This window comes from Parageobacillus galactosidasius, from assembly GCF_002217735.1.
GTDB lineage: Bacteria > Bacillota > Bacilli > Bacillales > Anoxybacillaceae > Parageobacillus_B > Parageobacillus_B toebii.
The window spans coordinates 1,437,422-1,495,092 of record NZ_NDYL01000001.1 but is presented as its reverse complement, the minus strand read 5'-3'; the positions used below and the strand labels follow the sequence as shown (position 1 = coordinate 1,495,092).

The window sequence follows — 57,671 nt, the reverse complement described above, 5'->3', positions numbered from 1 at the left end:
TTGGTCGTGAAGTAAAAAACGAACAAACAGGAGAAATCGAAATTGTTGAAGATCCAACACGTAATTTTGCTACGCAATTGGCACAACACTGTGCAATTGTTACTGCAAAAACATGGGAAACAATCGGTGTCATTAGTGTAGCTCCTGTAAAAAATGCAACACTATTAGACATTCAAGCTTATATTGATGAATTAACAGCTCCAGGCATGAATGAACATTACATGTATAATGAAGCAACTGGAGAATTGATTTTGAATGATGATGGAGAGCCAATGGATATTGGTCGATACGTCAACGTAGTTTTTGGCCCAGAAGTTGGGCTAGCAAATGACAAAATTGGTACGTATGTAACAGATGGAGCACCGGTTTATGCAGGTTTAATCTCCACATTAAATCCAGAAGTTTCTACAACTAATCAGCCGGTTCCAGTTCAAGGGCTTCGTTATCATTTATCAGAAGCACAACACAATCAATTGGCTGGAGCACGATATGTAACATTCGAAGAAAAAATTAACTTGAATGGTACTCGCCGTGTAGTTGTTAAAGATGGTGTAACAGCGGCACTTCCAACTTCGGATTATCAACGCTTATCAACAGTTCGCATTGTGCATGCAACTGTACAGCTTGTGCGTCGTAAGGCAGATCCATTCATTGGTATGCCGAATGGATTAGCACAACGTAACTCTTTAGCAACGGAAATTCAAGCTGGATTAGATAGATTGAAAGAGCTTGGTGTATTACAAGATTTCCGCTTCTCGATTTTCACAAGTGCTAAAGAACGTGTAATTGGAAATGCCTTCATTACATTAGAACTTGTACCTCAATTTGAAACTCGCAAGATTTTTGCAAGCGTATCTTTGCGAGCTAGCTTATAACACTACAAGCCAGCGGAGGAACTTTTCCTCCGCTAATAAAAAACAAAGAGGTGAAGTAGCATGATTCAGCAAGAACAATATACTCGCACATTTTCCAGCTTTTCTGGTGCTGATATTGTAGCAACATTTAATGGTCGTGTTATTGGTGAAATTCAAGCTATTACGTATAGTATTTCTCGTGAAGTGGCTCCAATTTACACGATGGGATCTCCAGACCCACGCAGCTTTAGCCGTGGAAAACGTGGAATTAGTGGATCTCTAGTATTTGTTCAATTCGACCGAGATGCATTGCTTGAAGAAATGAGAAAGAATTACGACAATAAAGCTCCGCAAATGTTAGGCTATCAAACATTTATTGCTAATGCAAATGGCCAAGGGATGAATGGCAGCATGGGATTAGAGATGCAAATTTTGAATGGATTAAAAGCAACTCGTGGAACGACTACTGGTTATGGTATTGAAACATGGGATGAAAAAATGACAGAACTTGGATATGGTGCTACGAATACATTTAATCCTGATAATTTAACAGACTTCTTCCTTCCTGAATACGCCGATCAGTTGATGCCATTCAATGTAACTATTACAATGGCTAACGAGTTCGGGCAACGTGCAGGAATGGAAATCTACGGAGTTCAAATTTTAAATGAAGGATCTGGATTCTCTGTGGATGATGTTGTAACAGCAAAAGCATATACATTTGTTGCTAGAAAGATTAAACCAGTTGAACGTAAAGGTAATTTGCGCTTAGAGGGTCGAGCAAGCGGTAGCCCTGTCCAAGATAATAAACCAGTAGGCGGAGCATTAATCATATAAGAAATAAGCCGTAAGGGTGACTATATAAGAAACAAGAATTGGACAGCGTATTTAGCTGTCCAATTTTTTCAAGAAGGGAAGAAGAATATATGAGTGAATTATATATGTTCATTGCAAAATTATTGATTCAATTTGCTAAAAGTGAAATGTTAAAGAATATTACTGCATCAGATATGCAAAGAAGTCAAATCAAACGAAGATTGTTAAGTGCTGCTCGTTATATGATGCAACACATAGATATGTTGGATGAAATATGGACCATTAAAGGTATTTTTCAATTGTTGTATGATGAGTTAAAAACAAATGATTATTACGGATATCTTGTATGGATTGAAAGAGAAATAACAGATTATGCTTCTCGCTTATCTATGCCAGAAAATGATCAAAGACGTTATCGTGAGCTTTTACGTGATATTCAGCAAGAAAAAGAAAAAGTCAAACAAGAATTAATACGTAAAGGGGAAGGCATACAGAACATACCAATATGGAAGCCTGCTGATCTGCGCCCTCTCAAAGAAGAAGAGACACAAATAGAATTTGAAAAACAATACCCTACACGCACATTTCATTCAAAACCTAAAGATGTCGGTTATCATTATTTGCGCCCTCAGTCTAGTTATTCTGGAACGGATATGGTTTGTACGATTAACATTCCGGGAAAAGGGCCAATTGTGTTCGGGGAATTATCGAGTATTTCTTATTCCATTTATCGAGAAAAAGTACCGGTGCGCTCATTAGGGCGTATTAGTATGAAAGGGTATACTCGTGGCATGAGAACGATCTCTGGTATTTTAACATTTACTGTATTTGATGAGAGCATTGTTTATCGTTGCATGGAAGAACTAAGAAAACAAGGATATCGTATTTTAATGGATGAAATGCCGTTATTTGATATTACTATTACGATGGCTAACGAATATGGATCTCAATCCATGCTAACATTATACGGCGTGACAACGTATACAGAAGGAAAAGTAATGAGTGTAGATGAGATCATGACACAAAACGTATATGAATTTTATGCATTAGATATTGATCCGCTATCAAAAATAGCCACAAAACATCAGTTTATATAAGAGGTGAATACCGTTGGCACGAGTAATGTTTCATAATTACAACAACGCTTGGTCAAGATATCAACCTTTTCCTCGCAGAGATCCATATCATCGTCAAGATACTCGTGTAGAATATGAGATTTATTCAAATGAGTATTTTTCAGGCGCAGATGTGCATCTTTATATTGGCGATATTTGGGTTGATGAAGTTACTAGTATTGATTTTGTGTTAGAAGAACAAGTTTTACCGATTTATGGTTATAGCTCATATACATTTGATACAGTTGCTAGAGGGCAACGGATTGTTCGTGGACAATTCTCCATCAATTTTACATCTACCGGTTATTTACAACAAATATTAGAACATGCAGAAGCTATCCAATATGCTTTGGAAACAGGAAATAAAAAGCAAGTCATTGATCTGAAATATTATCAAAAACTAAAACTGGATCAGATTTTAAAATTGTATGGGAAAGAAAGTTTTGAGCAAATTGCAGAGGAATATGAGAAAGCTATATGGGGCGAATTAACTGATGAAGAAGGGAAGTACCTAAGTAATTGGAGATCACCATATTTTCAAAAAAATAATCCATTAGGATTGGATATTCGTATTCATTATGGTCCAGTAGAAGAAACAATTATGAATGAGCAACGTAAAGTATACAGCTCGAAAGACCCTAATAGACGAATGCCATCACTTACTGTAGAAAGCATTAATGGCATTCAAATTACAGGTTTTTCGAAACGGGCATCTACTAGCGATCAAGGAGCACCGATCCAAGAAGTATATACCTTTATTGCGAGAGATATTAATGGGGCTTCAATTATGAAATAAAAAGGATTATAATATTAATGTAACACAATACGTAATTATTCAATATTGTATCAGGAAGGGGAAGAGTTATGTCACGGAAAGATGAGCAATTAGATCTGTTTCATGAGCAAGAAAAAATTGAGAAACCAATATCTTACGAGAAACCAAATTTATATGAATATGATGTAAATAAACAGGCATGGAAAAAAGTAGATCTTGAGGCACCAAGAGATGTATGTGATCCAACAGAAACAGAAGATATAGAGAAGCCAGATGCACAAGAGCATGCAGTAGATGAGCCAGAAATGATTCAAGCACCAAGTGGCGAAATGTATACAAAAGAAGAGTGGGAATCTCCAGTATTTGCAAATGGTCCAACTAGAAAAGAAGTAGAAGCATGGAAAGAAAAATATGGTCAAGTGTATTTTACTCCATTTGAAGATTTGATTGTTATTTGGCGTACATTATCTCGGCCAGAATATCGAGAAATTGTCCGTAATCAGGATTTAACAATGTTAGATCGTGAAGAAATTATTGCTGATAAGTGTGTGTTATTCCCATATGATTTTTCGTGCAAAAAATACACAGAAAACGGACGAGCAGGTATTCCAAGTTTATTAACTGAGATGATTATGGATAAATCAGGGTTTATAGCAAAAACAGCACCAATTAAATTGTAAGCAGAACATGGTTCTGCTTTTATTTGTATAGAGGGGATGTATATGACACCAGAACAATTGCAGCGACAAATCTTACGATGGAAACGAAAATATCCTGAACTGTATCAATTGACAATTACCGATGAGGAAGAAGAATTTTGTTACATGTTTATATTTCGTGCTATTGGGAGAGAAGAGTATAAACGATTGTTAGAAGAAAACTTGGAGTTGTGTGATTTTCAGGAGCGAATTTGCAAAGAAGCAGTGTTATACCCAAAAGATTATGATTTCTCACAAGGTTTAGCGGGGATTGCAGAAGTATTGTCTAATGCTATTATTGATGCATCTGGATTACATAACAAGCAAGCGGAACAATTATTAGAAGAATATCGTCAAGAAATGAATATTTTAGATTACCAGGTGGATTGCATTATTCATGAAGCTTTTCCAGAATTTTCACTAGAAGAAATACAAAGTTGGTCGGTTCGAAAACTAATGTATTACTTATCACGAGCTGAATGGATTTTAATGAATCTCAGAGGAGTGCCAATTGTGCCGGCACCTGCAACACAGCCATCACCATCATCATATCAATACACATTTACAAAAGAATCAGCCAATACTCAGACATCTCAATCATCATCTGCTTCTACACCAAAAGATCCAAATAAATTGGCAGAACAAGAAGTATTGGCCATGTTAGCAGAAAATGAAGCAAAACACGGAAGAAAAATTAACTGGCAAGGAAATAACATGGATGAAGTGTTCCCAGAATTATCTTGGTTTAAACATGAAGAAGAATTATGGGGAGATTTTGACTGATGTTTAAATTTTGGGAATGTATAAGTAGTATCATGTATGATCCACGGGTAAATCGATCATATGGTGCTGGACAAGATTGTATTCAGACATGTTGGGCTATTTATTTTGTTCGGTCTTTAGAAATCCTTGAAGGGAAAGAGTGGGATATTCATGCAAGGGTTGCAATACTATAAAAAAGATGAGAGTTCTGATTATGCTTATCGTCGATTTTTAGCAAATGAAGAAGAACGACAAGAAATGCCACTGTATCAAAAAGCAGGACTTGCTGCTATTGCTGCTGCAGGATTGTTAGCGTTAGGTCATCGAACAGGAGTAATGCGTAAAATAGCTCAATTTTTAGATGAAGAAGCACGTATTTCATTACAGTCTATTAAAGAAGTATTAGATGAAGAACCAGCATTGCGAAAAGAAGTATCTATGCGGCGATTAAAGAGTATTAAGGATCGGTACCAACAACGAAAGCAACAATTATTATCTGAATACAAACAGAAAGATATTTTGTCTCGAAGAGAATTTGATATTCAACGGATATTGCGGCAACGACAAAATTTATTAGAGACAGAAATCCCTTTGCATATTGAAGAAGGATTACGTTTTGAAGCGATAATGAAAGATATTCGAAAACATGCATTGACGAAAGATATAGCGAATCAAATTGAAGATGCATTAGGGCGTGGGGATTTTCAGATATTGAAATATGGAACAAAATCCGAGATTAATGCATTGCTTCGTTCTTCTGGTGTTCGTAATAATGATGCAATTAAAACAGTATTAGAAATTCGAGATCGACATAGAAGAACACAATTTATAAAAACTGAAGAAGGAAAAGCATGGGTTGAAGGAGTACAACGAAAATTACGAGAATTTACTGCTAAACAAATGCAGGATATTGCAAGAAGAAATGGTGAAATTAAATCTCTTATTGTTGGTCATCGTCAAGCAACAGTAGGGGATATTCTAGAGTTGCATGAAAAAGGAAAAATTCAACTTAACACAGAATTGCATGTGCAAATTCAAGATGTGTTGAAATACAATAAAAAATTTAAAGAAGCTATTTTCGATGAAAATTTATATATTCGAACTGTCAATGGAGAAATGCAATTAATCGATTATCAAGTATTTAGTGACATAAATCGAGGATTCATGAAATGGTTTGCTGATACGCTTCCAGGTGGATTAATGCATATTCGAGATGCATTGAATGTGCGTTTAGCACGAGAACGTGTCAGTTTTCGTATATTTGAAAGAGGAACCATTCAGCCAGTATTAAATGCACATATGGGAATTCATCATAAGGAACCATTGCGTCAGCCAGTTGTATATGTAAATGGTAAATTTGTTCGTTTGTTTGATGATAAAGCAATAAATGAAGATGCTCCATTGACAATTTTAAACCCAAAAAGAGATATGTATTTAACCTCTGCACGCTTTGGTACGGTTGGAAAGATTACTCGTCATATTGGCGAGTTAATGACAGAACCAAAAGAGCGCAATAAACTATTTGAGTTATTCGATATTGGTAATCAAAGTAAAGATTCTGAGCTACGTGAATATTTAAGTGTGATCACAAAGTTTTTTGATAAAGAATGGGAACGCAATATATTTAAACAAGCCTTTCGAAAAGGTGTAGAAAACAAAGATGTTTATTATGAGATGGATAAATATTTTAAACACTTTACGGAGGGCTTTTCTCCTCGTGTTTTGTATAAAATCAAGTCATATTTACCGGAATATCTCCAAGAATTTATCGAAAAGAATCAAATTAACTTTTCAAGAGACGAAGATATTTTGAAGTTGTTTAAAGAATTGCACATGAATAACGCATATCGCTTTAATAGTGAAGGTGAAGTTATTGGGAGAAAGAAACCAGCTAACTGGGATTTGTATCGAACATATATCAAATATGAACGAAATCCAGATGAATTTTTAGGACGGGAATATCCAATTGGGGAAACTAATCCATTCATTGGCGGTAATGTTCGAGTACAAACCGGAATGGATATTATTCGCCAACAAGTAGGATTAGAACTAATTCGTCAAATGGTACAAATTAAGCCGGCTGGCGTGATTAGCGAAGAAAAAGCATTATTAAATCTTCGAAACATGATTTCGCAATGGAGACAATCCGGTGACATTTTAAAAGCAGATGCACAAAAAGCCGAATGGCTTATTAGTTATTATATGTTCCAACAAGCAGCCAAACCAATTTACAGCAATGAAGAAGTGGCTTTATCAAACTTGACAGCGTTATTTAGAGGAAAGGGAGAAGCAGAACAACAATTTCAACGCAGTGTAGAAGAGATGATAAAATCCACTCATCCTATTTGGCAATCTCATAAAAGTCAGATCATCGAAAACTTAATTCGTGATGAGTACATTGCAGTAAACAAAGCGTTTAGTTCTCATACATTGCTCGGACGAATTAATGAATTTTTCACTGATTTTCCAGACAAGGCAAAACAATTAAGTTTCTTTACAGGAAGACGAAACATGGAAGATGTAACGACTTTATCGATCTTTGTAAGTTATTATCCATGGTATCGTCTCCAAGATGCATTAGCAAATGTGGGATTAGGATTTTCAGATGCTTCTATGGGAAGTCCGTTGCAATTAATGAGTTCACTGTTCTTGAAACGAATTTTTCCGGTATTTGCAGGTGTTACTGCTTATAAATATATTGATTATGAAGTGGATAAATATACTGGTGTCGGAATTACAGAACGTTGGGAAAACTATAAAGCGTATCGCCGCTTAGAAGAAGCAGTAGCTCGTGAGCAGTTTGGAACATTGGAAGAATTGCAAAGAGAGCGTATGTTGCGCCCTGGCATTGAACACTTTGATGATGCTCCATCTTTCTATGTCCCAATGATTGGAGAAGTAGGCCCTGGTGATTTATTCAATTTTATTGCAGGAACTATTTCAGGAACGGGATATTCATCCATTCATAAAGAAGACACAATGGGTGTAGAAGAAACTTATGAAGATATTACTGAAGGCGTAGAAGAAATCCGCAAAGGCAGATGGTGGGCATTTGGTTCAAAAAGCGCTTATCGTGGAGATCGTGTCATTCAATATGCGCCTAATAGTTATCGCCTTGCTCATAGTGATTGGGAATATACTGATGTTATTGGAAGTGGAGAAGAAGTATGGACGAATACGTTATTTCCAACAATTGAAAACTGGTTTGGATTAAAACATTTGCTTGGAATGACGGATCTATATTGGTTTGAACGAAAACATTATTATGATCGGCCATATTTATTAACAGGAGAATTGTTTAATCCAAATACACCATTGCTTGGTGATCTAGGCAATTTGATTATAGGAAATCTTATCAAGCCTGTGCGACAAATGCATATGGAATATTGGGGAGATCCAATACTCGTACAAGAACAAACAGAACAATATGGAGAGCGTCCTGATTCACCGGTTATAACACGCATTTCTCCTAGTGGTCGAGTAGAATACAATGTGTATGTATCACCAGAAGCATATGGCGGTTATGAAGTCAATCAAGAAGCACCAATATTAATTCCAGAAGATGAATTAAATCCAGAAGCACAACAAGTCGTAGAACAAAAATTAGCACCATATGAAGAAAGCGACACTCCACCACCAAAGCAATATATATTAATACCTCGGCAAAATGCTGAAACAGGAGAACCAACAGGAGATGTCATTATTTACGACACAGAATCTGAAGAAGCCATTTATATGCCAGCTCGCATGCAAGGAGAATATCGAACAATTGACGAAGCATTTTCAGCTGCAAGAGCAGCGGAAAACAAACCACCAGAAGATGTGAAAATTAAAACCAAACCAAGAGATTTATACGCACCGGTATATGAGTATCAAAAAAATGTGGATCGCAGAAAATTAATGGAGTTGAATGATCCACGAAGCATGGAGTGGAGAACGCAAGAATTTGCAAGCAACTGGTTAGAACCACATGGTATTTATAACTGGTTGTTAATGGACGAATTTTTACAACGTAATCCATATACAGGACAAATGGTTATAGAAAAAGCGGATAAAGCGTATAATGCTTCGAATGCTTTTTGGGAGATGCAATTAGGTTCATTAGGTGGAGAGTTCTCAGAGATTTTCCGCCGTTTTATTCGCAGTGATAGTGCACAATTAGAGGGATATAATCCAATTCGGAATACAATGCCGGATTGGTTGCCTGGGGCTGATTATTTTATTAACTTCCAAATCGGAGACCCATACTCAAAAATTCCATATGGTGAATATCGTTTGCCTGGTCCAGCTTATGAAGCGTTAAATGAATTGCATCCTGACCAATTTGGCATGTATGGCGCTTTTGATCGATTCAAAATCTTAGCAGATGTTGCTCCATGGTCAGAGGAATATAAGTTCTGGAGAGACTATGTAACAAAATACATTGAAGATCCAGAATTACGAAAAGAAGCAGCAGAAATTAAACGACAAGTCGCCAAACGCAAAAAGAAATATGAATTTCAACCATATATTTTTAAAGATGCAGAATTAGAAAAATATGAAGTAACCGTTACGAAATTTTTAGATGATTATACATTCTTAACCGAAGAATTTGGAGATACACCAATCCGATTAGCCGGAGTAGATACACGAGTTAAAGCAGAAGGAGTATTGCAACAATACTTCCAAGAAGGCGATAAAATTGTCATTGGCGTAGCAAAAGATCCAAGTCAGCGTATAGTAGATGACACATACGGAACAATGCGAGCTGTTGTATTCCGTGGATTGGAAAGTTTAAACCGTCAATTAATTGAACGAGGGGAAATGAAAGAAAATGTGAATGATACTTCACCTGCTGGTGTTTGGGCACGATTTACACCAGAAGAAATTGCGAAAGGTTCTAGATGGGAATCCATTGCCCATTTTGAATCAGCATTGAATACTAAGTTTTTACAAGTACGTACAGCTTTAGAAGAATATGAACGAGATCAAATCTACGGAAAAGATTGGGCTACATGGGAAAATATGGGTATTAGTGATTATTTAATCCCTGCTTTAGACAGAATGAAAGGTCATGATAATCCATTAATGGCTACGATGAGTGGAGCAGGAGTAGGTTTCTTTATTGGTCGTATTATTTTAGGTGGAGGAAAAAATACAAAATACGGAGTATATTTAGGGGCCGCTACGGGCTTATTGTTAAATCTATATGGACAATTGTATAAAGCAATCACTGGAGAGCGATGGATCCCAGAACGAAGAAGAATTGAGCATGAGATTAATGAGTATTTCGACATACTCAAGTATTTGAAATTCTCTGGTTTGTATGAGAAGGCAAAAGAAGAGCTGCGTCTCATGGGATATGACGCTGATAAATTAATCCAATACATCGAAGAAAAAGAACAAGAAACCAAAGAAAGAAGACAGCGATTAGAAGCAGAAAAACGTTGGTTGTATTTGAATCAGCCAAAAGGTTGGGAAGAGCGCAGAAAAGAAATCAATAAAGAACTTGAAGAGATATCAAAAGAATGGGATACATTGATTCTTCCTGCACCAGTCGCACAAGCTTTGTATTATAAAGAACAACGAGATACAACACTATATGCAATTGATCCTTTTGAAGACCGAATGAAAATCATTGCGGCATTGCCGTATAAAGATAAGTGGTTCTTTAACGAATTCGTTAATGCTACCGAAGAAGAACGAGAAAAGATTCTAGAATTGGTTCCAGAAAACCAAAGGCGTATTTATAAGGCTCTTTGGGGATATGGATTAGAGCCTCAAAAACCAATTGAATATTATGCACGAAAATATAATATTCCAGGTCCAGATTGGCCGGGATGGAGACCAGAATTTAGTCTGGAAGACATTAAATTAAAAGTTGTGCAACAATATGGGTTGGATTTAAGTGACTTTAACTATTGGCCTGACGATGTAGAAGCAGCTCAATATGTTCCAGACTTGCCATATGAAGATATCCATGCTACTTCTGCAACATTTCGTGGTTATAAAGATGTGGAGCGCAATATTCGAGAAATCATGCAAGGACAAGGATTATATGATGTGCAAGTGTTAGTTCAGCCTTCTTATGGCAACGAAACATATGTTACAATTCATTATGAGGAAGATCGAAGCCAAGAAATTGAAAATGAATTTAAATACAATATGGAAAAATATCTTCCATAAGGATGTGAGAACAAATGGACATGTATGAAGCGCAAAAACAATTAGAACAAGCGGGAATTCCAATGGTTCTTCCGAAAGAAGGGGATTTCCGCTTAATTGGACAATTCCATTTAATGCAACGAAATTACAAACAAGAAAATGAAGCATATGAGCGCAATGTAAATAAAATAATTTCATTATTAAATCGTTATGATGGGGATGTATTGCCGATAGAAGAAAGCAAAATACTTTCCCGTCTTCGCACTTTTCATCGAACAAACAAAGTAAACGATGCACAACGAGTATTAAGAGAATTTACAAAATTCACTCAAGCAACGGAGTATTTTACATTTGATATTGAAACATTAGGAGATGCTTTGGAACGAAAATCGCCATTTGGTGTGATTGAAATTGCAATGAAAGGATATCGAAAAGATGAACGATTGAATCGTGTTGCTACGGGTAATAATTTTATTCAATTGATTGCACCGGATAAAGAATTAGAAGATGAGATACGTAAAACAATTCGTCAATTGCGTTCGGATAAATACAGCTTTCATTCTTTAGAGGAATGGAAGAAACAAACACTTGTAAACTTAATGCGTTATTCTCATTTATCAAACGGTGACACTGGAGCACAATTTATTTATGATGAACAGGGTAATTTAATTGATTTGAAACACAATGCAGTAATTTCTCAAGTGTTAGATGAAAGCGATCAAATTATTAGCAGCAAAGTAGTTGCGAATATGTCGCAGTATTTGAATCACATGGAAGCTGGGTTGCAAATGCTAAAACAACATGGAGAGCAAATTGAAAAAGCTATTCAGCGTTATCAAGATTTTTTACAGCAACATTCTAATGCATACTTTGTCTCTTACAACGGTGAGTATTTTGATATTCCTGTATTAGAAGAATGGGGAAAACGTCACAGCATACCAGTATCTGGACCAAGACAACATTTAGATTACATGAAGGCAATTCGTGTTATTTCTCCAAATATACAGGATTTACATGAAGAATTGGGGCGAAACATTGAGAGAAAACCTTTTATAACCACAATGGGAACGCTTCAAGAGTTTCGCCGCACATTAGGATTTGATACTTCCAAGGCGCATAGTGCTTTGCATGATATTGGAGATGAAGGTCTAGGAGGTTTGATTCAACGAAGCGTACCATTACTTCAAAACAGGGTGTTGGAAGGATATCGTTCTGATTCGCCTTACTTTAGCTGGAGTGAAGAAAGATTACAAAGCGGGCAACTATTGTTTTCGGTTGGAGGAGTTCAGGCGTATGCAGATGGAGAAAAATCCTTTCAGGCGAAATGGGATCCAGAAGCAAAACAATTTATTCCTCTTAGCGATTCGTTTAACACAACCATTATTAACTCAAAAACATTGTATCGCTTAGACGGAATTGTGGATTTATCTGATAATGAAACGAAGCGTTTAGGAATTCAATTGTATGATATAGCTGATGACAAATACGCTTTCATTATTCGAGAAGGAGAACAAGCTTTAGATCAATTAGCAGGATTTTTGCAAAGCCGATTTTTAAACGTAGATGGTCTTACAGAACAAGAAAAGCGGGAGATTTACGAATACCATGCTCAAGACTTAGCTCGTCGCCGTTATTTGCGTGCATTTAGTTTAAGCCAAGCAGGAAAAGGAAAAACCGGTGGCTTTGAAGCGGCAAAACGTTTGTATGAAAACGCAAGTATTTTACAAAGACGAATTTTAGGCAAGCATAAAAACTTGGAAGCAATGGCAGAAGAGCGAGCAAGACAAGAATTAGACGGACAAAAAGTAACACCTGAAGCATTTCAACAAGTAAAAGATAAACATTATCAAGAATTATTATCTGAATACCGAATGACGCATGAAGAAATGATGTCTAAAATGGACTTTAACAGCTTATATGACCCAGACAGAGGATGGATTTATAACCCATATGAAGAAAAAGATTTTTGGACAATGAAAAATCGTCTGTTGTCCGAAGTAGATGTTTATCTCCCTGCATTGCGGTATATTGAGCAAGCATTTGAAGAAGAAATGGAACAAGCAAAAGGAAATACTAATTTAGAGACTAGAGTTCGTCAACAACGGGATTTAGCGTGGTATTTGTATACTCAACGTATAAAAGAATTGACTCAAGATAAAGAACCAAAAGCTGAAATTCCAAGTAATCGCTGGCTTGATCAATTGAATAACCGGAGAATTAGTTTTACGGATTATAAAGAAGGTACTACTCATAGCATTAATTTCTATTCGCCAGAAACAGTGGAGCAAAGCATTCAAAAATATGTGTATCAAAAAGAGATTAAGGAAAATATTGAAGACCCAAGTATTCGAGAAGCACGTTATCGAGAACGAATTAATCGCATGATTAAATCGTTGCGTATAGAAGAGATTATTACTGAAGAAATGGCTAATCGTTGGCAAGAAATGAATGCGGCCAATGAAAGTGTGTATAACACAATTCGAATGATTGCTGCAGAAATGCAAATGCATCAAATTCGCTTTCAAGATATGAAAGACACAATATCTTTGTCTGCAAATACTGCTATACAAGAGATTGACCGAGCAGCGAATATGCGATATGTCGAAGACGCTGTAAAACGAGCAAAAAATATTACTACTGTGTTATTCACTGCACAACAAGCAGAAGGGACACGTATTGAATTTGATGCTGATTTTGAAGAAAAATTAAAAACGCTGGATAAACCACATTTATCAGGATTAACACCAAATAATCGTAAAGCATTAGAAAGAGTATTAGCTGATTTACAAGAACATTCAAATTTCAGAAATCTTCAAGTTGCATTATCTTATGATGAAAATGCACAGACAGCGAAAATTACTATCTTTCGGCCGGAGCACAGCACCAGTGTGATGGAGCATTTATTGCAAGGCAAAAGACATAACAAAGCAGTGGAAATGCTCATGCCTTTGATTAGCCAAGAAGGTGTTCATATTATTGGTAATCGAAGATTAAACGCACGCTCGTTCCTATTTTTAGAAAACAATCAAACGGTTCTCAAGTCTTCTGCAGAAATGATTGCAGAACATTACTCACAAGTATTAGGAGATATTTTAGATTCCATTCATAAAGGAGATATTGAATTAGCCAACAGAAAAGCAAGACGGACATTAAATCAGGCCATTGAGGAATTAGCAGGTATTCAACGTAATATGTCATATAGCGATTCGTATTACTACAATCGAAATCAATCGGATTTCTTTAAACAATCTCAAGTGGATGTTCAAAGCGCTTATATTCACGATCTGTATAATAGGGGAATTATCACAAGAGAAGATTTTAAAAATGATGTGTTTGATAAAGATGGCCAATTAAAGCGTTTTGTAACACTCGATGATTTAACGAATAAAAAGGCGTATGAAGTATTAGTTTCTATTGGAGATTGGCTCAATAATCTGCAAGTAAATGGAGAACCATTTCCATTGTTTTCTTCTGCAGTAAAAGCAGATCATGTAGCTAAAGGCCGCTTTAGCATGCAAGACATTCGAGATTATATCCCTTATGGATATTACACATTTATGGGTCGTGACAACCCAATTCAATTTATGAATGTTCATTTATTAGATAAAGAAATAAAAGATGGATTGGAAAATGTGAGTCAATCCACAAATGCCTATATTCGATTTGATCCATTAGTTGCGACAGATAAACAATTAGCATTTGAAAATGAATGGCGTAATCGTTATAATTCGACTGATCATATGGGTGTCAATTTAAAAGTAGCATTCATGAATGATCAGCAATTATTAGATCGAATTCGTGAATTAGCGAATGATCCTGAATATCATGATCTTTTATTTAAATCAGGAATTATTGAAGGTTTTGATATTAAAACAAAAGAACCGATTTTAAATAAAATTGCGATCCCTCGAATTTATGAACAGCAAGGTTTGATCGCTTCCGATGTCATGGATCAGTTACAAGTTATGGAACAAAAGATTTTTCCTGAGCGATTTGAATTATTAGATGGATTAGATGATGGATCTGAAATAAAACCTGGGCAATTAATTGGTTATGAAATAGTAAACGGTCAAAGAAGAGAAGTTAGATGGGAAAACAAACATAATGCTAAATTATTCGTTGAAAACGGTCGTGTAGGAGCTAAATGGAGAGAACAGGCATTCAAAGTAATTGCTGAAGGAGAAAAAGCAACAGATGTAACTATTAGCCGTGAATTGCTTGCAGCTATCGTAGGCGATGATAGTGTAAGCATGGTATTAAACCCAAATATCAAGAAACACCGAGATTATGGCATGTGGTTATCAGGTAAAGCTAAATTATTAGCGCAACATGCACAAGAGGTATATGAACAGTTACAAAAAGCATTTGCAGATAAAGCTAGCGCTTTAGGACAAAGACGATTTGAAATACAAAAAGAGTTTGAAAACATTTTAAAAGAAGCAAGCAAAGTGAATCTAGTGTGGGATGAAGAAAATAAAGTATTTATTCAACGAGGAAATGAACCAATTCCTGTTACAAAATTCGATGAGATCTTTAAGAAATTAGGTATTCAAGATAAGACATCATTAGGATATGAAACAGCCATTTTAGAAACAAGAGTAAGTAAAGTTAGCAATTATGGTCGTGTTGTAGATAAAACTGGTCAGCAAGTTCTTCAAGTTTGGCATGATGAAAGAGGAAACTTGCGTAAAGTATACAAAGTCGGCCGTGATGGTGTTAATTGGGCGCACCGTGAAATGAGAGTATTACAAGAGCTAGGATTATTCAAAACATATGAAATGGTATTTGATACTATGATGGCTCAAGCACAAGATGCAGATAACTACGCTTATTATCAGACACTTAATCCTGATAGCCGTTATCGGCCAAAAGCAATCAGTCGATTGCAAGAAGCTCAGAACTATATTACTGCCTTAACAAGCTTGGTGTATCCAGAACATGAAATGGTTGATCAGCATCGTGCTTTACAGCTTCATCAATTTAGACCATTACCAGAATTAGAATTAGATGAATATACGTATCGTGGCACAATTTTTGATAAGGAATATGTAATAAATTTATTAGGGGAGCAAGGAGTTGAAGCTCCAAAGCATGGTTATTGGTTAGAACTGCCTAGTGTAGAAACAACTAGCGGAGGAGAGAAATTTGTTACTTTGAATATTGATGGAGAAAGAAGACCTATTAATCGCATCTTTGTGCCTTTCATGAATTTAGAGGGGGCAAATGGCGACATTTACTTGCGTCAATTACAACAAAAAATTGCGGATATTTATAGACGTGCTCAAGAAGTAGATGCAAGCAAGAACAGAAAAGAACGAAATGAAGCACTTGGTCGTTTGCAAAAATCAGTAGATGATTATTATCAAACATTAGTGGAGCAAATTTCATCTTCAAAAGGATTATTAGGTGATGATGTTTTCAAGGCAACTATGCCAAATTCCGCATCTGGATTGTTTAAATTGTTAGATCCACAAACATCGATGGAATTAGATGGTGAGTACACATTTATTTCAGAAGCAGATGCAAAAGCATTAGGGGTATATGACAAACTCATGGAAATTGAACGCTTGCGCAAATTAGGCAAGCAAGTGGATGACTTGTATGTGATGAATGTGCGCTATCCAACATTCCATAAAAACGCAATGCAAGTATCAAAATTGCGGATCGGTAAAAATGTAAAACAAGGTGAGTTTTTGACAACTTCTCTAATGTCTGCTTGGATGAAAGCAGACTCAGACGGTGACTATGATCACATTGTAGTGATTGACAATGATGAAATTCAAAAAGAATGGAAAATGCTTTATGAAAAACGTCTACAACAATTAGATAAACTTTACAAAGAACATATCAGCAAACAATCAACAGCAGATCGAAAATTTGATGCTGAATATATTACAGGTGGTGCTTCCGAATTTGAAGCATTTGCTCCAAACACAGAAGAAGAAATGGCAGCAAAAATCGGTAAACGTGCAATTGGTTCGGCTTCTAACTTAAACCTATTCTTGCATCAATTAGCAGATGAATATCTTGAACAAGGCAGTCAAGCTCAAGAAGATATAAAAACATTTGGTGCGGCAATAGAACAAAAACTGATTTCTTCTAAGCACAGTGAAGGAAAGGCATTGGTAGGAAGAGCACCCGCTTTTGAGATGATTCAAGCTATTTATAATGGAGATTGGACAACAGCAAGAGATATTGATGATGAGTTTTTTGAATCTGCGTTTCAAAGAGAACACAAAATGAATGAAGCCTTTGCCGCACTAGATAAAATCACTGAAAATCTGAAAAATGGCTTATATAACGAATCTCTCCGTTTTGGAACAAGTTATGGATTAAATGCAAAGAATATGTCTGTTAAACAAATTGTTGATATGGTTCATGGACAAGCCGGAAATCGAGAAGTAACAATGGCTAACTCCCTGCTCAATATGATTCATAAAATGTTAGGCATTCGAATGGAAAAGACATATGATGATGGAACACAAGTTCATCGAAAAGTAACACCATACCAATCATTAGAAGCACAAATTCGAAAAGAGCGAGAAACTGATTTTGCTGCAAGAGTAGGGGAATTTGTTGAGGATGCTTCTGGCGGTACACTTGCCGATTTTGGAGAACGTGTGAAAGAAACATTGCGAGAAGTATCTAAAAATAAAGGATTAAAACGAGGAATTATTGGTGGTGCTCTTGCCCTTGGCGGTTTAGCGTTATACAATATTCTTAGCCACGATAAACCGTTAGAACCACCAATGCAGGAAGAACAAACAGCAAGAGAACCAGTTCCTGCAATACAACCTCCATTATATAATTCAGCTCCTCAACAAAATGCCAATATTACGATTCGAGCTAAAGGAAAAGGTCATGATTCAGAACAATTATCACACATGGTATATCAAGGAATGCAACAATCGAATATGAATCATGGACATGCTCGTATTACGATAAATCATCAAGATAATACTCAGAAACTAAACCGATTCTGGTATCGAGATAAAATCGAAGAAAATATATAGGGGGATGCATATGGCAAAACAAGCAGTTTATGATGATCGAGATGCCCTTTATGGGCCTCTCGATGATCATTATTTGCGTATTGGAGATTCACAATTTATTGTACCTCCTACAGCAATTAGTGTTCATCGACAAATGAAAAACAAAAAAGTACCTGTATTACGTGGTCGCAATAGTATGCCAAAAGAATCAGGATATTATGATCGTATCGTTACGATTACATTGTTTTTCCCTGGAATGGACTCGATTAATCATGAATTAAGACCTTTATTGGCGCAAGCTAAAAAATGTCCATTTTTGCCAATTGAAAACACGTATCTAAATAGTGTTCATGGCATTGAAGCAATCACAATACAAGGGATTACAGTTCAAACTACTCCAGGTTTTCCTCATACATTACAAGCCATGATTCAGGCATATGTATTTGAACCATCTACGTATATTTATAGTGAAAATGCACGAAGTTTCGATGAAATGTTTAACTGGCCATTATTTCGATGGTATTATAGCCGAAATCTAGAACCATCTACCGGAAGAAGACAATACACTTTCTTTGAGCCATTAGTTCAAGAATTACATGATGGATATATGTTTCGCATTGTGGCAGAAGATGATTTGAAAGCAATTCGAGAATGGCGGAAATACAAATATAAACTTATCAAAGAGTGGTTAGAAGATAAAGCAAATAAAGTAGGACCTGATTTTGAAGATTGGTTAAAATTTAAAATTAAAAATGCAGGCGGTCTTTTTGAATGGGGAAATGAAGCGGCTGAAACCATATTTAATGAAAAGTATAATGAATTATATAAAAAAGCTAGGTTTGAATATGATTTACATTATGAAACATGGGATGTTGGCGATTTGTTTTTACAAGAACTTAGTGTAAGTTTTGAAAATCATATTGTTTCTCAGCAATTACAAATGCATGCTTCTCCTACTCATCAGTATTTAGGATCACAAGACACTATTATTGTTGCTCGTTTTCGGACAGATGATCCAGAAGCACTGGCAAGCTTAGAAAACTTAGTCAAACGTGTAACGAGTTACGCAAGAGAATATCATAAAGAAGTGGCCAATGGGTTTTTGCAATTTGATCATCAGTTAACTCGATTGTTTGGTGTAAAAAATGTAGCTATTGAAGATATGGAAGTTACAACAGTAGAAGGTTTTCCAAATACGTATGATGTAGTATTAACAATGATGGCTTATAATCGTGTAGAACGTAAAATGCATGAAGCAAAAGCATTGACATTAGGATTAGATTGGAAAATTGATCTATTTGAAGCAGATCCTCTTGATATAGAAATTTATGAGTCCTTATCAGAGCTTTTACGGGATATTAATATTACCATGACAGCAGAAAAACAAGCAGTATATGATGCAAAAGTATTAGAAGTCTTTCGTCATTGTGAACTATATCCAGATTTAGAGCTTCCAACATATAAAGAGGTAAAAGAAGCGGGATTTTCTATACCAAATACAAATGGCGGCATTTTTGTCGATCCCGATTTCTTTTTAATATATGATGAACCAGCTGATTTTGCTGGAATCTTAAATGAGTCCATAAAACAAACACACGAGATTCGATTAATTGATGGTGCGGGAGGCGAAGCAGTTGTACATCCAGACAATGGCGTAGGTTATTCTTACACACTAAATGAGAAAGCAAAGCAACAAATTAACGATGCTTCCAAGCTGCAAGCAACTGAAACATCGAAAAATATGCTCCCAGAAAGCAATTATCCGATTAATAAAGACAATATCAAAGCTAATGAAATGGAAGCACTCATTCGAAAAACAGCATTAGACTATGGTTTCTCAGATGCTTATGCAGTGGGATTCGTTCGTTATTTTGATAAAAATTATAAACAGTTTTATAAAAAAGGGGTAAACCCAGATCTAGGTGGAATCAAAGTCAATAAGACTGGTATTGCGATCATGCAAGACAAAAATTTTGACTATACACTTCGTGATGGAGACGTTTATATTGGCGTTATGCGAGTACCACGTGCTTATGGGACACCAACTTTATTAAAACAAAGCATTAAGTATAATGTGGAAACAGGTATTCGATATATGAAATATTATTGGAATGAAGTTAATGATAAAATCATGAAATCTAAACAAGTAAGTATTAAACCGGTCATGAAATTGTTTCACCTGAAAAACAGTGAAACAAATCTTGCACATTTTGCGGCTACCTTGTTCTTATACTTAGGGTATCGAAAAGAACTATACGACTTAGTGGAACGTAATAAAATACCACAAAGCGCTATTGTCAAAAAAATACAAGCGATTTTAAATACGGTGAAATCAACAAGTGATTGGTCTGATCAAAAAATTAAGGATCGATATAATGAATTGCCATTAAAAGATATCAAAAACACAAAACAAACTACGCCATCAGATAAACAAAAGAAAGTGACAGATGAATTGGATCGATTAGAAGAATCTGATTACGCAAAAAGCCAAAATATTCAAAAAGGCATGTTGTATGATATGTTAAAATATGATCGAAGAGGTCGATTGATTCGAGCGTTTCCAACCTTCTTCTTAACGTTTGTGGATGAAGGAAAATTTAAAGGCACTGTTAAAATGTCAGATCAATACTTTCAATATCGAGCTGTCATGGATATTAGTTTTAATAACAGTCGAAAACAAGCTGCTTCTACGTTAGTAGTAGAATTAGGCAATGCTTTTGGTTCTTTAAGTGATGCGGAAAAATCGTTAGATTTAAGTTATACAAGTTTTTGGGATTTAATTCAAAATTTATTAATGCCGGGAGGAATTGCACGAGAAACAGAACGTTATCGTCATCGTGATGCGAATTATTATAAAAGTATTATGTTACGAACGGGTGTGAGAGTGCATTTCCGTATAGGCTATGGTGCTAACGCAGCTAATTTACCAACAATTATTAACGGAACGATCACTTCGCTTCAAAACAATGGTGAAACCATTACGATGGTTGTACAAAGCGATGGAATTGAATTAACAAATAAATTAAATGCATATATTGAACCTGATGATGATACATCCGGATTTTTAAGCACTACAAAAGAAGTAACTGAAATTGTCGATGAATTATTAACAGACTCTCAAGGTTTTTGGAAAAACTTATCTGCTTTATTAAGCAACGAAGAATACGAAAATCATTCGCTTGGTATCATGCATTTTGGAGAAACTGGCGGTCCTCAAGGATGGCAGGATTTAAAAAATATTATCAATTTTATTACTCTGCAAGGAGAAGGAAGAGAGATATCTGAAATTAATATGAATGTGTATCAAACAACAGGATTATTAAATACAGAGCATGATACATGGTGGAATCGCTTCAAAGATGCATTAGGAATGGGAGAAGCAGATGAAGTTGGAATCAATATTAACCTATATGATAAAACAGTTTGGGATGTGTTGAATATTGCCGCCGCTATTGGAACGGATATAATTGTAGCTGTTCATCCATTTCATTTTCGCAATACCATCTTTCTTGGAAAACCATACTTCCCATTGCATTATGGATATAAAGTGGATTTAAAATCGGAACAAGTAACAGGAACATATGTCAAGCCATTTAAGCAAATACATTTTTATGATAGCTATACAACAATTATTGATAATACGATTCAAGCTACTGAAGAAAACATGTATACCGTTGCAGTGGGAACGTATATGAATGAAGGAAAATTAGAAACGACAATCCCTGTTTATGTAGATACAAATATATGGCCAGAAAAACAAAAAACAGTCAACATTGATACCATGTTAAATGCAAAAGGTGTATGGCTATTTGATAAAATGCCGTTTATCGGTTCGCTCCTTAATAAGCCATTCCAGTGGTATTTTGACGAAGGTGTCGCATTGCGCATTACCATGTCCGGGCTTCGAGATTACGTAAAAGATATGTATGACGGATATTTGATCGTCATGGGTGATCCATCGGTAAAACCATATGATACTATGCTGATTCAAGATACGTACAATAGCATTACGGGTCCAGCTGACGTGAAAGAAGTCATTCATATTTTGAATGGTGATGTCGGATTTATCACCATGATTAAGCCAGATGCCATTGTATATAATCGTGATAAAAAGATTGCCGAATTCTTGCTCACTGCTTGTTCATGGATTACTGCTGCTGCTACTACACTATTGCTTCGAGCTTGGCTTGCGACAAGAGGATATACAGGAACATTGCCAATTATCAATGCGATTTGGGCGAATACTGCTAAACAATTTCGTAAAATGAAAAACAAATTTGATAACAATCTGTTTGTAAAGAAAGCAAAAGAATTAGCTAAAAACAAAAACATTACTAGTTATTTTAATAAGCGCAAACAACAAGAAGAAGCATTATTAAAAGGCGGAACACCAAAAGAGGATATTGAACGGTGGAAGAAAAACGGATTATTTGATAAAGTTATTAAAATCTTCGATGACGTTGATCAAAAACAGTTAGAAGAAATATTAGGAAAAGGCACAGATATGTTATATCGCTCCAGAATATTCCCATCGCATAAAATTGATCGAGCGAAATTGGAAAAATTAAAAATTAAATCAAGCACCGTTTTAATGAAGGGCAGCAAAAAGGCAGCGAAAATTCTGCGAGCATCCAAAGGATTAATGTCGTTAGCAAGGGGAGTCGCTGCTGGAGCAGTTGCATTAACTGGTCCGATTGGATTAATTGTATCCGCAATTGAAATGGCATTGATAGAAATTTTAGTGTCCACAGTTGGAGAATTTATAAATCGATTCTTAATGACACGACAAGCATGTGTCATTATCCCATTGAAAAAAGATGGATATCCATGGACTGCAGGAATTAATGGCCACAAAGGTTCGGTTGCAGGAGATCCAAAAGATGTATGGCAAACTATTGCTACTAGCCATGTTGGATCGTTTATCTTAGCTTTATTAGGTGTAGATGCGCAAGCTTATGAAACACCAAATTATCCAGATCAAGTTTCTGATGTCTTGCCATTTGCGTCATCTACAAAAAGTGCATCCAGAAATGAAATGATTAATATTCAAAATGTGATTACCGGTTTAGTTAACAGTGTGATGCCTCCACGTCGTTTAGATTATGAGTTGTATAAAAATGATGTGAAAGCCGCATATGAAGAGATTAAAGGAAGAAAAAGCAAATTAGACGCTCAATCGGAATCAAAAATTACACCTAATTATAGTGATTTAGAAGAAAAAGTTAAAGAATCGGAAAATTTCTTGAAGCGTTTTATCGATTGGTTGTCAGGTTTAGGACAAGATGATGACAGCGGCGGTGGATGTAGTAATGATATTGGTGTCAATGGAAAAGCAGTTAATGTATCCGTTCAAGTCCGTGCTTATGAATCGACAATTCGCAAATATGCAGAAAAATATGGAGTAGCTGGATATGTTCCAATTATCATGGCGCAAATGATGCAAGAATCTGGTGGTCGAGGACTAGACCCAATGCAAGCGTCTGAACATTATTGCGGCCGAATTGGTTGTATTAAAGATCCAGAAATCAGTATTCGAGAAGGAGTAAAATACTTTGCTGAATTACTGAAAAAATCAAAAGGCGATGTAAAACTTGCATTACAAGCGTACAACTACGGAGAAGGATTTATCAGCTATGTAATGAAACGTGGCGGCCGTTATACAAAGCAATTGGCTTGGGAATTCGCTGAATATATGGTTAGAAAAAAAGGGCGAAGAATTTCTCGTATTCCACCTGGATATGGTGATTCAAAATATGTTGATCGTGTACTGCGTTACTATAAAGGAGATCTTACGCCATGCGTAATAGGTGGTACAGATGATGCACCTACAGTAGTGGGAAGTGAAGGAAAGAAAAAATATCATTTATCTTACGCTCAAGCCAAAAAAGTATTAATTGATGCAGCAAAACAAAGTGATCGGGCATTTAACATACATTTAGCTGGCGGCAGTAGTACAAGCTTGATGAGAAAAGGAACATATCAATTAGTGAATCAATTGGCAAAATTATATAAGCAACACACAGGTCAAACCATCACTGTAACAAGTGCTTATCGGATTAATGATCCTAACTGGCATGGTACCGGTTATGGAGTAGATATTGATACGCCAAATACGATGAGAATTTTATCCGGTGGAAAATTAGGTTTTCCTCCAGGAAAAGATAGAGAAAACGCAACATTGTTGACAGATTTAGCTTGCCAATTAGGATTTGACGGTATTGTATTTGGTGATTATTACATTCTAGAAGCCATGAAGAAAAAATACAAAGGATTGCTTGCACAATATCGTCCGAACGATCACCATAACCACTTGCATTTGTCTTATCCAAAACCAAAGAAATAAAAGAGGAGGCATAATAAATGGCAAGATTGCAACAAAAGATTGCGTCCGAAGGGGCCTTGCGAGCGTTCGAGAAACGCTCCTATGGCCTCATCGGACATGTTATAAATTATCATCCAGAGTCATATCAATGCGATTGTGAAGAACATGGACCAGGAGTAAAACTCAAAGATTTTGAACGACATACAGTAGATGTCAAAGTATTGATGGGAAAAAAGGAGCAAATTTTAAAGCGTGTCCCGTGTTTCGTTTATTCACAAGGATTAATCAGCCATGGATTGCGGCGTAATGATCGAGTATGGATCGAATTTATCAATGGAGATCCTTCTATGCCGGTTGTTACCGCATATTATCGTGAACCTTCTCAATTGCAATTATTTTGGAATACATTTAAATATGCGTTAAGCAACATATTTCAAGAGTTTAGGATTGGTGATTAAAATGGAAAACTGGAAAGATGAATTATGGGAATTAGATAGTATGCCAACACAAGAATTGGATGAGTTGTTTATACAATCAGCCGAAGCTAAACGAAATGATGTAGGATTGATTAATCCGAGTAATGGAGCAGGCATTTTGATAAGAGAAGATCAAACCATTGAAGCATTTGCGGATTATGGACTTGGATTCCGAATAGATCCGGTTACACAAAGTTTTTCGATTTTTGCTCCGACTATTAAGTTGTTTTACAATAAAAAAGAAGAAATTTCTTGGGATGAGGAATTTACGTATTTCCGTGGAGAATATGAAGAAATGAAAGATATATTAGAAGCAGGTGATGTCGATGAGAAATTATCATGAAGTGGATTTAGCTTTTTATTCCTCTGAAGTCATTGAAGATATTGAAGTAAAAGAAGCAGAATATGGATATCGAATAGAATGGGAACCGATTGAAGGAGTAGGAGGATATGCCATTTATCGGGGAAATAGCGACACAGGTTGGGAACTACTACAAACAGTAGATGAAGATGTAACAGAATACTATGATATTCAACCGCCGCAACAAGAAGTATTCTTTTATCGAGTAGAAGCAATCATTGAAGGGGATCTCATTACTGGAGAACCTAATGAAGAAGGATTGGTTGATTTAGCATTAGTAGAAAAAGATCAATGTGCAAGACAAGACATGACGAATCGAATTCGAACACAAACAGGAGATTGGCGTTCTCATCCAGAATTAGGAGCAGATTTAGAATTATTAGAAGGGGAGCCAAATACAAGAGAGACTGGTTATCGAGGAGCAGAACAAATTCTGAATGCATTAACTTATGACGGGCGATTTAATGAAGAAGATTTGATGATACGTCCTGTCCCTGTTTCCATTAATCGTATTGATTATTATGTAGTTTTAGATTCTGATGAAACACAACCAATTGTTGTAACAGAGTCATTAGAATTGTAGGTGATAACAGATGTTAATTAAACGAACTAGCGCAGAAATTATTAACGAAGCAATGGATAAAATCGCAGAAAATACTCCGATTACAAACTTTCATGCCGGAGCCATTGCAAGGGCAATTGTAGAAGCAATGGGTCCAGAGTATGAAAGCTTATATGATTTTGCTATTGATGTGTATAAGAACGGCACTTTGCGGCATGCAAAAGATGAGTATTTGGATTTAATCGGCGAATTATTTAATTATCCTAGAAGAACGGATCGAGTGTTTGATAAAGAAAAAAATGAATTTGTAGAGGTATTAATTGATAATGAAACATATCGTTACGAATTATCGCAACGAGTGCATACAATTGTAAGCTCCAATGAAGAAGCGTTGCGATTAGCTTGCTTAACCATTCCTGGAGTGCAAAATATTATTGGAAAAGAATACACACATGGTACGGGGAGCTTTAGTTTTATTGTGGTTACACAATATGGATTTGATGCAGAAGAAGTAAGAGCAGAAGTAGAAGCAGCGGTCATGAAAACAAAAGCATTTGGAATTCGCCCGAATGTGATGCTTCCTGTTACGGTTCCTATCGAGATGAAACTACAATTGTTGTTCCATGAATCAGTAAGTGACATTGATCGAGAACAAATTCGTTTCCAAGTAAAATCAGAGCTATACAATTATTTTGGAAATTTTGGATTAGGAAAAGCATTCATTTATAACGATTTTGTTCGACAAGTCATGAATGTGGATTCGAAAATTGTGGATTTTGAAGTACTGCAATTGTATTTAAATCATGAACCGGTATTATTAACTAACCATACCATTCTAGAAGAAGAACGTATTCAACCAGAACTTATTGAAGTGGTTTAATGTAAGGGGGAATGGATATGCCTTATCCTACAAAGATTTTATTATATGATTTAGATACAGAGATTCAGCAGATTATTAATGATTTAAAAGCGATTCAAGGTTCATATGCTACCTTAAAAGATCGTTTAACCAATATTAATACAGATTTATTAGATTCAGACACAAAAGCAGTGATTGAAGATCTTATTACATCATTTAATAACACTCATAGACATATTTCAGAACGAATTGAATCTATTGAATTAGCCAATACGGAAGGAGAAGGGAATTATAATGAAAGTTTTACGTATGATGCAGATGGAAATGTTATCACGCATACAGTAACTGGAGATAAAAATTATACTATCACGTACAATTACAAAACAGACGGTAGTGGAGAATTAATTTATTCCGAAAAAACATATACGAGATCAAATGGAGATCAAGTAACCATTCGAAAAGATTACACCTATGACGCTAAAGGTAATATCACAAATATCCAAACAATAACTACGATTACTCCAGCACCATAAGGATGGTGAATCAATATGGATGTGATTTCATTAAGTAAAGCAAATAAAACATTAAATAAAATAAAACAATTAGATGAATCGGTAGTTGCTCCATTAGCAGAAGATCGTTTCCCTACGGTGGATGCACGGTTGGATTGGTTGGAGGGACAGGCAGATAAAATACGTGTAGAAAATACAATACAAATTGATTTATCGTTAGGTGTATTTAACAATGTTGAATTAAATTCGGATGGATCACTACGATTAAAAATTTTACCACCAAAACAATGAGGTGAAGCTAAATGGTTCAACTTTACTATTATGAAAAACATGAAGTTCAATTACTTGATAATGAATATCGTATGGTAGAAAAAGAAACGGTTGATTATACAATATCTTATCCTTTTAAAGTAGAAGGCTATACATCTTACACTTTTGATTCTAAAACAGGTACATTTGGTTTAAATGGAGTACAAAAAGTTATTAGTAAAGATGAATACCCCTATGGTTATAAAGTATCATCTGATAAAAAAGAATTATATTACTTTAAGTATTATCGTTATTATAATGGTATACAATATTTCAAAAAAACAACATATATAGCTCAACAATCAGAAGGTGCCGGAAATTTAATTGAAACTATTATCGCAGAAGATGGTGCTTATCCAAACAATGGCAAACATACAGATGGATATTGGTACATTAAAGTTTCACCAGTCAAATATGTTTCTAAAGGTACTTGGGAATCTCCTATTATTGATCTAGGAGAAGGATGGAAAGAAACAAAATTAGTGGATGTGGTAAAACAATTGATGCCACCAACATATTCATCTAATCAAATTCCAACCATGACTTCCAATACATCGCCATCTCCATATTCAGCTTTTGCATCTAGTGATGATGGAACTGGACTTAGACAGGCTTTTAGAGCTTTTGATAAAAACAACTCTAGTATTTGGCGTTCCAATAATTCTTCAACAGGGACTTTGCCGCAATGGATAGCTTTTGATTTTTATACGCCAAAAGTGATTGCAAAATACACAGTGACTGCAAGTAGTACAAACACAGCTAATATCCCAAAATCATGGACATTTGAGGGAAGTCAGGATGCAGCAAATTGGGTTGTTCTAGATTCGGTTACTAATGCAGGATTAACAACTACCAACACAAAATTAGAGCGTGTGATTTCCAATATAATGGCGTATCGCTATTATCGAGTTCGTGTTACCGAAGTAAATATATCAGGACAAAATTATGTAGATATCGCTGAAATTGAAATGATGGAAGCTGTTCCAGGCACAAATGTTTCTCTAGATATTTCTACTTCTAATGATGGAGTATCTTTTACACCGTATATACCATTAGATCCAAATAATCCACCACAAGGAAGATATATTAAAATACGAGTCACTTTATCTGCACAAGCTCAGCCGAGAGAAGTCAAAACACTTGATTTTAATCAGTCTTCTCCAGAAAACATGATGACTCTCAATGAATATACTGAAGCCAATGGAAAGCTTCAGTTAAAGAATAGTTACACATATAGTATGACGGATGATGGAACATTAGGAGCCGGAAAACAATTTTCTGTGACTATAAATAAAGCAAAATTTAAGTCTATTAATTCTTTGGAGGTGCAATGAAATGAGCAAAGAATGGAAGCAAATTTCAAAAAATGAATGGGTTAAAGCACTAACAGATAAAGAATGGTTAGAAGAATTAGCAGAATCATTTCTTCAACCACAAGAAGTGTTAGAAAAAGATAAACCTGAAGGAACAATGGTTTTAACATTATCAGCAACACTTTGTCATCAAATAGGCGAAAAATTATTAGAAATTGCTTCAAGAATGTAAGGAAATGGGGTGAATTAATATGCCAGTGCCTGCTACTACAGGGCAATTGAGAACAAGAATTGAAGATACGCAAATTGGTGATTATATTAAAACAGGTTATTTTACACAAACGTCTATAAATCTGTATGGAGGAATAACAGGTGCAGGAAGTGATATTCCTCCTGGTTCACCTTATGATACTAATGAAATTCCTTTAACTGGTTTTGGATCAGGTAATACTGCTACTGCTGGATATTTTTACTTTATAAAAGTAGCAAAAGGTCTATTAATCGCAGATAGAGTGATTCATAATCAAATTAGTTGGGATACTTTAAATTCGAATAAGGCCATTCAAGGATATCCGAAAACATTAACAGGAATACAAGGTATTATTCGCTCCCTTACAGGTGGAGTAGCTTATGCAGATGCGAATGGAAATAAGTCAACCACAGATCAAGGATATGGTGGATGGCCAACCAATAATGAATGGGATAAATATATAAATCGATTCCCTCAAGAATTAATTCAATCAGGAAAAACATTAGATGATGTATTTCATTCAAAGAATATTGGAACGTGGACACAAGATACACCGCAGTTAGGAATTATAATTAATAGTTCTTCTTCAACTGCTTCAGATAGAATGATTAGAAGGGAATTGGGTGCTCCTTATCATATTCATAAAGTGACTTCAAATACAAGTGGAACATTAATAGGCTTCCGCCCTGTCTTTGAATATATCGAATCATAAATAAAACAGGGATTTTATTTACAGTGAGGTGAAGATAAATGGCTACAGTTGGACAGCAACTTACAAGTCCAGAAAGTGGCTGGAAAAGAATAGATACAACAGATATACTGAATAAAATTAAAATTCTTCAAGGCAATATAAGTACAGTAACAGGGCTTGTTGCTTATTATTACAATGGCACTTTTTTATCAGTGACCGGAAATCCCTTTAAAATTCGTTTTAAATTCACAGGTAACAAAATACGTTTAATTATGAATAAATGGAGTACATTAAGCAATTCTGTAACAGTAAAAATTGATAATACCACTTATCCAGTTTTTTCAACATCAACTGCAAACCAAGGTATGTCTCTAGTATTTGAAGCAACTGGATTACCAGATGGAGAACATATTATTGATATAAGCAATGGAGATGGAAAAGGAATAGAGTTTGATGCCATTGATGTTAATGAATCAGCTGTTATCAATGAAGGAACTTATGTAATTGGAGAACAATTAACTGCACCAGAAGCAGGATGGAAGAGATATGATGATACACATCCTGCTATTAAATATATAGGTTCAGGGTGGAACACCGAGACACATTTAGCTCATTATAATAATATTGCTCATTGGTCAAGAACAGTAGGAAATAAAATTAAATTTAAGTTTAAAGGTACAAAAATTAGGATTATTACAGACCGTAATACAAATAGATTGGCAAATTCTCAATCTATAACAATTGATGGTGTGAAAGAATATATAAATACTTATGGTACAGTTCAAGGTCAAACATTGAGTTTTGAAAAAACAGGTTTAGCAGACACGATTCATGAAGTGGAATTGCAAAATGAAACAGACTTACTTCAGCTTGATGCTATTGACATAGACGATACAGGTCGTCTTCTCCATCCAGATGAAGTGACGGATATTGCTGATCTTGATGTGGGGAAACGTATTCGTTGTCATTATCAAGCACCTATGAGTGGACAAATAGGTATGTTCAGTGGATTAGGTCAAGAAACAAGTGATTTTATCCCACCTACTAGTAGTGCTACACCTAACGGCGACTTTTATTGGATCTGTTGCGATATTAAAAATGGAAAGAAAATATTGCTCGCAGATCGTAATATTCAACACAGTATTAGTTGGGATAAGATCAATGAGCAAGGTATGACTAATACAGGTAGAGAAATCACATTCTAAATTCTCTACCTAGCGCCTCAATTTAATAGTATAATATGGATGAGGTGGTTTTCTTTGGCTAAGAAGAAGTGGACATATGAAACAATAAAAGAATACATTGAAGGACCAGAAGGAAATGGATGCAAATTACTTACTAAACCTTGTGATTACATTAATGCAGAAAGTGTGCTTGAAATCCGGTGTAAGTGTGGGAATATTTTTAATACTAAATTTAGAAATTTTAATGCGAAAATAAAACCTAAAAAACAATGCAATGAATGTGGGAAGTTAATTAGAACATTAAAAACAAGAATACCATATGAAAAAATAAAATATTTTATTGAAGTTGAAAGTAATAGTGGGTGTAAATTGCTTAGTAAAGAATATAAATCTTATAATGAAAAAATGTTAATTCAATGTAAATGTGGAAACACATTTCTTGCTAGTATGCGTCAATTCAAAAATAAAAATAAACGTCAATGCAATGAATGTAGCGGGCGAAAGAGATGGGATTATGAGTCTGTTAAAAAGTTTGTTGAAGAAAATTCAGAATGTAAATTAATAAGCACATCTTATAAGAATTGTGATGAAAAATTAACATTTCAATGCAAATGTGGAAAAATTTTTAAAACAACTTTTACACATTTTAAAGAAAGTTATGGTAAGCGTGAAGGACAAAAACAATGTCCAGAATGTGGAATTAACAAACAAAAATTGAAAAAGAGAAAACCTTATGAGGAAGTAAAAGAAGAAATTGAATCAAACGGTTGTGAATTATTGACTCCGCAAAATGAATATAAAGGCACTCAATATAAAGTTAAAGTTAAATGTAAATGTGGAGATATTTTTGAGTGTTCGCCAAATACTATGAAAATGTACAATAAATATCAATGTAATAAATGCTCAGGAAAACAAAAACTTACTTTAAAAGAAGTTAAAGAATGGATTAAACATAATGCTCCAGGATATGAATTCCTGTCTAAAAAATATAAAGGTGTTGACTACAAATATGAAATGAAATGTCCTAAAGGTCATATATTTAGTAAACGATTTGGTCATTTTTATCATGGTGGAGATCGTTGTCCAGTATGTATAAGCTCATCAGGTGAAAACGCAATTGTAGAATATTTAACAAAGCATAATATTGATTTTAAACGACAATATTCATTTCCTGATTGCAAGAGAGTTCAGGTTTTGTATTTTGATTTTGCAGTATTTAATCAAGGAGAATTATATTGTTTAATTGAATTTGATGGACAACAACATTTTGAACCATGTGGTTTTGGATCTTCAGAAGAAGAGGCTCTTGAGAAATTTAGAATTCAAAAAGAATGTGATGAAATTAAAAATAAATACTGCAAAGATAACAATATTCCACTTATTCGTATTCCTTATTGGGAGTATGACAATATTGAGTCAATCTTAAATAAAGAATTACAATCTATAAAGAAAAAAGATGAATTGCATTTCAAAGACCTCTTTGAATGGGGTAAATATTTGCAATCTCAAAAAGAGGGTGATTCAATTGGCATTTGATAATTATAAATTTACAATTAGGCTCCCATCTGGGGGCATTAATTCTTCTGACAAAACAGACAATGAATGGGATCAATACATTGTTAATAGTACATTAAATGGAGCTATTTCAACACCAGGGGATAATAATGTATGGAATTGGAGTAGAATTTATTCTTGGACTTCTACAGTTAATACTAGGGGTTCTGATTACAGAACTGTTAGAGGCTCTTCGTCAGTATCTTATAGTAGCGATTCAACATCTAATTGGATATCTGTTTTCGGTGGCTTTCGTCCAGTCCTATTAATCGAATCTCTCTATACACCTACGGTGAAATATTTATTTGAAGATAATGGAGAAGTGAAGAAGTATGATCGTTACAAGAATTGCTACCAATTCAACGGAATAGATAATTCATTAGAGGTTCCTAATAGTAGTTCTTTAACAATCGATAGTTTTACAGTTGAAGCATGGGTGAAAGTTCCATCAAATGGTGTAGGATATCTCATATCAAATGATGCTATTAGCATTAGTGTAAAGCCAACAGAAGTATATGTAATACTAAAAACACCAACAGGTGGAACTTATGAAAGCTATACATTCCCAAGCATTGCAAATAAATGGAGTCATATTGCTGTCTCATTCATGAATAATTCATTTCTAACGGTGTATCTTAATGGCGTGAAAGTTAGAACATCAACGAATCAAAATAAACACAAAAGCATAACTTCTACTTGGCATATCGGAAAATATTATACTGGATCTTACTTTTTTGAAGGATTGGTTGCAGATTTACGTATATGGAATTATGCAAGAAGTGAATCAGAGATTGTAGCCAACATGAAATCTTTACTTAATGGCACAGAGAGTGGATTGATTTTGTATTATTCATTTATGGAACCAACTGTAATAGATAAAACAAGTAATAAAAATAATCCAACTATCATAAATGCAACATATTATCAAGATAGAGATATAAGCAATAGTGATCCTCATGTTATTAGTGAATGGGTTACACTAGGCTTATCTCCTGCTACGGAATCTATGTTTTTAACTGATGGCATGGACGATTTATCTATAATCGATAATAATGCATTACAACAATTAGAAAGTGATACTCCAAAATTATTAATGTATATTGATGATTCAAATAAAACTTCTGCTTCTGTAAACTTAACAGCGGTTCCAAAAGGACAATTAATTTTCCAAGAAGGAGATATTGATGTAAGCGCAGGAGTAGAAAGTTTATCTGTAAATGCTACTGTTCAAAATTTAAGTACTCTTAAAATTATTGCAAGTGTTGATGGCGGAGTAACATGGAAAACATTTAATGGTGCTACGTGGCAAACCATTACTCCAGATGCGGCAAGTGTCAAAGCAAATGGCATGACTCCAGATGTGGTCAATGGATTAACAAAAGAACAAATTAATGACTTATTACAAGGTAGCAATACATTGCGTTTTGCTTATTATTTAGAACAAGATCAATTGAATGATGTTGTTAATGTTGATGATATTTCCATTACTGCATCACCGGTGGCTACAGAAACACCAACTCTTGATTCAATTAAAATTGTTTATGATGAATTGACTATTGAAGGCCGTATGCAAGATTTAGAAAGAATTAATGCGATCAACATGGCAAAATTGCAGTTCAAAAGTAATGCGCTTTTGCAATCCGATAAATATAAGCTCCATGATTTAGTCGTAGATACCTTTGAATCTATATCTGGAGTAGATATTTCAAATACAAATGCAGTGTATGATGCAATAAATAAAGAATTTATATATGATACATCAGATGGTGCTCCGGCTGTTCAGGAAGTTGTCTTACAAGAAGAAGATTTGCCAGTTTACTGTAAGAAATTTATGTTGCATACTGACCATGATGGAAATATTGATTATGAATATTCATTAGATGGTGGTATGACATGGAATCCAATTACTCCATTTACGATTATCGATTTAACAGGGCAAACAGGAACAAAATTAAAAGTGAAAGCAAAATTAAAAGATTCTACTGCCAAATTACGTGGAATTGCTTTTAGTTGGGCATAGGGGATTTTCCATTCCCTTGCCCATGTTTTATAATATTTGTGTAATACAATACAAAAAGGAGAGATGAGAAATGAAGAAAGATATTGATCAAAAAAGAAAAGAATTATGGAGACCTTTCATTCAAGCGAAAAACAAATTAGTTAGTGTTGTAGCAGCTAGAAGAACTGGAAAAAGCACAGCTGTTATTCAAAAAGCACTACAGCATAAAGAAAATACGTATATTGTATATAGCCATCGTTTTACAAAAGAATTGAGTTTACAAAAAATGATTGAGTGGCTTAACCAAAATAAAATTCATGCTACGGTTCATTTTCGACCAGGACAACCTACTGAATTAGACCTAAAAGATTTTAAAATTTATATGACATATATTGATAGATTAGTAGAGGTGATGAGACAAGATAATTTTGCTAAAAACGTTCACTGGATTTTTGAAGAACCAGAATTATTTGATGAGACATTAGAATATATGGACAGTATAGACATGTTTGATCATGCATTGTCAGTTACATTAATCGGAACGTATCAAACCAAAAAAGATACATTTACTAAACAATTTCATCAATTGGCTGAAAAAGAAGGGTACGCTCAAGTGATTGATATATATGATTCTGGTCTTTTTTCTTCAAAAGAAATTCGAGAAATCAAGAAATGGTATTCCAATCCGGAATTATTTGAATTAGAATGTTTGTGTTTAAAGCCAAGAAAAAATAAAATCCTAAACTTCATAAAATCAACTTATCATAATATATTCCCAAGTCTATCTTAATGAACATGATCCTTTTGTTAAAAAAGGGGTGAAACATATGGATGTCATTTCTTTGAGTAAAGCTACAAAAGCGAAAAAATTCATTAAAAAGCTTCAAGACCGGTTAGGAATGAATGGGACCGAACAAGGAAAAGATGTTCGTGATATATATGCCAATGTAAAAACACGTTTAGAAGAATTGGAGAAAAAAGATCCTCATATCACTTTATATAACCGGGTATCTGAAGTAGAAGCCAATACAGTAATTAATTTAAACAAACACAACTTGCATATTAACTCCATTTTAAATAAAAACAAATATGGATTAACGGATTTAGCATTTGATGATTTTGGTGATGACAGTGGAATTGATTATTCCAAATCGACTGGTCATGAATTTGATGCGGCTGGCCGAAAAGTAAAAATTGCAAATGGACAAACAAAAGCAGAAGTAGTGACAACAGCAGAGGAAACCAATGTTGTGCCAAGAATGATTACTGTTTCTCAAGCATTTAATGAAATATTAACAGGTGAAAGTCAAGTAGATTTAGTAAATGGTACACATACAAATACAGAAGTAGTCAATGGAAAAATTCAATTAAAATTAAAGGATGTTGTTCATGGAGGCTATAACAATGTAACTCCAGCAATGACTTCTAATAATACACCGACTCCATATGTTGTAAGTGGAGGCGGAGATTATACAAATGTATATAAGGCATTTGATAACTCATCATTAACATCATGGTATCCTGGCACAGTTCCAACCTATCTTACTCTTGATTTTGGAGCTGGTAATGAAAAAATCATAAAAAAATACAAAATTGTAGCAAATGGACCATCTGCACCAAAAAATTGGACATTACAAGCTAGTAATAATAATTCAACTTGGGTAACATTGGATACACAAAATAATATAACGAACTGGTCAACGAATTTTAATGAATTTGTTATTGATAATAATCAGTCCTTTCGATATTACAAGTTAAATTTTACTGCAGATAATGGATGGGGAAATATCAAAATATTTAATGTTTGGTTTTATGAAGAGGGAATGTTTAATCTTTACCCTTCAACTGGAACATATGAATCTCCTGTATTAGATTTAGGAGATAACTTTAAAGATATTGTGAGAATCGATCAATTAATTGATATTCCTTCTGTTACAACAGGACAAACAGCAGCTAGTGTAAAACTTTATACTTCTACTTCATTTGATAATATTACATTCTCTGATTGGCAGCCAGTGAATCTAGATGGAACCATTGTTTCTCCCTCAGCAAGATATATCAAAATCAAAGTGGAACTCATCGCTGGAAAAGAGGAGCAGATTACCGATATCTTGTCATCTGTAGAATATGACCCATCCAAAGCAATCATGAGCAATAACACATATTCATTAAGAGATCAAAACATTCTTCTTAAAATGATTCCAAATATTCATAATGCTGCACCTATCGAATATGATGAAGCACAAGTAAGACAAGAAAGTTATTATTTTGTACTAAATGGAACTTACAAGTAAGGAGGAATAAAAGATGGGAGTATCTAATCACACAGTAGTTATTAATAAAAATAATGAATTATGGGCTTGGGGGTATAACGGTTTCGGTCAATTAGGAGATGGAACTACAGAAAATAGAAACACTCCAACCAGAATTGGGACTGATACAGATTGGAAGCAAGTGGCGGCAGGAGGCAATCACACTATTGCTATTAAAAATGATGGAAGTCTTTGGGCTTGGGGGCATAACAGTTCCGGTCAATTAGGAGATGGAACTACAACAAATAAAGCTACTCCAACCAGAATTGGAACTGACACAGATTGGAAACAAGTGGCGGCAGGATATAGTCACACTGTTGCAATAAAAAATGATGGAAGTCTTTGGGCTTGGGGGCATAACAGTTCCGGTCAATTAGGAGATGGAACTACAACAAATAAAGCTACTCCAACCAGAATTGGAACTGACACAGATTGGAAACAAGTGGCATGTGGGCAATATCACACTGTTGCAATAAAAAATGATGGAAGTCTTTGGGCTTGGGGGTATAACAACTACGGTCAATTAGGGGATGGAACTACAACAACACATAGAAGCACTCCAACAAAAATTGGAACTAATACAAATTGGAAACAAGTGGCGGCAGGAGGCAATCACACTATTGCTATTAAAAATGATGGAAGTCTTTGGGCTTGGGGATATAACTACTACGGTCAATTAGGGGATGGGACTACAGTAAATAAAACTACTCCAACCAGAATTGGGACTGATACAGACTGGAAACAAGTGGCATGTGGGTATGATCACACTGTTGCCATCAAAAATGATGGAAGTCTTTGGGCTTGGGGGTATAACGGTTCCGGTCGATTAGGAGATGGAACTACAATAAATAAATATACTCCAACCAGAATTGGGACTGATACAGATTGGAAACAAGTGGCGGCAGGAAGCAGTCATACTGTTGCTATTAAATTGACACTAGATGTATACGGTTGGGGGAATAACAACTACGGTCAATTAGGAGATGGAACTACAACAAATAGAAACACTCCAACAAAACTATCTCTTACTGATGCTGTTGCTCTGATGAATGAATTAGTTGAAAAAACATATCTAGTCAATGTACCAGTTCATTTAATCGCAACTTGCAATGCTCTTGATCTTCATAAGCTTCGAATTAGATCTAAAATTCCAGTTGGTACAGGAATAAGATTTTTATTTTCTACTGATAAAATAAACTGGAAAGCTTATAATTCATCAACACTTACATGGGAGCCGGTTTCTCTGGAGCAAGCATTAACACAAGGAATGACAAAGGAACAAGTAGAATCTTTAGATGAAGTCGCATTAGCTCCGTATAAAAATATTCAATTTTATGTAGCGATTACAATGTGGACTGAAAAAGAGAATGAAACACCAATGTTTATTGGAATTGATGGGTTTATAGATGCTTATACTTCAACTCCTTCGATTCAATCTGTTTCTGTTCAATATGAATTATTAGAATCTGAAAAACCAAAACTCTATGTATCTCGTGATGATGGAGTCACATGGAAAGAAGTGCAGCCTGATACATTAACAAGCTTAGAAGACTTGCCAGAGGGAAATAAATTGCGAGTCAAAGCAGTTTTATCCAATGGACAAGAATTACATGCATTATCGTACTCATGGATTTAAGAGGTGATATATATGGATATAATCTCTTATGGTATTGCCAGTAAAGCGGCGAAACAAGAACAATATATACGAAATGATGTATTAGGCATTGGCGTTGAAGGGACTCACCCTCACGTCAAAGCCCGCATTGATAATTTAGAAAAAGCAATTCAAGGAGTTGTCGCACAAGCGGATAAATTGATTATAAATGATGCGATCAATATTATGAAAGCTCATGCCAAATTAAATGCAGTAGCAAAAAGTATGAAATATAAGATGCATAATATGATTTTTGATGATTTATTGGATTTAAGTGGTATTGATACGACAAAAAGTAGTGGATATGTGCATGATGCAACTAATGGGATGTTAAAATCTGCTGGTGGAAATTATGTGATTGAAACAAAAGAAGAGATAGCAGATACAGTTCCTTCAAAAATTGTATTAACCGTAGAAGAACAAAAAGATTCTATTGTAAGTATTATTCCTGCAATGACAAGCAATACTTCTCCAACAGGTTATTCTGTATCAATCAAGTCATCAACAGGGCAATATGCCACTCCTGCTTATTATGCATTTGATAAAAACGAAAATAATGATTTTATGCCAGGAAATTATATAACAAGTGTAACATTGCAAATTGATTTGCCTGCACCTGAAAAAGTAGATAAATTAACTGTTAAAATTGGTTCAGCAGCCTATTCAGTAACTTGTGCTCCAACCAATATTGTGCTAAAAGGATATGATTCAGTTACAGGTTCGTGGACTCAGCTTGGTGTTTATAGTGCATCAGGATGGACAGCAGGGATGAAAAAAGAATTTGCTGTAAATTCTGCTAAAAGCTATGCATCATATCAGTTTATTGTTAATGGAACCAATGGAGGTTCAACTTTACACTTTAATGAAGTTGATTTACTAAAAGTTAATAATCAAACAGGAATACATGAAGGAAATTATTATATTTCTCGTAATAATGGGTTAGTATGGGAACCTATTACACCAGAAATATTATTTTATTTCAATGATAATATTAGTCCGAAAGATAATAAAATCCGATTAAAAGCAGAACTTCCTGCTGATGTTCAATTATTAAATTACGCATTAACATGGGCATAAGGAGGAATTGATATGGCACAAACAGGTGTTGTAAAACAATTACAAGAAGGATTAGTTTTTGAATGTTCACTCGCAGAACAATGTAAAGCACTTCATAATGGACAATTACCAGCAAAGAAAAATTGCTTATTATCCGTAGACCATGGCGATCGCTGTCGAGCATGGGATAATCAGCATTTCACATGGCTCATTCACAAAGATCCAAATCTCATTGAACAACTATAAGGAGGAATATCGCATGGCACGCCAACGCATTAGTTTAGTACCTGATGAAGTAAAGCAAGAATTAGTATTAGAATCTAAAATTAGAAACGGAGAAATTAATCCAGAGAATTTTCATCAACTGACTCCAGAAGAACAACAAAAAGTGCAAGAAATCTTATTCAAAATCGCTTCGGATAAAGTGAATCCAAGCATTGGGGCTTCTACTTTGGAATTTGTTGTATTTGCATTCATGCGTATTGTTTATAAACAATTGAAAGGATTGGCATTAACTGCGGAAGATCAAGAAATTAAAGAATCGCTTGAGCGTATTATGCAAATGCATCAAATTACAAATGACAATATTTCCAAGCAAGATTGGTATTTTGATTATATGAAGTACGCAGAGGAAAAAGCTCAAGCAATTCTTAAAAATCGAGAGGAACATGTGCAACGAAAACGAAAAATCATTGGAGAAGTGTAACAGAATACAATAATTGAATTTGATAGCCATTAAACTTCAATTATATAATAAATTAGACATAGAGGGGAGGAGTTTAATTGCATATTAAAACCGGGGACATTATTTTAGTCCGTGGAAATCACCCCATTATTTCGCCGTTAATTCGATGGTTTACCAAATCAGAGTACACACACGTTGGTCTTGCGGTTAATGCTGATTTCATTTATGAAATTGATGTAGGAAGACGTTTAGCAATTAATCCTTTAACTTATGAGAACTTCGATGTATTTCGTTACAAATATGGATTAACAAAAGAACAAAAAGAAAGAATGAAACAATACGCTATTGAAAAAGCGAAACAAAATCGAGGATATGATTGGCTTCGAATTTTTAGCTTTGTATTAGAAAAGATATTATCTCACCCATTTTTATGGGATATAAGCAACAGAGAAATTTGTTCAGAAATTGTAGATGAAATTTATATGTCTGCCGGTATTGATTTAATTCCTGATCGTGAAACAGGAAATATACGACCTGGTGATTTAGTAAATTCTCCTGTATTGGTAAAAGTGTGTTCTTCTGCAGATCTTTCTGCAGATGCTTATAAATCATTTATCAAGTAAAGGGGTGAATAATTCATGCCATTAGAGTCCCAATATTCGGCTCAAGTCAGTGCCATGGCGTTAGATGGATTGGCTCCTGCTCAAGTAACAGGATTACAATTTACTGTAGAACAAGGTAAAGTCAATCTATCATGGGATCCTGTTACTACAACAGCTCTATTTACAGATCAGTTTACTGGTGATGGCGCAAATACATCTTTCCAATTAACTTATCTAGATGTAGCGGCAGGATACTATACTGTACAAGTAGATGGAGTGCTACAAACAGAGGGAACAGACTATACAATGGATTTAGTTAATGGTGTCATCACATTTACAACAGCACCAGCTGATCAAGCCAATATTGAAGTGGCTTATCGTCAAAACTTGAAAGATCTCGCCGGTTATCGAATTTTCCGCAAACGGCCATCTGAAGGTGCATTTACGGTTATTGGGACTGTTGCATCTACTGTAGATTCTCAAACAACCGTATTTTCAGATACAACTGCTTTAGATGGATGCACTTATGATTATGCAGTAGCAGCTATTGATGATGAAGAGACACCAAATGAAGGACAAAAATCTGCAACGATTCAAGTAAAAACGGTTCCTTCTGTACCTCAAGGATTAACGGCCACTGCATACGATAAGAAAATTGTGCTTCGTTGGCAATCAGTTAAAGATCCAGAAAATCCAGATCTCAACGAAAACTTGGCTGGATACAATATCTATCGCTCCGAAACAGATGGTACTGGCTATGTGAAAATTGGCATGGTTGCAGATACGGAAACCGAATTTGAAGACACAACTGTTGAAAATGGAAGAACATATTACTATGTTATCACCGCATTTGATAACAGCTTATAATCTGAAAAATAGCGTATTTGGCTGTATAGCTGAATACGCTATTTTTTGTTATAATGTAAGTAATGTGTTACGAGATTGGCATTATGAAAGCCCCTGACTTTAGTCACGGGGATGAAATAATGCTGTTATAATAATTTTAATTATTAGATACTTGCAATATATCTAATATTTTGTATAATATGTATTAGATAGGAGGTATCTATCTAATGTCTAATGATAAGTATATTTATAAAAAAGGACTTGTTTATCTAAATCAATATCATGTCGTATTTTGCCCAAAGTATAGACGTAAAGTATTAGTTGGAGATATTGAAAAAGATTTAAGAAAAATTTTTTATGAAGTAGCAAAAGAAAATGACGTTGAGATTAAAGCGCTAGAAATCATGCCTGATCATGTTCACATGTTTATTTCTTGTGATCCTAGGCAACATATTCATAAGTTAATACAAGCATTCAAAGGACGTAGCAGTCGAATATTAAGAGAGAAATATCCATCATTAAAAAGTAGGCTTCCTTCACTTTGGACTAGAAGTTATTTTTGTTGTACAGTTGGACATCTTTCAGAAGAAGCAGTAATAAAATACATTGAAAATCAAAAGAATGTATAAGAAGGTGGTGATTTATGAAACTAACAGTTAAATTTAAAATACTTCCAACTAAAGAACAAGAAAAATATTTAACCGAAATTTTAAAAGAATATATATCGACAGTTAATCGCATTGTTCAAGTAATGATTAATACAAAGCATATAAAGTTAACATCAAAAGATATTGAAGCTAATTTACCAAGTGCAGTAAAAAATCAAGCTATACAAGATGCTAAGAGTGTTTATAAGAAATACAAAAAGACAAATAAGTTACCAATTTTAAAGAAACCAGCATGCATTTGGAACAATCAAAATTATAAAATTACTGATTGTTTAAGTTTCCCTGTTTTTGTTAATGGAAAAACTAAAAGAATCAAAGTAAAGATATTATTAACTGATTATCAAAAACAGCAATTAAATAATAAGTTAGGCACATTAAGAATAACTAAAAAGTCGGGCAAATGGATGGCTCAAGTAGCTGTAGAAGTTGTTGACAAACAAAATAATAACGAAAATATAATGGGCGTAGATTTAGGTTTAAAAGTGCCTGCTGTAGCAGTAACAAGTAATGGCAAAACAAGATTTTTTGGAAATGGTAGACAAAACAAATATATTCGACGTAAATATAAAGTATTACGTCAACGGTTAGGAAAAGCTAAGAAGTTAAAGAAAATAAAACAAATAGCAGATAAAGAACAACGATGGATGAAGGATCAGGATCATAAAATTAGCAGACAAATTGTAAATTTTGCGGTAGAAAATAACGTTTCTGTTATTCGTTTAGAAAATTTAACGAATATCAGAAACACGGCAAGAACAAGCCGTAAAAACGAAAAGAATTTGCACACATGGTCATTTTATCGTCTCTCTAAATACATTGAGTATAAAGCAAATCTGGAGGGTATAAAAGTCGAATATGTAAATCCTAAATACACAAGCCAAAAATGTCCTAAATGTCAAACATTAAATAAAGCAAATGACCGAAAATACATGTGCAAATGTTGTGGGTATAAAACTCATCGGGATCGAGTGGGTGCATTCAATATTATGTATGCACCTGTGGCAGATGGTGTAGCTTAAAGCGATAGTCTGCCAGCCTAAGCTGCTATATGCACTGGCTTAGGAGGGGTGATGGCACACCCTTAACTCTGGGGAACTACGGATGTCAGAAATGGCATACGACTACCACCAGAGAATCCCCTGACTTTAGTCACGGGGAGTGTCAAATAGTTAATTGAGGTGATGATAATGAGTTATGAAATAACTCATCAAGATATTCATATTATTAGTGAACAGCCGGTTACATGGGAACAAAAGAAGGAACCGCTATATAAAGACTCTCCGATTTTAGAAACTCAGGAACACCCATATTATCGAGATTATCGACCGACAGCATTGCAATTCGAATTGTTTTCTAGCACAGTAACACAATCTATTCAAATGGAAATTCCATATCAAAATCGGTTAACAGCATTGGAAGCAAAACATTCATTGGTGTGTAAATATGATGAACAAAAACAAGGATGGCAACCAGTAGAATATATTATAGATACGAAAAATAAGAAGATTATTATCAAAGCGAACGAAGTTGGATTATACGGAGTGTTTGTTAATTATTATTGGTATTCTTCATATACTCAAGAATTAGCAAATGAATTTCCACGTTGGAGCCGTATTCGAAAAACCAAAGAAAGTACAGGGCAGCGTTTTTTGAATTTCTTTGGCATTCAATTTGAGGAAATAAAAGAATTTTTAACATGGATTTCTGAACAAAAATACATCGGTACAGCAGATATTCATGTATATGATTGGATTTACATGTATGAATTAATGGAAGTAAAACAAACCGATGAGATACAAATATGGTATCAAAACAATGGTGTGCAAGAAACTGTTCAAGCTTTTGACACATTACGTGAGTTCTTTTTCAATCCTTCTAATCAAGGCGGTATCATTGATTATGATAAACGCCGTTTTTATTCGAAAGTAGAATATCCTTCCTTATGGTTCCGAGTTCAACGAGAAGGACAGGTATATGAATTTGAAAGCAAGCCAGTTCCTTTTCATGTATGGAATTCGTTAGATGATATCGGATTATTAGTAGGAGTTAGACGATTATACTTAGAACCCAATGTATCGTTCAAAGAACGCATTTTAGATGTATTTCGTTATCCTGCCAATACTTCAGACGAAGGATTAACCAATGGCATTGCAAGAGAATTAGACATGGTGCAACGAATTGCATGGAAAGATGATAGTAAAGCATTTTATTTAAAAAACAAATCAGGATTATATATTGATCCACGCACATTACGAGTAGACGGACAGCCGCTAAATGAAGATCAATATGTAATTGATGAAGAAAGCAACATTTTAATACATCCTCTTTACCAAGGAAAAGAACATACAGTCAGCTTTATTCCTGGTATTGAGAAATATGAATTGCATGATCGGCAAAATGAAAAATTGCATCGAATTTTATTTCTCCCTAATGGGCAAGCAACAGAAGCATTTCGCAACTGGGTAAAATACATTCGTACCGTGGCTCCAATTATGTGGGATGAATTTCGATGGGATGAAGGATTTTGGGATACGATTGATAAGAATCTGACCGGAGTAGGTTATCTTCCAAACATGTGGGATTCGGATATTGAAGTATGGCGAGACTATACCTTTGATCCGAAACGATGGGAGAGTGAAAAAATATGGTGAAAAAGAAAGAAGATTTTCAAGCTATGTACAATCCAGATCCGATATTGGATCAAGATGAATTAGCTAATCAAATTCCACCTAACTATCAAGACGATGAACCTTGGGTTGATAAAAGCAAGAAAAAAGAATATATCGAAAGCAACGGACATTCTACGCTGTTATATACAAAAGGAAAAGGAAGCGAATCCAAGGTTCATGCTTTTCGTTCCGGTATTGGAGATAATGATGATTTGCTTGTTAAAAAGCCAAATCAAGAGGAAGCCAACGCTTCTTTTCAATATGGAGTTCGCTTGCGTGGAAAGAGAAAACACGAAACGATGATTTATCCAGAAATCTCATTTCAATATGGAATTCATTACAAAGGGGATTTATACACAGAAGACAATGAACAAGAATATGAACATCGAGTAGACGCTTATCCAGGAAAAAGCATGGAATTTACTGTTACACAAGAAAAACCGCTTCCTGTAGAAAGAGAGTGGGAAGCTGAACTCACGTTAAGTACCATGCTTCCAAAAAAAGATTATCGATATGCTGTGAAATGGGAAGGATTATATGAAGTAAGCACAGTACAAAATGCAGCTGATTTATTTACAAGTAAAGAAGGATATTTCATGGGTCCAGGACCTAACGATGTATGGAAAAAAGATGGCACAATTGTAAAAGAGATTGACAACCGATCACATTTTAGTGGCATTGTGGCAAAAAGCTTTTATGAGTGGGATAATTATGAGGTAGAATTTGATTTTAAACCTATCAAAGCTACAGGACTTCGAAATGACCCATATGCGAGACTAATATCTGGCGGAAAAATTTATTCCATGCCCGGAGCGGATGATGATATTCTAGGCTTTATCTTTAGAGCAAAACAAGAAAATGGTAAAGTAAATGATTTTTATATATTCTTATGGGAAGCAGATACACAGGTTGTCAGTTCTTGGCGGCCAAAGAGTTTAAATGGTTACAATGTTTTAACAGGAAATATTACACCACCATATTCTCATGATAAAGCAGAAGCACAATATGCAAAATACATGACATCTTGTTCACTATCTGATTTAGGTATCAGTAATTACTATAGCGGCATGCAATTAACAAGCGCTCAACTTCAAAGATGGAATAACTATGTTAAAAACAATGGATGGGGAACCAAACATGCTCGTGTATATCGAGTCACTAATGGAGTTATGCAAGAAGTACATTTGACTCCGAAAGGGCCAACTACTGGTTGGAAACAAGACTGGTGGAATATGAATATGATGAATAGCGTTAAGATACGTTTAACAGGCAGAAGAATAAAAATTTATACACAAAGTTATAAAATTGGAGATTTTGATGATAACAATTATAAATTAGTGTATGAATTTGATGTAGCACCTGGCTTTGAAAAAGGAAGTGTTGGCTTAGCAACATTTTCTCAAGCAGTAGAATTTCATCGTATTCGTGTTTCATATTGGGAGCCAATGTCCGGGCGCATTCCAAAAACAGGTTATAGTACTACTAATCATAGTGGAACTATAACTATAGCCAATAGTGCATATGATTATGTAAAAAATGATGCAAAAAGCAAAGCAGGAAACAAGCCATTTGAAATTACAAGCGTGACTGGCGAAGAAGATCCTGCAACAGCAGGTAACGGGTCTATCTCTGTTAGTGGAGTGTATGGTCCGATTAAAGTATCTACAATTAACCCTCCAAATGCTGGTCAGATTGAACAAGTAAAATTAAAGAAAAGCGGCAAAGTGACCATTAACCCAGATCAGAAGAATCCATTGACTGCAAAGATTGTGTTTAGTTCCATCAATGAGATTTTTGGTAAAGAAATTAATCAGTGGTTAGTACAACATCCTAACTATACTATCGTCAGCAAAACATTAAATATTATCAAACCAACCAAAAACGATAAAGATTGGGATTTTGAAGGCGAAACATTAAAAATGTGGAATTCTAATCCAGAAGTAGTGATCACTAAAAAAGAATTCACGAAAAAAGTATATGCATATGAAGGATGGAAAAAAGTTCTTTCTTTAAAAGATGAGTTTGACGGCAATCCATGGTCTATTTATCGTTTAGAATGGCGAGAAGAAACGGTGAATCCTGATTATGATACAATTGAATTGGTGGGGAAATGGCCAGATGGATATATACGCATGAGAACAACAGAATGGTATGAAGGTATATATCCAGCAGATATTTCTAATACCGGAATTGTAACCAACCAAAAAGATATCTTGGTGGCAATTCCTCCAATGCCAGAACATTATGTGCATCCTGTCACTAGAGAAGTAATGTATCATGGACATGAAGATGTTCATTTTCTATTAGTGCAAATTAAACCAAAAACAACAGACGAAGTATGGATGGGATTTGAATCTTCATTTGATCAATACAATACCAAAATTACAAAATCACCGATTAATGTGATTAATGGAAAACCAATTATTAAAACAGATAAAATCAATGATCGTGTTCGCATTCATTGTGCTCCTAAGCCACGATATGAACCATGGACATCTGGAAAATATATTGGATATGGAAAAGTCAATGGAAAACGGCCGTATTTTTCTAAAGACAAAGGAAAAGCAGACATGGTAAACGTGCCAACCAATGTTGTGTTTTTACCAGAAGGGTTAACAAACGTGCAAGGGCCATTCATTGATGTAAGCGATCCACGTGTCACATACACCATTAATCCAGATAAAACCGTAACATTTTCATCTAATTACATGGATAAATATATTTGGTATACAGATTGGTATTCCTCATGGATAGAAGATCAACGAGCATATCAAATTAATAATCAAGAAATATTAACGATTTCTTCTCCTATTCCTATTTCCGTAACATCCAATGATCATTATGATGATAGTGTGATCCTTGAAAAAGTCGAAGTGTTTAGCAGCAATCCGTTTGTTACAGTATGGGCAGAAAACACCAAAGACATTAAGTTATCTCCTGATGGCTCATTTTCTGATTACATCATTAAAGCAAAAATAAAAGAATCTATGCCGCTTCCATGGCATCCAATGATTCACAATGGGTATTATTACTTCAATGAAAAAGAACATTACTTATACGCTAATAAAATTCATCATATAAAACGATTAAACGTGGATATTAAAAATCATGAAACTACGATTTCTCCTCGGCCGCAACAAGGTAGCCCAATTATTGTGAGAGATAAAAGTGGGCGTGTATTAAGAAAGGTAACTTTCTATGATGAAAACTGGAATTTGACATTTGAAAACAAAGAAGTATTTAGCGGCAATGGGCATTCAAAATATTATTTGAGTTATAAGGATATAGATCCGGCAACATTAAAAGTAAAAGTAAACGGAACAGAAATAACGGACTTTATCTGGAATCAAGAAGAATCTAGTCTGCAATTTATGAAAACACTTGGATTTAAAGATATCATCGAAGTTACTTATTGCTTGTTATATAGCTATATATTAGAGATGAATGATGATGTAGAAAATGATGTGGCAAAAATAAAAATTTATCCATCACATGATCCGTCATTGTTAGATGGATTAGAAATTATTTATGAAGCAAGTAAAGACACTCCATTTTATCGTGCTCAAGAAGTTGTCATGAATCCGATATTAAATCATAATCATCGAGGATTCTTGTATATTACAAAACAAACAGTACAGTATCCAAAACTGGTATATATTCATGTATCACCAAATCGAATTGGCACTAGTGGTCTTGAAAAAGTATTAATTACTGGTATCATTAAAGATGATAAGGAAAATCCAATACCAAACAAACAAGTTCGCATTTATCGAGATGGTACAGAAGTATACACAGGCACTACGAATGAAGCAGGAGAAGTTTACTTCTATGATCAACCGCCAGTACCGGAAAGTAAGGTAACACATTACAAAATTGAATGCGAAGGAATTGAAAATCACTGTTTGTTAAACTTCTTTGTTCCAAATAAACCAAGACGAAGCTTCATTGAAATGAAAGCAGGAAAATCAGCAATATTTGCTGGACAAAATGACATTGTAACCATTGAATGTACATTAAGAGATGATGATTGGTACATTATGAACGGCAAAGAGATTGTCATTTCTTATACAGATACACATGGTAATACCGTTACACAAACCAAAACAACAGACCAAAAAGGAAAAGTATATCTTACTCTATCTGGAGTTTCTGAAAAACAAGGAGTCATATTAGTAAAAGCATCTTATGATATGGGAGAAGAAACAACAGAAAACATGTTATATATCAAGGTCATTGGAGGATAACTCCTTTGACCTTGAGTTTCTCATGATAGGAGGTTGAATAAATGTCTTCCATTGAAAAAGATTTATTGCAGCTAAAGGAATATGAAAGCAAATTAGAAAATGACACATATGCCCTTCGAGTCGGAAATGAAGTTCCAGAAGAAGATGTAAATCTTGCTTATATCCATACTCCACGATTAGATCCAGAACAAAACATTTCATTAGTAGACACTTCATCAATCCCGGATAACGTAATTCCAGAAGATCAATTAGAATCTATTGTGATCCCTGATCATTCGGGAAAATTGCAATACGCAAATATCCATTCTGAATATGAGCCGGTAAAACCAAAACCTCCATATGATGTATTCCCATCCAAAGATTTTTATTTGACTCGTGAATTTAAACGAAATGAACATACCACTGATAATGCTTTGTATTACAAAATTGAATTAAAATATCATTACGACAGTCAAAAAGGAACACCAAATAAAGTTGTCAAATATACAGGAACACAAATCGAAATCACAGATGAAAACGGAAATCCATTGGATGACACATATAAATATGAAATCTATGTAATGGCAATGAAACAAAACCCACAAATTTATTGGGTAAAAATATATCTTGCTTTTAATACAAATCAAGAAAAAACATTCAAAGTGCGTTACAACCATATTGATGATGTGGTGCCAAATGAAAACATTCAAAGTGTACGAAATACCATTGAACTGTATAGTAATCGAAAAAATCAATTAGTAGTCAATGGAAAGGCAAAATCATTATTAGAAGGCGGAAAACTTCGCATTATTAACGGAGTTAGTGCATATGAAGAAGTAGGCGAAACAGATTTTGCTCAAGCAACTGAAAATGATGAAGTATATAAAATTGTGGAGAATCCACAAAAAGGCGGATATGAAATATATGTGCCGCAGAAATCAGAAAATGATCCAAGAACTTATGATATGTTCAACTACAAAATTGTAGCAAAATACAAAGACGAAACAGGTAAAGATCAAGTAGTCACTGTAGGATATATCAACGATTGGGTCATGGATCCAAAAGCCTTGCTAAACCATGAAAAATTAGAATACACAAAAGAGTGGAAACATATTGGAATACCAGCAGGGAATACAAAATTAAATATAAAAGATATGATTAATCTCTCATTGCCATTAGGAACACCGTCTGTTCCAAAAGAAGCAACATATGAAATTTATGATGCTGCTGGGAATTTGTTATACACTACAACGAATGCTGAAGATAATCCAAATGTTGATACACGTATTCAAGAACGACAAGAAGCAATCGCAGAAGCAAAGTCCAATCGAGCAACCGCAGAATGGAAAAATGCGAAAAAGAAAAATACTAGAGTAATTAGCAAACCAATTCCACATCGATGCAGTGTCATTGCAGAGCGGCAGAAAACAAAATGGGATTTTGCGTTTAAAGTTACAGGACAAGGGGAAATTCGCCGGACAACTGTATTTACTGCAAACTGGTGGGCATGCGCTAATGTGGGAATATATAAAGGATTTACAACTCAACCGCTTGATGTTGTAGATAAAAATAAATGGCAAGCATTTGGAAAGAAAGTAACCGTGAATGATTGGAAATTAAAATCTTCCAGCAACGGTCTTTCTTATTTAGAGTTACAAGTAAACGAAGTAGACGTAGCTGGTTTCTATCAAAAAGTAAATCCAAAAGGGGAAAGCATGGCCAATAAAACGGATTATGAGTTCACAGCAAAAGTAAAAATTATTGATCCTGGTGATGATGACGTTATCGGTATTATTTTCCGGGTGAAAGATAGCAAACACTATTATATGTTTGCATGGGAAAAAGAAAAGCTCCATACTGAATCATATACGTATACAAGTAAAGATGGAGACGGAAGTATTGCAGGAGCTGTTAACGGTGTCGGTCGAATTATTTTTAGTTCAAAAGGCTGTACTTCTTTGCATTATCATCCAGAAGTGCCTTCATCACAAATAGGCTCAGATGGATGGTATGAACCAAGTGACAAATATATTACTAATAACTGGGTAGATTACGAAAATGCTGGATTCGGTAAACAAAAGAAAAGAATTTTTAAAGTGTCACCACAATCAGGTACACCTTACAAAAATGACGTAACCGGATGTTCATTTACAGACATCACGACAAAAGGAACTTTATTTTATAGTGAGCCAGGAAGAAAAGGATGGGAGCCATTTAAAACTTATAAAATTACAGTAGTTGTAGCTGGAAACTCTTTTAAAGTGTATATCAATGAAAATGCAGATTCGAGTGATAAAGGCACATTAGTATGTGAAGCCGTTGATAATACGTATACACAAGGAAGTGTAGGTATTTTTTGTACATCTCAACGGTGGACACAATGGTATGAATTGATTTATAACGAATTAGATGTATTAACTGTTTGCACAGATAGATATCCAGTTACACTCACTAGCCAAGAACAAAAAAGAATTTCAGATAAGACAGTAGAAGAATTATTAAAAGATAAAATCACTCAGGAAGCAACATCGAAATATGGGCCAAATACAAAATATATGGTGTTTTCTTATTATGCACAAAGCGATAGAAGCGAACTGTATTTAGATATTGATCAAAACGGAATTGGATATGTATGGGGGCGAACTGATAGTCCTTTAGCTGGCGGCACTGTTATTGAACCGTGGGATACAACGACTTACGGCTTAGATGTATACGGCGCTGGAACAGTTCAATATCATGAAGATGGTCATTTCACCATTGACATCACACCACAACGATTGCCTATGGATATCATTCCATCAGAAGTAGTAAACTTTAGATGGAATCCACCAATACTAATAAGTGGAGAAAATGTTTCTTTATCACTAGGAGCTGATAATCAGACTATTATTGTGCAAGCACAAAAGCCACCAATTATTCAATTAAATAAATGGATTACACTGCCGGAAGACACCATTTTAAAAGAAGAAAAAATTAAACACTTAGTCAATGTATTTGGAGAAGATGGAATTTATGAGCAACTAAATATACCAAAAGATATTCCGATTGATGAAATCTTATTGCGCATTGAAAGAGGGAAAGCAACAGGGGCATTTTCTGCAACGGATCAAGAACATCGTGTCAATTATCGATTCCGTTGTCTCGCAAATGGATTAGTCAAAATGCCAGTAGATCAATTCCAAGATCAATTAGGTGTGAATCGAATTCGATTATCTAGCTTGTTTACAACATACAAACCGGTAGAGTTCGATTTAAAATACAGAGTGTACGTAGAAAAGAAAAATGTTACAGACATGAAAGATTTATTTGCTGTTGGAGCAAGTGGAGCAATTATGATTGAGCCAACTCCTGGCGCAGCAACATGGAAGATTGAAGACAATATTTTAAAAGATGTAGAAAACAACTATAAATTTGTAGGAGCCTATAATCAACAACATCTTTCTCTTAAAGATTATAAAGTTGATTTTGCATTTAAGCCTGTAGGCAGTGATGATGATTTAATCGGTGTTTTATTCCGTGTGCAAGATAAAAATAATTTCTACTTTTATGCAATTGAAGCTGATGACATCAATCCAATGATGGGAGCATCAAGGGTTAGCTCCGAACAACCAGCTCCTCTATTTGATTGGACAGATACACCAAGAAGCAGTGCAACATCGAATTCTGACTATATTCTGAATAAAGGATGGAGAACATATCATCAACGTGTATACAAAGTAGAAAACGGAGTCAAAACATTGGTCAAAGAAATATCCACCACAACCAATGAAGGGTGGATGCGAAATTGGCAAAACAATATTCGTATTGAATGTATTGGCTATCAAACCAAATTATATTTCCAAACTGGATTACCAGAAGAAGAAAAATGGAAGCTGGTATACACGGTGGACACAAAATGGAATAAAGGAGCATTTGGTATATTTAACTATAGCCAACGTGTAGAATTCCTAAATATCACGATGACAGATTTGATTCCAATTGAAGGTCAGATTACTGGGTTAAAAGCAACAGGGTATCCGCATGCAATTTTTACAGAAAATGTTCGGAAATATTGTGATCCATACGTTCGAGACAGTATTGAAAAAGCAGGATTTCCACGAGATAGTCGTTACATTCCTGATTCATACGAAGCAATTAAGAAAACAAACGAAGGAAATGTAATTGTCGCTGCAAATGGTAATGGTCCTTTACAAGTATTTTCCGTGATTGACGAAGAAAAACGAAATGCAGATGTTGATATAGTGGCATGGACACATTACGAAGATTTAGAAGCGGTTCCGATTTTCGCTATTAAGATGGCAGATCCTAAGAAGATACGAATCGAAAAACCAAAAGTAGAACAACGTCATATTGAGGTTGAAAACTGGTATGTTCGTATTAAGAATGGAAAATTCCAAAAACGAATTGAATTGCCTTACTATGAACCAGAAGAAAAAATTCCACAAATTTATGTTGCGTATCCAAAGTTAATGTCTTATGCACCATCTAGTCCAGAAGAAAGAAAAGAGGTTATTTTAGAATATTCCATTCCAGAGTATGTGAATCAAGAATTTTATGATCGGCCAATTGTTCTCATTGAACGAGAACATCCAATTATTTTAGATGAGTATTCAATACAAACCAGATATGCACCAATTGCATTATTTTCGGAATATCAAATTAGTTATTTAGAAGTAGAAGCAATCCGAAGAAACCATGCAAGAAAATTAAGAATTGCAGATGTAGATGCAACAAAAGGAATTATTTACTTGCATGATCGCATTCGTGAGCAAGATGAAGTAATTGTTCGTTATGCTTATAAAGAAGATTGGTACACCTATCGAGGATTTATTCAAAATCAAAAATTTTTCCATTTAGACTTAAATCCAAGTCCTGGTCATCGATATACAGTAACTGAAGAAGGAATTATTCATTGGATTCCAATTGATATAGAAGTAAAGAATCAAAAAATGATAGAAGAGCCAAGTATGCAACTATTAGCAAAACCTATTAATGTATATTTACGTCCTTCATTGATTCGAGATATACAAGGAAATATTATTGAAGGGACACAAAGAAGCCAGACTATTTATCACACAGATGAAGAACACTGGTTTGATCCTAATGATTATTACTATGATCCAACGATGTTCCGATTAGGGAAGATCTTTGTACAAGCAAATTCAAACATAGAGCAAGACATGATTGTCTTGGATACTCGTTCTCGTGGCGGTGGATTAGACGAAGCATTATCAAGAGAAATTATTGAAACCGTGAATAAAGAATCCTTATACCATTGGGATATAGGATATTTTGATGGAGAAGCTTATCAAGAAAACGGTGTTATCATTATTCGTTTGCCAAACACAATTTTGCAACGATTCAACGAAGCAGAAGTGCAAGCTGCTGTTGCAAAGCATAAAGCATATGGAGTACTTCCAATTATTGAGTATTATGATCCTGCACAAATTGATCAAAATAAAAACAATTTATTGTTAAATCCTGAATTCTATAATGGAGAGCATATTACGTATCATAATCCTGCATTAGATGCCGGAAGTTACGAAATTAAATATATGGATCTTGGTTCAGGAGATAACTATATTTTGGTTCTTTACAATAATGCACGATATGGAATCACGATTCCTGGTTATCATTTTGAAACACATAATGCTTATCGAGTAGAAATTAAAGCTAAAAAAGACAGCAAGGCGGTTTCACGGCCTGCTGCTACTATTGAAGTTGTTCATGAAGACGACAGCAAACAAGTATATCAAGCACCTTTAATTAACGATAATGAATGGGCAATTTACAAACAAGTATTTACAAAAGAAAAAACGATTAAATATGTCAACATTATCTTGAATGATCCTAATCCAAAAGCGACAGGAACTATTTATATCGATTACGTGCTTGTATTTCCTCACATTTTATATGATCCTGCTTCTACAGAAATTCAAGAAATCTAATGATTTTGTAACACATTTCATGTTAAAATAAGAAAAGAAGAGAGGGATAAAATATGCCGGTTTATAACACACGAGATTTAATTCCATTTGTAAATGAGTTAGAAGCAAGAATTAATGGCATGAATGTAGAAGTGGATGAGTGGCGCAAAGAAAAAGGTAGAATCTTAACAAGTTTAGATACTATCAACAGCAACAGAGTAAGATCTACTACTGCATTAGTAAAAGCAGATGAAGCACTAACAGAATTAAATACTGCAACGTTCGATATAGTAGCGCAACGTGGACAACGTTTGAAAACACTAATTGAGAATTTAAAACAACAAATGTTTGAAATCGCTCAAACAGCAGGAGGCGGCAAAGCTGTTGGTTACGATGAGCGGATTAATGCAGAAATTGATAATGCTGTCAGTTCAGTAGAAGCAGAAGTAGAAGATGGATTAAAATTGGATTACCGATTACGAAAGATTCAAGAAATCGCTATGGAAGGAAAAACACTTAGCGAAAAGGATTTGTATCTTCCATATGTATATGAATTAGATCATGATTTAGATCAAACTACCATTTCACTGCCTCCTCTTGAAGGAATTCAATTCCTCCAAGGGGAGGTTACAGTACTTCGTATGAATGGAGACATCATTACAGATGAAGAAGGGAATATTATCTCTGGAACTATTGATGAGAAAGGTGTAGTCACATTAACAGCAGCCCCAAAAGAAGAAGTAAAATTATATTTTCCTGTTCAAATGGAGCTAAAAGAAATACCAAAAGATTTTCTTCTTATTTTCATGCAAATGATGGTACAAAAAAATAGTGAGTACATGAGACAAATTGCTAAATTCCAAAATACACTTGCTGATATTATGAAAGATATTCAAGTCATGAAAGGAGAAAATTGGACAGTTGATTTCTCCATTATGAGAAACCATCAGGATATTATTAAAGAAAGCATTACTCCAAAAGGGCTGCAAGTGGAAGTTAAAAATGGAATGGTGCATGCAACTTTCTCTTACAATGATCATCCATATTTAAGTCATTTTGTTTTAGAAAAATGGAATGAAGATACTCAACAATGGGAGCCGTTTGATGGAGCCCATGGTATCGTTTATAAATAAAGACAGCTACTCATAGCTGTCTTTTCCATACATAGTAAGGAAATTGAGGTGAATATCATATGGGACAATTTTTAGATGATTTTTTGCTGACCATGCCTGAAACACAGCGAAAAAAGTTGTTAGAGATATTAGAACTCAAACAAAAACAAGGGATTATACGCTCTGAGGAACAGTTAAAAAAGGAATTAGAAACATTATTAAAGCAATTAGAATCATACAATGGAACACCTACATTCTTTCCTATTTACCAAGAAGGAAGAACGAATTCTCAAGCATATAATCAAAACATGGAGTCAATAGCATTTGACTTAGCAACATTATTCGATGCCTCCAATCAAATTGAAGCACTGATATCCGATAATCAGCAACTATCCAAGTCATTACTGGCCGATATTCGCAAAAAAATTTATATGTTAAAAACACAAGTAGAGCGTTATCAATTGCTTATCAATCATTCTGATCAATTTATTGAAGCCATTCATGAGGATTTTAAAGTTCCTCAATATACAGAAACAAGTGAAGAACTATTAACTTTACTTCGAAAAGACCGATTTGGGCAGCCATTATCTTCTTTATATAATGCAGAAAATCACGGATATGCTTTACAATTAGCAAGCATGCAAACAGAAGATCAATTAAAAACAAGTTATGGAAGAAAATTAGCAAAGATCGAAGTAAGAAATCGAACAGGATTAGAAGCAAGTAATAATCGTTATCCTGTTGAAAATGCAATTGATGGATCGCCAGATACTTTTTGGGCAGAAGCCATTATTGTAGATGATGTAATTCAACAAGATATAGAAGATTTATGGAGTCATGATTATCATGATTATCCAAAAACCGGAGCTATCTGTGAATTGGAAATTACGCTAAATGGATTAACCACTGTATCCGAAATTCAATTTGTGCCATATTGTTCTTATCCATTAGAAATTGTTGCGATTCATGGTTATGAGCGAGAAGACAGTGGCGGCAAAATGTATTCTTTGATTTCGCCAAACCATCCTAATATTTATCAACGAAGTCAAAAATCAACAGATCGAATGGTTTTTCAATTTCCATCAGTAGAAATATCTAAACTCCGTATTTTAATTCGGCAAGAGAATTATGAAAAAGAAAATTTTATCGTTAGTTATGATGACTTACACAACATGGAGATGTGGGATCGAATTGCTTCGGATCCTGATTTAATCCCTGATTTCAAAGAACCAGGGGAAAGTATAGCTGAGTTTGATAAGAAGAATGAATTAACAGGATGGCAGTTGTATTTGAAAAAATTAAAAGAATGGGCGATGATTTTGCGAAAAGAAGGAATTGTAGAAGCGGCAGAAAAAGCAATAGAAATCAT

At 34.7% G+C, this 57,671-nt stretch carries 36 protein-coding genes (2 of these 36 running past the window's edge); all 36 read left to right on the top strand.

Annotation, left to right across the window (positions count from 1 at the left end):
- Positions 1-875 carry the end of a phage tail sheath protein gene (locus B9L23_RS07745; protein ID WP_089097208.1) on the top strand. It extends 1,978 nt beyond the left edge of the window, so 875 of the gene's 2,853 nt are visible here — the last part of the coding sequence; its start codon lies off the left edge, out of view; its stop codon occupies positions 873-875.
- Positions 876-935: 60 nt separating this feature from the next.
- Entirely contained in the window at positions 936-1,691 is a 756-nt protein-coding gene (locus B9L23_RS07740; protein ID WP_089097207.1) for a hypothetical protein, read from the top strand.
- A gap of 89 nt (positions 1,692-1,780) precedes the next feature.
- Positions 1,781-2,767 carry a hypothetical protein gene (locus tag B9L23_RS07735; protein WP_089097206.1) on the top strand — a complete coding sequence of 329 codons (987 nt, stop codon included), beginning with the start codon at positions 1,781-1,783 and terminating at the stop codon, positions 2,765-2,767.
- Between the two features lie 13 nt (positions 2,768-2,780).
- Positions 2,781-3,581 carry a hypothetical protein gene (locus B9L23_RS07730; protein ID WP_089097205.1) on the top strand — a complete coding sequence of 267 codons (801 nt, stop codon included), beginning with the start codon at positions 2,781-2,783 and terminating at the stop codon, positions 3,579-3,581.
- Between the two features lie 68 nt (positions 3,582-3,649).
- Positions 3,650-4,240, top strand: a complete 591-nt coding sequence (locus tag B9L23_RS07725) for a hypothetical protein (RefSeq protein ID WP_089097204.1) — start codon at positions 3,650-3,652, stop codon at positions 4,238-4,240.
- A 42-nt stretch (positions 4,241-4,282) separates the two neighbouring features.
- Positions 4,283-5,041: a hypothetical protein gene (locus tag B9L23_RS07720; RefSeq protein WP_089097203.1), complete on the top strand. Its 759-nt coding sequence runs from the start codon at positions 4,283-4,285 to the stop codon at positions 5,039-5,041.
- Between the two features lie 150 nt (positions 5,042-5,191).
- On the top strand, positions 5,192-11,185 hold the full coding sequence (locus B9L23_RS07715; protein ID WP_089097202.1) for a hypothetical protein: 5,994 nt from the start codon (positions 5,192-5,194) through the stop codon (positions 11,183-11,185).
- Positions 11,186-11,199: 14 nt separating this feature from the next.
- Positions 11,200-18,177 (top strand): hypothetical protein, encoded by a 6,978-nt coding sequence (locus B9L23_RS07710; RefSeq protein ID WP_089097201.1) that lies wholly within the window; start codon positions 11,200-11,202, stop codon positions 18,175-18,177.
- 10 nt (positions 18,178-18,187) lie between these two features.
- Entirely contained in the window at positions 18,188-24,499 is a 6,312-nt protein-coding gene (locus B9L23_RS07705) for a lysozyme family protein (RefSeq protein ID WP_089097200.1), read from the top strand.
- Between the two features lie 17 nt (positions 24,500-24,516).
- Positions 24,517-24,936, top strand: coding sequence for a hypothetical protein (locus B9L23_RS07700; RefSeq protein ID WP_089097199.1), 420 nt, complete (start codon positions 24,517-24,519; stop codon positions 24,934-24,936).
- On the top strand, positions 24,929-25,297 hold the full coding sequence (locus B9L23_RS07695) for a hypothetical protein (protein ID WP_089097198.1): 369 nt from the start codon (positions 24,929-24,931) through the stop codon (positions 25,295-25,297). Before B9L23_RS07700 ends, B9L23_RS07695 begins: the two co-directional genes overlap by 8 nt.
- On the top strand, positions 25,275-25,898 hold the full coding sequence (locus B9L23_RS07690) for a hypothetical protein (protein ID WP_245842316.1): 624 nt from the start codon (positions 25,275-25,277) through the stop codon (positions 25,896-25,898). Before B9L23_RS07695 ends, B9L23_RS07690 begins: the two co-directional genes overlap by 23 nt.
- Positions 25,899-25,908: 10 nt before the next feature.
- Positions 25,909-26,757: a hypothetical protein gene (locus B9L23_RS07685; protein WP_089097197.1), complete on the top strand. Its 849-nt coding sequence runs from the start codon at positions 25,909-25,911 to the stop codon at positions 26,755-26,757.
- A 17-nt stretch (positions 26,758-26,774) separates the two neighbouring features.
- Positions 26,775-27,269 (top strand): hypothetical protein, encoded by a 495-nt coding sequence (locus B9L23_RS07680; RefSeq protein WP_089097196.1) that lies wholly within the window; start codon positions 26,775-26,777, stop codon positions 27,267-27,269.
- Between the two features lie 15 nt (positions 27,270-27,284).
- The gene (locus B9L23_RS07675) at positions 27,285-27,539 is read left to right on the top strand and encodes a hypothetical protein (protein WP_089097195.1); all 255 of its coding nucleotides are present in this window, start codon (positions 27,285-27,287) and stop codon (positions 27,537-27,539) included.
- An 11-nt stretch (positions 27,540-27,550) separates the two neighbouring features.
- Positions 27,551-28,891: a discoidin domain-containing protein gene (locus tag B9L23_RS07670; protein ID WP_089097194.1), complete on the top strand. Its 1,341-nt coding sequence runs from the start codon at positions 27,551-27,553 to the stop codon at positions 28,889-28,891.
- A 1-nt stretch (position 28,892) separates the two neighbouring features.
- Entirely contained in the window at positions 28,893-29,102 is a 210-nt protein-coding gene (locus tag B9L23_RS07665; protein ID WP_089097193.1) for a hypothetical protein, read from the top strand.
- A gap of 19 nt (positions 29,103-29,121) precedes the next feature.
- Positions 29,122-29,832: a hypothetical protein gene (locus tag B9L23_RS07660; RefSeq protein WP_089097192.1), complete on the top strand. Its 711-nt coding sequence runs from the start codon at positions 29,122-29,124 to the stop codon at positions 29,830-29,832.
- A 38-nt stretch (positions 29,833-29,870) separates the two neighbouring features.
- Positions 29,871-31,016: a hypothetical protein gene (locus B9L23_RS07655; RefSeq protein ID WP_089097191.1), complete on the top strand. Its 1,146-nt coding sequence runs from the start codon at positions 29,871-29,873 to the stop codon at positions 31,014-31,016.
- Between the two features lie 54 nt (positions 31,017-31,070).
- Positions 31,071-32,531, top strand: coding sequence for a hypothetical protein (locus B9L23_RS07650; protein WP_089097190.1), 1,461 nt, complete (start codon positions 31,071-31,073; stop codon positions 32,529-32,531).
- Positions 32,521-34,569, top strand: coding sequence for a LamG domain-containing protein (locus B9L23_RS07645; RefSeq protein ID WP_169712530.1), 2,049 nt, complete (start codon positions 32,521-32,523; stop codon positions 34,567-34,569). Before B9L23_RS07650 ends, B9L23_RS07645 begins: the two co-directional genes overlap by 11 nt.
- 70 nt (positions 34,570-34,639) lie before the next feature.
- Positions 34,640-35,338, top strand: a complete 699-nt coding sequence (locus B9L23_RS07640; protein ID WP_089097188.1) for a hypothetical protein — start codon at positions 34,640-34,642, stop codon at positions 35,336-35,338.
- A gap of 37 nt (positions 35,339-35,375) precedes the next feature.
- Positions 35,376-36,842, top strand: a complete 1,467-nt coding sequence (locus B9L23_RS07635; protein WP_089097187.1) for a discoidin domain-containing protein — start codon at positions 35,376-35,378, stop codon at positions 36,840-36,842.
- Positions 36,843-36,855: 13 nt separating this feature from the next.
- Positions 36,856-38,496, top strand: coding sequence for an RCC1 domain-containing protein (locus tag B9L23_RS07630; RefSeq protein ID WP_089097186.1), 1,641 nt, complete (start codon positions 36,856-36,858; stop codon positions 38,494-38,496).
- Positions 38,497-38,508: 12 nt separating this feature from the next.
- Positions 38,509-39,591, top strand: coding sequence for a hypothetical protein (locus B9L23_RS07625; protein WP_089097185.1), 1,083 nt, complete (start codon positions 38,509-38,511; stop codon positions 39,589-39,591).
- Positions 39,592-39,603: 12 nt separating this feature from the next.
- Entirely contained in the window at positions 39,604-39,816 is a 213-nt protein-coding gene (locus B9L23_RS07620; protein ID WP_089097184.1) for a hypothetical protein, read from the top strand.
- A gap of 13 nt (positions 39,817-39,829) precedes the next feature.
- Complete coding sequence (locus B9L23_RS07615) at positions 39,830-40,276, top strand: hypothetical protein (protein ID WP_089097183.1); 447 nt, start codon at positions 39,830-39,832, stop codon at positions 40,274-40,276.
- Between the two features lie 77 nt (positions 40,277-40,353).
- Positions 40,354-40,878: a C40 family peptidase gene (locus tag B9L23_RS07610; RefSeq protein WP_089097182.1), complete on the top strand. Its 525-nt coding sequence runs from the start codon at positions 40,354-40,356 to the stop codon at positions 40,876-40,878.
- Positions 40,879-40,893: 15 nt separating this feature from the next.
- Complete coding sequence (locus tag B9L23_RS07605) at positions 40,894-41,724, top strand: phage tail fiber domain-containing protein (protein ID WP_089097181.1); 831 nt, start codon at positions 40,894-40,896, stop codon at positions 41,722-41,724.
- A gap of 206 nt (positions 41,725-41,930) precedes the next feature.
- The gene (gene tnpA / locus B9L23_RS07600) at positions 41,931-42,332 is read left to right on the top strand and encodes an IS200/IS605 family transposase (protein WP_089097180.1); all 402 of its coding nucleotides are present in this window, start codon (positions 41,931-41,933) and stop codon (positions 42,330-42,332) included.
- Positions 42,333-42,346: 14 nt separating this feature from the next.
- Positions 42,347-43,390 carry an RNA-guided endonuclease InsQ/TnpB family protein gene (locus B9L23_RS07595; protein WP_089097179.1) on the top strand — a complete coding sequence of 348 codons (1,044 nt, stop codon included), beginning with the start codon at positions 42,347-42,349 and terminating at the stop codon, positions 43,388-43,390.
- Between the two features lie 168 nt (positions 43,391-43,558).
- Positions 43,559-45,022: a low copy number virion structural protein gene (locus B9L23_RS07590; RefSeq protein WP_245842315.1), complete on the top strand. Its 1,464-nt coding sequence runs from the start codon at positions 43,559-43,561 to the stop codon at positions 45,020-45,022.
- Complete coding sequence (locus tag B9L23_RS07585) at positions 45,016-49,284, top strand: hypothetical protein (RefSeq protein WP_089097178.1); 4,269 nt, start codon at positions 45,016-45,018, stop codon at positions 49,282-49,284. The genes B9L23_RS07590 and B9L23_RS07585 overlap by 7 nt, the downstream gene beginning before the upstream one ends.
- Before the next feature lie 41 nt (positions 49,285-49,325).
- Positions 49,326-55,211: a hypothetical protein gene (locus tag B9L23_RS07580; protein ID WP_089097177.1), complete on the top strand. Its 5,886-nt coding sequence runs from the start codon at positions 49,326-49,328 to the stop codon at positions 55,209-55,211.
- 53 nt (positions 55,212-55,264) lie between these two features.
- Complete coding sequence (locus tag B9L23_RS07575) at positions 55,265-56,323, top strand: hypothetical protein (RefSeq protein ID WP_089097176.1); 1,059 nt, start codon at positions 55,265-55,267, stop codon at positions 56,321-56,323.
- Between the two features lie 59 nt (positions 56,324-56,382).
- A protein-coding gene (locus B9L23_RS07570) for a hypothetical protein (protein ID WP_089097175.1) crosses the window boundary here: on the top strand, positions 56,383-57,671 show its 5' portion. 1,198 nt of this gene lie beyond the right edge of the window; 1,289 of the gene's 2,487 nt are visible here — the first part of the coding sequence; the start codon lies at positions 56,383-56,385; its stop codon lies off the right edge, out of view.

What these genes read in the sequence shown, in the direction of transcription:
- B9L23_RS07720 (WP_089097203.1), top strand. Translation starts at nt 4,283, where the DNA reads ATGACACCAGAACAATTGCAGCGACAAATCTTACGATGGAAACGAAAA.
- B9L23_RS07680 (WP_089097196.1), top strand. Translation starts at nt 26,775, where the DNA reads ATGCCTTATCCTACAAAGATTTTATTATATGATTTAGATACAGAGATT.
- B9L23_RS07595 (WP_089097179.1), top strand. Translation starts at nt 42,347, where the DNA reads ATGAAACTAACAGTTAAATTTAAAATACTTCCAACTAAAGAACAAGAA.
- B9L23_RS07670 (WP_089097194.1), top strand. Translation starts at nt 27,551, where the DNA reads ATGGTTCAACTTTACTATTATGAAAAACATGAAGTTCAATTACTTGAT.
- B9L23_RS07630 (WP_089097186.1), top strand. Translation starts at nt 36,856, where the DNA reads ATGGGAGTATCTAATCACACAGTAGTTATTAATAAAAATAATGAATTA.
- B9L23_RS07660 (WP_089097192.1), top strand. Translation starts at nt 29,122, where the DNA reads ATGCCAGTGCCTGCTACTACAGGGCAATTGAGAACAAGAATTGAAGAT.
- B9L23_RS07635 (WP_089097187.1), top strand. Translation starts at nt 35,376, where the DNA reads ATGGATGTCATTTCTTTGAGTAAAGCTACAAAAGCGAAAAAATTCATT.
- B9L23_RS07685 (WP_089097197.1), top strand. Translation starts at nt 25,909, where the DNA reads ATGTTAATTAAACGAACTAGCGCAGAAATTATTAACGAAGCAATGGAT.
- B9L23_RS07675 (WP_089097195.1), top strand. Translation starts at nt 27,285, where the DNA reads ATGGATGTGATTTCATTAAGTAAAGCAAATAAAACATTAAATAAAATA.
- B9L23_RS07705 (WP_089097200.1), top strand. Translation starts at nt 18,188, where the DNA reads ATGGCAAAACAAGCAGTTTATGATGATCGAGATGCCCTTTATGGGCCT.
- B9L23_RS07605 (WP_089097181.1), top strand. Translation starts at nt 40,894, where the DNA reads ATGCCATTAGAGTCCCAATATTCGGCTCAAGTCAGTGCCATGGCGTTA.
- B9L23_RS07710 (WP_089097201.1), top strand. Translation starts at nt 11,200, where the DNA reads ATGGACATGTATGAAGCGCAAAAACAATTAGAACAAGCGGGAATTCCA.
- B9L23_RS07580 (WP_089097177.1), top strand. Translation starts at nt 49,326, where the DNA reads ATGTCTTCCATTGAAAAAGATTTATTGCAGCTAAAGGAATATGAAAGC.
- B9L23_RS07715 (WP_089097202.1), top strand. Translation starts at nt 5,192, where the DNA reads ATGCAAGGGTTGCAATACTATAAAAAAGATGAGAGTTCTGATTATGCT.
- B9L23_RS07740 (WP_089097207.1), top strand. Translation starts at nt 936, where the DNA reads ATGATTCAGCAAGAACAATATACTCGCACATTTTCCAGCTTTTCTGGT.
- B9L23_RS07640 (WP_089097188.1), top strand. Translation starts at nt 34,640, where the DNA reads ATGAAGAAAGATATTGATCAAAAAAGAAAAGAATTATGGAGACCTTTC.
- B9L23_RS07585 (WP_089097178.1), top strand. Translation starts at nt 45,016, where the DNA reads ATGGTGAAAAAGAAAGAAGATTTTCAAGCTATGTACAATCCAGATCCG.
- B9L23_RS07700 (WP_089097199.1), top strand. Translation starts at nt 24,517, where the DNA reads ATGGCAAGATTGCAACAAAAGATTGCGTCCGAAGGGGCCTTGCGAGCG.
- B9L23_RS07575 (WP_089097176.1), top strand. Translation starts at nt 55,265, where the DNA reads ATGCCGGTTTATAACACACGAGATTTAATTCCATTTGTAAATGAGTTA.
- B9L23_RS07665 (WP_089097193.1), top strand. Translation starts at nt 28,893, where the DNA reads ATGAGCAAAGAATGGAAGCAAATTTCAAAAAATGAATGGGTTAAAGCA.
- B9L23_RS07655 (WP_089097191.1), top strand. Translation starts at nt 29,871, where the DNA reads ATGGCTACAGTTGGACAGCAACTTACAAGTCCAGAAAGTGGCTGGAAA.
- B9L23_RS07625 (WP_089097185.1), top strand. Translation starts at nt 38,509, where the DNA reads ATGGATATAATCTCTTATGGTATTGCCAGTAAAGCGGCGAAACAAGAA.
- B9L23_RS07690 (WP_245842316.1), top strand. Translation starts at nt 25,275, where the DNA reads ATGTCGATGAGAAATTATCATGAAGTGGATTTAGCTTTTTATTCCTCT.
- B9L23_RS07735 (WP_089097206.1), top strand. Translation starts at nt 1,781, where the DNA reads ATGAGTGAATTATATATGTTCATTGCAAAATTATTGATTCAATTTGCT.
- B9L23_RS07615 (WP_089097183.1), top strand. Translation starts at nt 39,830, where the DNA reads ATGGCACGCCAACGCATTAGTTTAGTACCTGATGAAGTAAAGCAAGAA.
- B9L23_RS07620 (WP_089097184.1), top strand. Translation starts at nt 39,604, where the DNA reads ATGGCACAAACAGGTGTTGTAAAACAATTACAAGAAGGATTAGTTTTT.
- tnpA (WP_089097180.1), top strand. Translation starts at nt 41,931, where the DNA reads ATGTCTAATGATAAGTATATTTATAAAAAAGGACTTGTTTATCTAAAT.
- B9L23_RS07590 (WP_245842315.1), top strand. Translation starts at nt 43,559, where the DNA reads ATGAGTTATGAAATAACTCATCAAGATATTCATATTATTAGTGAACAG.
- B9L23_RS07725 (WP_089097204.1), top strand. Translation starts at nt 3,650, where the DNA reads ATGTCACGGAAAGATGAGCAATTAGATCTGTTTCATGAGCAAGAAAAA.